The following is a 54,397-nucleotide window of genomic DNA, read 5'->3' on the forward strand; positions in this document are numbered from 1 at the left end:
GCAAACGTGCACCATTTTTCCGCTACATTCGAATCAACCTGCCGCGCCTGACCAAGGCCGTCATCCTGCTCATCATCGCGTGGATTGCGTTCACATCATTTGTCATCGCACGCACCGATTTTGAAATTTTCGCAGGAAGCGACATCGCCCTGTACTTAGTTTCCGCACTCGCGGCCATTTTCTGCATTGTCGGCTTGTTCACCAAGGCCCGGATCTGGGACTTTGGAATGTTGCCAGCCCTTGCGGCCATCGTTGCCTACATCGGAGGCCTATTCGGCACCGCACCCTACGTGTGGAACGGCGCCGGACTCTATACCGCAGCAGCCTGGAACACCATGTTCTTCGCCGGCATCGCGTACGTAATCATTCGCTGGGCACTGAGCTACGGCGTGCTCGTTGCCTACCCTGACGACCAAGGATTTGGGGACTAAACATGCTGATGGAATATCCCGTGTGGCTCCGTATTGAGCACTTCGTCAATATCCTGTTCATTTTTCTTTTTATTCGCTCCGGCATCGAGATCCTGGGCACCTTCCCGAAGCTGCACCGCTCCATCCACACCCCAATGGGCGGTCAGTGGGCGCAGTTCACAATTAAGCGCAAGCGTCGCAAGAAGTATTTCCCAGCTGCGGGCGAATATGACGACTACCATCCCGTCGTCTCCCTCCCCGGTCACGGCGACCTGGGGCAGGGCCGCTACTGGCACTTCATTTCCGTCGTGCTGTGGGTGACCCTCATGGTGATCTACTGGGTCCTGCTTCTGGCTACCGGTCAGTGGCGTCGTTACTGGCCCGAAGACTGGTCCGTGTTCGGCCAGGCCTGGAATGATTTGGTCAGCTACCTCGCCTTCCAGATCCCGCCCGCGATGGATGGCTATCCCTTCAACGCGATTCAGCAGCTCTCCTACGGTTTTGTCGTGGTGATCCTGCCGCTGTTCATGATGATCACCGGCGCATTCCAGTCGCCCGCGATCAACAACCGCTTCCCGCGGATTTCGCGAGCGATGGGCGGGCGCCAAGTGATCCGCACCCTGCACTTCTGGGGTCTTGTCGCATACCTGGTGTTCGTGGTGATCCACGTAGCCATGGTCATCGCTCACGGCTACGGTCACGAAGTGTCCAAGATGGTCTTCGGGCACGCAGATCAGCCTGTTGCTGGTGGCGTCATCTTCACCATCGGCCTGATCTTCATCGTGATCTTCCACGTGTGGGCGACCAAGACCTCTGCGAATAACCCGCGCCTGATCGAGAAGATCCACAACGCCCTGGTTCGCCCGCTGACGCGCGCTTTACGGCGCATGCCTGCCCAGACCACCACCTACACCGACAAAGAGGTCACTCCTCACGGCAAGCACCGTGCGTCCGGAATGCCACCAAGCACCGAGGCCTACATGGGCATGGTGTGCAACGACTACGATGACGATTACGTCCTTGAGATTGGTGGCTTCGTCGAAAAGCCAATGCGCTTCACACTGCCACAGTTGCGTGAGATTGCGGCCGGTCATTCGCAGAACACGGTGCACCACTGCGTGCAGGGCTTCTCGTCGGTCGGTGCCTGGGACGGTGTTCCGCTGCACGTCTTGCTCGACTTGGTCAAGCCTCTCGACGGCGCCTCGGACGTTGTTGTGCACTCCTTCCAGAACATGACGCGCGACGATGACATCTACACCGGCTCCTACTACTACGAATCCATGCCCATGGTGGAAGCCCGCCAACCCCAGTCGCTCATCGCGATCGGTTACGGGGGAGACGAGATCCCGATTGAGAATGGCGCCCCCATGCGCCTGCGTCTAGAAACCTCCACAGGTTTCCGCTCCGCAAAGTGGCTCGACCGCATCGAAGTGGTCAACCGATTCGACATCATCGGCAACGGCAATGGTGGATTCTTCGAAGACACCGACAGCTACGACCGCCTGCAAATGATCTAAGGAGGACACCATGAATGGCGCACAATACGAAGATTTAATGCTTGCCGACGAGCACATCGCCCGCGTCCGCGACTACATACGTGCCATCGACTTTCACCTCGAAGGAGCCACCCCGGATGACTTTGAGATCAACCGTAGGGCCCGCTACCTGGGCTACATGTTCCAGGAAGAAGATCTTGAATCCTATGGCGTTGGGTTGAAATGCACCAAGCCGGGGATGGAGGGGCACAACACTTTCATTCGCATGAGCCGCGGCCAGCTGCTCGGTGAGGACAACCCGAAGATCCTTCCCGTCAACCGCCCCGTGCTAGCCGCCGAGGCGATGACGCTCAACCGCTTCTACGACACCCCTGCCGGCCCTACCCGCACTGGCGTGGACACCTTCGCCAACGACGAAGGCCTGCCTGGTGGCGACATGGACCTTGCCATGCTGGAACAGCAGCTGGCGGACATCATCGCCTTCCACAATGGTCAGCCCGTTCCCGGCGATCAAGAGATCCTCGACCTCAAGATCTTCTGGGGCTCGCTCCTCGCTGGGCGCTACCCGCGCCTGAAGCACTTCCAGAAGGAGGGCGCGCTCTCGCCGACCCAGGAGGAAAGACTGCAGCGCTTCGAATCCGAGGTCAACGCCGTGGGCGACATCTTAGAATCATTGGAGTTGCCGACTTTGGAGACCTTGAAGACAGTTCCCAAAGTCAACGGTTAAGCACCCGCCGCCTCAACAATCACGTCGAGCGCGCGGGCGAGGGTTTCGTCGTCAAGATGCCCAAACCCGATCACCGCGCCCTCAGCGGCCTGGGCGCCGCCCCAGTAGTCGCGCAGGGGCGTGAGGTCCACGCCGAGGTCGCGGGCGCGGTCGATGATGTCGTCGGAACAGCGAATCACCGCGTGCAAACCGCCAACGATCGGAATGAGCTCAAGCCCGGGAACATCGCTGAGACGCTGGGTCACCACGTTGCGGCGCCGCTTATAAGCCCGACGGATCGACCCGGTGTGGCGGCGCGCATCGCCACTGGCCAGGTAATGGGCCAAGGCAGCCTGCGTGATCGCGCTAACGGGTTGGCCGAAAATCGTACGCATCGTCGTCACGCGCTCAACCAGCCGGCCCGGGACAACAAGGTAGCCGCACGACAAAGCAGGGGAGAGCACCGAGGAAAACGTGCCCAACAACACCGCGCTGTCAGGTGCGAGGGCAGAAAGCGCAGGCAGCGGCTGGCCGACGTAGCGCAGCTCAGAATCAAAATCGTCCTCAATGATCAGCGCGCCTTCACGACGAGCCCACTGGACCAGCTGCGTGCGCCTTTTCGCGTGCATGCTCCCACCGGAAGGGTATTGGTGGCTAGGCGTGACGATCACCGCATCCAGCTGCTTGGTCGGTTCCGTCATCCCCGACGCATCCACGGGGACCTCAACCAGCGTGTGACCCAGTGTGCGCGGCACCTTGCGCAAGCTGGGATAACCAGGTGACTCCACGCCGATCCTCAAACCCTGACCCAGCGCCTGAAGCAGCATGCCCAACCCCTCGCGAGCACCTGCCGTGACCACGATGCGCGCGGGGTCCACCATCACACCACGCATGTGCCGCAGGTGAGAAGCGATCTCCGCGCGCAGATCCACACTGCCCGCAGCAGGCGTCGGCTCCTGCGGGACCGCGGCAGCCTCCCTCCATGCGGCGCGCCAAGCCGGGGTGATCAAGCCGGTGGTATCGGGCGCGCCAGGGGTCAGGCGGATCATCTTTTCTGGCGGGGCAGAGGCGGTGGCAGTGCGGGTGCTTGACGACGAGGCGGGGTGCAAAGTCGCCAGATCTGGATTAATACGCGTGCCCGAACCAGTCTCGGCGACGAGGTACCCCTCCGCAATCAGCTGGTCGTAGGCCGTGACCACTGTCCCGCGCGAACAGCCCAGGCGAGCAGCTAGGGCACGTGTTGATTCCACCGGGTCGCCGGGTTGGAGGACGCCGTGGGCGATGCGGTCGCGGATGTCGGCGGCGATGCGGCGGGGAATATTCATACCGCTCATCATAAAGTGGTCCAATCCAACACGTGTGAAGTGGCTCTTGTTTCGGACCACTCGGATGGGCTTTGATGGAACCCATGACTGATTCGACACCTTTTGAAGCAACAACACCCGTCAAGCGCGGAGTCGCTGACCACCTCATCGACGGCGTGATCATGGATGTGGTCACCCCCGAGCAGGCAAAAATCGCAGAAGATTCCGGCGCATCAGCCGTGATGGCTCTTGAGCGCGTGCCCGCCGATATCCGCGCCCAGGGCGGAGTGGCCCGCATGTCGGACCCAGACCTCATCGACGGGATTATTGACGCCGTCTCCATTCCGGTCATGGCGAAGGCCCGCATCGGCCACTTTGTGGAAGCACAAATCCTGGCGGAGCTTGGTGTTGACTTCATCGACGAATCCGAAGTACTCTCCCCAGCCGACTACACTCACCACATCAACAAGTGGGACTTTGACCTGCCATTCGTCTGCGGTGCCACCAACCTCGGCGAAGCTTTGCGACGCATCACCGAAGGCGCAGCAATGATCCGTTCCAAGGGTGAGGCCGGCACCGGCGATGTCTCCGAAGCCGTCAAGCACCTGCGCACCATCAACGCAGAAATCGCGCGGTTGAAGAACCTGGACCGCGACGAGCTCTATGTCGCCGCCAAGGAACTGCAGGCACCCTACGACCTGGTCCGCGAAGTCGCTGAGACCGGACAACTGCCCGTCGCCATGTTCGCCGCCGGAGGCGTATCCACCGCAGCCGATGCCGCGCTCGTGCGTCAGATGGGTGCCCAAGGCGTGTTCGTCGGCTCCGGCATCTTCAAGTCCGGCAACCCAGAAGCGCGCGCAGCAGCCATTGTCAAGGCTGCCACACATTACGACGACCCATCTGTCCTCGCTGAGGTCTCCCGCGGGCTAGGCGAAGCGATGGTCGGAATCAACGTCGCTGACCTGCCGGCACCGCACCGCCTCGCTGAACGCGGCTGGTAAAAGAATAGGGAAAGCAAGGGCTACAGACAGCGAAACGCCCGCCCCTACTAGGGGCGGGCGTTCCTGCATTAAGTGGAAGAAGTGTTACTTCTTCAGCTCATCGATGATCTTGTTGAAGGTCTCCGATGGGCGCATGACCTTGCTGGTCTTCTCGTCGTTAGGCAGGTAGTAGCCACCCAAGTCAGCAGGGGAGCCCTGTGCCTCAAGCAGTTCCTTGTCGATTGCCTCAGCATTAGCGCCAAGCTCCTCAGCGATCGGCTTGAACGCTTCGGCCAGCTCAGCATCCTCGGACTGGTTAGCCAGTTCCTCAGCCCAGAACTTCGCCAGGTAGAAGTGGGAGCCACGGTTGTCGATCTCGCCGACCTTGCGCGAAGGGCTCTTGCCCTCATTCAGCAGGGTCTCGGTCGCAGCGTCGAGAGTATCGGCCAGTACGCCAGCCTTAGCGTTGCCGTTCTCGTTCTGCTCGTGACGGAAGGACTCCGCCAGAGCCAGGAACTCACCGAGAGAGTCCCAACGCAGGTGGTTTTCTTCCTGGACCTGCTGGACGTGCTTCGGTGCGGAACCACCAGCACCGGTCTCGAACAGGCCGCCGCCAGCCATCAATGGCACGACGGAGAGCATCTTCGCAGAGGTACCCAGCTCGAGGATTGGGAACAGGTCAGTGTTGTAGTCACGCAGCACGTTACCGGTCACGGAGATGGTGTCCTCGCCGTTGCGCATGCGCTCAACGGTGACCTTGGTTGCCTCGACTGGATCCATGATGGAGATGTCCAGACCCTCGGTGTCGTGGTCCTTCAGGTACTTCTCCACCAGGGTGATCAGGTTTGCGTCGTGGCCACGCTCTGGGTCCAGCCAGAAGATGGTCTTCATTCCGGACGGGCGTGCGCGGTTCACGGCCAGCTTCACCCAGTCCTGGATTGGAGCATCCTTGGTCTGGCATGCGCGCCAGATATCGCCCTTTTCGACGTCGTGCTCGATGAGCACCTCGCCAGCAGAGTTCTCGACGGTGACCTTGCCGTCCTCAGCGATCTTGAAGGTCTTGTCGTGGGAGCCGTACTCCTCAGCCTTCTGCGCCATCAGGCCAACGTTAGGAACGGTGCCCATGGTGGTGGGGTCGAAAGCGCCGTTTGTCTTGCAGTCATCAATCACGGTCTGGTACACGCCGGCGTAGGACGAGTCTGGGATAACCGCCAAGGTGTCCTGCTCCGCGTCGTCCGCGTTCCACATGTGGCCAGAGGTGCGGATCATCGCAGGCATGGAAGCGTCAATGATTACGTCCGATGGAACGTGCAGGTTGGTGATGCCCTTGTGGGAGTTCACCATTGCCAAGTCTGGGCCGTTCTGCAGTGCCTCGTCGAAAGCAGCCTTGATCTCAGCGCCATTGTCCAGCTCTTCCAAGCCGGTGTAGATAGCGCCCAAGCCATTTTCGCCGTCCAGGCCAGCGGCTAGCAGCTGCTCGCCGTACTTGTCGTAGACATCCTTGAAGAATGCGCGCACAACATGGCCGAAGATGATCGGGTCCGAGACCTTCATCATGGTGGCCTTCAGGTGTGCAGAGAACAGAATGCCCTCTTCCTTGGCGCGCTTGACCTGCTCCAGGAGGAACTCGTCGAGAGCCTTCGCGGACATGTAGGTGCCATCGATAACCTCGCCCTCAAGCACCTTCAGGTCGTCCTTGAGCACCTTGCCATTGAGCTTGATGGTCAGGGTGTCGTCGGCTGGCATGATGACGGACTTCTCATTGTGGCGGAAGTCTGCGGCATCCATGGTGGCAACGTCGGTCTTGGAATCAGCGGACCAAGCGCCCATGGAGTGTGGGTGCTTCTTCGCGAAGTTCTTCACAGCCTGCGGCGCGCGACGGTCAGAGTTGCCCTCACGCAGCACAGGGTTCACTGCGGAACCAGTGACAACCGCGTACTTGTCCTTCGCGTCCTCATAGTTTGGAACATCGTAGCCAGCGTCCTGCAGCTCCTTGATCGCAGCCTTCAGCTGCACCAGGGAAGCGGAAATGTTCGGCAGCTTGATGATGTTGGCCTCTGGAGTCTTCGCCAGCTTGCCCAAGTTAGCCAGTGCGTCATCCAGCTTCTGCTCGTCGGTCAGACGCTCAGGGAACTGCGCAATGATGCGCCCTGCCAGGGAAATGTCGCGGGTTTCCACGTTGATGCCTGCGTTCGACGCGAATGCCTCAACGATGGGCTTGAACGAGTAAGTGGCGAGCAGCGGAGCTTCGTCCGTGCGGGTCCAGATAATGGTGCTCATATTTCTCCCTATATCGGTAGATTGCCTTTTCATCTACCATACCCGGCCCCAACATAATGCGCGTACTGTTTGCTTGCTTTTCTCCAGCATTCACCCCCGTTGGTGCCTGTGCCCTCGCCAGAGCTGCAATGTGGCAGGTAGTAGGATTGGCAGCCATGAGTATGACCATCGCTAGTGTGAACGTCAACGGCATCCGCGCAGCCACCAAAGTGCGCAACGAATCCAACCCCGGCATGCTCGCCTGGCTGGACGAGACAGAAGCATCCGTCGTCCTGATGCAAGAGGTCCGCGCCACCGAAGAACAAGCAGAGAAAGCGCTCGCGCCCGCACTGGAAAAGGGCTGGCACCTGATCACCGCACCAGCCGAAGCGAAAGGTCGCGCCGGGGTAGGAATCTTGAGCCGGAAGCCACTCGACGACGTGGAAATTGGGTTCGGCAACTTCCTCTCCGCCGGCCGCTTCGTTGCGGGCACCATCGACGGAGTGCGCGTGGCAAGCCTCTACCTGCCATCCGGTTCTGAAGGCACCGAGAAGCAGGACGAAAAGTATCGCTTCTTGGACGATTTCGAACCAATGTTGGCCCAGTGGGCCACCGAGCACCCCAGCATGGTCATCGGGGGAGACTGGAACATCTGCCACCGCGAACAAGACCTGAAGAACTTCAAATCCAACAAGAAGAAGTCCGGCGTCCTGCCCGACGAGCGAGCCTTCATGGACTCCGTCTTCGGCAGCTTCCCCGACAGTGAGGCACAAGATAAGCCCACCGCAGGCGAGTACTTCGGCGCGGTTGAATACGAGTCAAACCTTCGTCGTGAAGCAAACCCTGACCCGCAGTGGTTCGACGTGGCGCGCCGGCTGCACCCCGACGATGCCCCATACACCTGGTGGACCTACCGCGGACAAGCCTTCAACAACAACGCGGGCTGGCGTATCGACTACCAAGCCGCCACTCGCGACATGATGGACCGTGCCGAAGTCACTTGGGTAGAAAAAGCGCCGACCGTCGAGCAACGCTGGAGCGACCACGCACCGCTGATGGTTAGGTACAAGTAGGAGCTATGTGGGGTTACGATACGCAAGACCTGCTGACGATTCTGTTCGTCATTGGCATTACCGCGGAGGCGATGACCGCCGCTGTGTCCGCCGGCCGGATGAAAATGGATCTGTTCGGCGTGATCACGCTGGGCGCGCTTACTGCGCTTGGTGGCGGCACGATTCGTGACATCCTGCTTGATGCGTACCCCTTGACCTGGGTGGAACAGCCGTTGTACCTGCTAGTCGTCATCATCGCGTCCGTGATGACGGTGAAGATCAGTTGGCTGATGCACCAGCTCCGAAAATTCTTCCTGGTGGCGGACGCCATCGGGCTTGCCGCCTTCGTGGTGCTGGGCACCCAGATCGCGCTCGGCCTAGGGCACGGCTTCATCATCGCCGCTGTGGCTGCCGTGACTACGGGTGTGTCTGGTGGCATCATGCGCGACGTGCTGTCGGACCGCGTGCCGCTGGTCTTTCGGAAAGAGCTCTACGCCTCCGTGGCGGTGATGGGCACCGCGGTGTACATGATCCTGCTCTGGTTCGGCGTGCCCGAGTGGTTGGTCGCGATCATCACCGTGATCTTTGTGTTGGCAGCGCGCCTGCTCTCGCTGAAGTTCAACTGGGGACTGCCCGTCTACGAATATGACGACGAGAAGCTCGCCGCCGTGGACCCGAAGCATCAGCTGTCCACGTTCTTGTACACGCGTGCGCGCCGTGTGCCGGGTGCGCGCCGCGTGTACCGCCAGGTACGTAAGATTCAGGATCACCGTCCCTCCCGCAGGCGCCGCGAGCGTGACGACGAGGAACCGGAGGGATGAGGCAGCGCGCCCTAGCCGGGCTGGCTAGACTAAGACACCATGAGTGATAAGCAACGCGTACTGTCCGGCATCCAACCCACCGCTGATTCCTACCACCTGGGCAATTACCTAGGTGCGCTGAAGCAGTGGATCGAGCTGCAGGACAGCTACGACGCGTTTTACTTCATCCCCGACCTCCACGCGATCACCGTGGACCAGAACCCCGAGGAGCTGCGCCACCGCACCGTCGCCGGCGCGGCTCAGCTCATCGCATTGGGCATCGACCCGGCGAAGTCCACGCTGTTTGTTCAGTCGCACGTGCCCCAGCACGCGGAGCTGACGTGGGTTCTGCAGTGCCTCACCGGCTTCGGCGAGGCCTCCCGCATGACGCAGTTCAAAGACAAGAGCCAGAAGCAGGGCGCGGAGCGCACCAGTGTCGGCCTGTTCACCTACCCAGTGCTGATGGCCGCAGACATCCTGCTGTACAAGCCACAGCTTGTGCCGGTGGGGGAGGACCAGCGTCAGCACCTTGAGCTCACGCGCACCCTGGCGGAACGTTTCAACTCGCGTTATGGCGAGACTTTCGTCGTCCCCGAAGCATTCATCCCCGAAGGTTCCGCGAAAATCCAGGACCTGCAGGAGCCCACCGCCAAGATGAGCAAGTCCGGCTCCAACCCAAAGGGCATCATCAACCTGTTGGATGAGCCGAAGACGTCCGCCAAGCGCATCAAGAGTGCCGTGACCGATAACGATGGTGTGATCGCTTATGACCGCGAGGCAAAGCCCGGCGTCTCTAACTTGCTGGCGATCCAGGCGGCCCTGACTGGCAAGACTATCGACGAGTTGGTCGCCGGCTACGAAGGCGCAGGATACGGTGCTCTGAAGACCGATACTGCCGACGCGCTCGAGGCCTTCACGACCCCGCTGAAGGCGCGTTACGACGAGCTCATGAACGACCGCGCCCAACTGGAGGACATCCTGGCCGCAGGTGCGGAACGTGCCCGCGCGGTATCCGAGCCTTTGCTGGACGACGTCTACGAAAAGACCGGTTTTCTGCGCCCGAAGCGCTAGAACATAAAGCAAGCCCGCCTGCTCCGGAAACAAGGAGACAGGCGGGCTTTGTGCTTGCGCGGTGGTTTAGAGGCCACCCTCGCGACGGCCAGTGCGGCGGCTGGTCTTGCCAGACAGCATGATGGTGACGATCAGGCCGATAACGAAAATAGCTACGACGATCCAGATGAACCAAGACCAGTCCAGGCCATTGGAGTACCACGCTGGGTAGTTCGGGTACTGGGGAGATGCTTCCTGCGCGAGGTACGCTACGGAGTCCGCAAAAGAATCAGCAAATGGCATGGTGCTTAATACCTTTCATGTACGTTCATGGCACGTGGATGTAATTATTACACGAGTATAGATGCACATTACCTATTCACCTTTCGTGTAGCCCCCTTCATGCACACTGTGAGAGAGGTGGCTACGATCGAGTAGGTAATAACTTATTTATTAATCGAGGGAGCCCATGTCCACCCGCACGAGCCCGAACGAACACAAGCTTGACGATTACGGCATTGAGCGCGAGCACAAAGACGACGAAAGCGTCGTCGAAAAGGTGCGCGACGAAGCGCCTGTCGTCGACCACCTCATGCGCATGCAGGACCGCTTCGGTAAAGGTGGCGGTAACCAGTACTCGGCCGGCATTACATACTTCTCTGTCATGTCCGTGTTCCCACTGGCCATGCTGCTCTTCGGTACCTTAGCGCTGTTCCTCGCCGGCAACCCTGATCTCCTGGACCGCATCCAGACCCAGATTACGGAATCCGTCGACGGCGATCTAGGAGAGCTAGTCAACAGCATCATCGATCAAGCCATCGCCGCCCGTGGCGCCGTGTTGAGTGTCGGTGCACTGACCGCTTTGTGGTCCGGCTTGGGGTGGATTAACAACCTGCGCGCTGGTGTGGGTGCGATGTGGAACCTCGCCCCAACAGAGGGCGGCAATTTCGTCGTCAAGAAGCTGCGCGACTTGGTAGCGCTGATCGGCCTGATCATCGCGCTCGGCTTCGCCTTCATCGTCACGGCGATCGGTTCTTCCAGCTTTACGACGACGGTGCTAGAACGCTTCTGGCCCGGCGACAATATTCCGGGGCTGCGCTGGATCATCTTTGGTGTGGCCATCGTGCTGGGTATTGCCGCCAACTTCCTGGTGATGTTCTGGATCCAGAAGATGCTGCCGCGCACGCACGTGCCGACGAAGTCTGCGCTGAAGGGTGCTCTGTTGGGTGCCATCATCTTCGAGATCTTGAAGCAGTTCTCCACCGTGATCATTTCTTCCGCCACCTCTAACCCGGCGGGTGCGGCGTTTGGGCCGATCATCACGCTGATGGTGCTGCTGTACCTGATCTGGCGCGTCGTTCTCTATGTGGCGGCGTGGACGGCGACCACTGAAGAAGCCCTGGAACATGCACCGGTGGACGTGCCTGATTCAGCCGTCATTCGCGTGCGCTCCGATATCAGCGCCTCTGCAGGCCAGTCCACTGCGGACAGCAGCCGAACTTTCGGTATCGGCGCTATCGTCGGCGCGTTGATCGCCGGAATTATCGCTGTTTTCGGCCGAAAGTAAGAGCCACAAAGCCCACGATGATTGCGGCCAGCAGGACCATGGACGCAATCGCAACGCTCACCCCGGTGGAGTCATGATTTGGCGCCGCCGACACCTTAGGGGTGGGCGTTTTCGTCTGTGTGGCAGGGGCCTCGTCGTTAAGCGAAACAGCTAAATTGGCCACCGCGTCCTCCGACGGCCACTGAGAAGCCTCGTACAACAGAGCCTGGGCCTGCTGCCACGCGCGCCCTTCCTCGATGGTGGTGTCGAGGATGACCGCCATCAGGCGGCGACCGTCGCGCTCTATCGCGCCGACGAAGGTGTGATTCGCATCGTCCGTGAAGCCGGTTTTGCCGCCGATGCCGTCGGGATCATTCATGAACAGCCCGTTGTCATTCCACAACTCGTAGCCTTCGACATCGCCATAGCCGGGGAAGTCGATGAATTCCGTGCCCACGATGCGGGCAAAAGTCGGATCCGAATAAGCGTGCTGGTAAATCATGCCCATGTCCCACGCTGAGGTCTGCATGCCCGCAGCGTCCAGACCCGAATAGGAGGCGGCGCGGGTATCGGTGGTGCCTAATTTCGTGGCAAGCTCGTTGATCACCTTCAGCGCTGCCTGATCACCACCGAGCTCCTGGGCCAACGCGTGCGCAGCGTCGTTGCCTGAACCCATCAGCAACCCATGCAGAAGCTCTTCAACCGTGTACACCCCGCCGGCACCCAAGCCCACCGAAGAACCGACCTGCGAGGCGGTCTCCTCGCTGACGGTCACCTTCTTGTCTAGGGGCAGCTCCTCGATCGCCTCTAAAGCAAGCAGCACCTTGATGATCGACGCAGGGCGGTAGCGGCCATGCGGATCCTTCATCGCGATGACATCGCCGGTATCAATATCCGCCACCAGCCACGCGGAAGCATGCACGGACTCGTCGACGATGAAACCTTCCGGGGCGATCAGCCCGCAGGGGCCGTCATAGTGCTGCGGCAGAACCGTGGGTGTCACCCCATCGGAGGGCACCTCGGATGTGGTCCGAGCCCGCGGCGGAACTAATGCGTTAGGGCAGTCATCGGTCAACGGTGCTGCATCGCGCCAGTCCGGGTCCGCCGACTCGGCTGGCTCTGCTGGTTCGGTCAGCGGCGCCACGGGAAGCAGCGGGGTAGCTGAAGCCACCACCGGCGGAACCAGTGCGGCACTCAAGGTTGCTGCGGCAGTGAAGGCGGTAATTCTTTTCATCAAGCGTTGATTCTAGGCCTCCCTGTGTGGCCGCTGTGCTTTGACGTACCAAAGTGAGGTTAGGCTGCCATAAAAATGCCTCTGAACTGGGAGTTAGTTAGTACTGCCTTGCTTGTGGCGGTGTCAACATGAGGATACTAATGGGGGTATGAGCGAAACAAAAACCCCATCACAGACAACCACTGGACTCAACGAGAAACTTAATCAACTACGCGCCGGAGTGATGGGCGCTAACGACGGCATCGTCTCCACCGCTGCCGTTGTGGTGGGCGTGGCGGGTGCTACCTCAGATGTCCGCTCCATCGCCACCGCCGGTATCGCTGCAGTTATCGGTGGTGCGGTGTCGATGGCATTAGGCGAATATGTTTCCGTCTCTTCCCAGCGAGATTCGGAAGAAGCCCTCATTGAAAAGGAACAGAAGCTGCACGCCGAGGATCCCGAAGGGGAATTCGAGGTGCTGGTGCAGGAATACATCGCGAAGGGGATATCTGAAGAGACTGCCCACCAAGTAGCCACCGAGGTCACCGAACACGACGCCCTCGAGGCCCACCTTGATATGCACTACGGCATTGACCGCAGTGATGTCGTCAGCCCGTGGTCGGCAGGCATCGCGTCGTTCTTCGCCTTCTTCCTCGGCGCGCTCCTGCCTTTGGCGGCGATCCTGTTTCCTCCAGAGAGCTGGCGGGTGCCGGTCACGTTCGTGGTCACAATCGCCGCTTTGGCGATCACCGGGGTGATCTCCGCGCGCCTGGGCGGGGCCAAGCCGGGGCGAGCCGCGCTGCGCCTTGCCATTGGCGGTACGCTGGCGCTCGCCTTCACCTTCGTGGTGGGCTGGCTGTTCGGTACGAACGTGGGCTAGAACTTGGAGAAGCGTTTGATCAACATGTCTTCAAGCTGCTGCCAGTTCTCCGCCTTGTCATTAAACGGTGCGGATGGCACGTAGCCTGCGGCCTCAGTGGAGCCAAGCATGTATGCCAAGTAGTCCTGCATGCGTGGGTTCGCCAGCAGGAAGGAGTTCAGCGAATCATCGCCGGCCCAGTCGGCGGCATCCGCCATGACTTCATAGGCCTTGCCCATCTGGTCGGTATCCACGGCATCGACACCCTTCTCGATGTCCGCCGCAATCCCGTTGAAGGAGTACGCATTATCCTTGTGTACCTGCAGCTCCAGTTCGCCGGCGTGTGCGGAACTGACCAGATCCTCCCACGTAGACATGCTGGAGAGATCGTGATCGTCGTTATCCAGCATCCAGCGCAGCAGCTGCTTGTTGGTGGGGAAGGTGAAGATCTCGCCGTACTTGCCCAGGAACACCGGCGCGCGATCGAGGTAGGTGCGCAGGGTGTACACGCTCTTGCCTTGGATGGTGATCTTCACCGGATCAATACCAGCGGCCGCCCATGCCGAAGTGTCATAAGGATCCACCGCTTCGCGTTCGGCCTCCGCCTGCTTTTCTGCTTCCTCCCGGGCTTTCTTGCGCGCCTCCGCCGCGTCCGTGATCCGTGTCGCAGCAGCGGAAACGGCCTCGGCGTCCAGCTCGTTTGTCGGCACGACGCGCACCTGCGCATCAATACTTTCGACGACGCTCTCCCAGTTTGTCAGCACAGCGCGACCAACGGCGGACCATTCACCCAGGCCCTGATCGCGCGTGTAGTGCTCAACGCCACGGTTCACGTTGCCCAACACGGAATGCGAAGCGAAGAAGATCACGGCATCCTCAGCGCCAGCCACCTGCGCCAAAGAGTTGGTCAGCTGGAAGATACGAGCAGTCGTCGATACGTTTTCGTGGTTCGGGCGGCCCGCCAGAAACTTCGGTGCACCGATGATGTCATAGTGGTGCTTCTCCGCAGGCACCACACGGTCATCGCCGCTAGCGCTGAACTGGCCCCACTTCGGGTGCGTGGTCAACTCATGAGAGGAAGCGGATTCCAGGTGGGTCAGCAGCTCCTCGGGGGAGTGGAACAGCAACACTTTCTCAGCATCACCGTAGAAAGCCTGCCACTCGGAACCGTGTTCCTTCCATGTTGGGGCCCACAGGGTGTAGAAGTCACCTTCCGTCAGTGACACTTGAACTGGGAGAATTGCACGCGTGCTCATGCACACCGACTTTACCGAATGCTATGCCGTTGGTCGCCAGAACCCCTTGAAAGCCATGCCCAGATTATTTGTGCGCACCGGGCTCATCCCCACTGGATCTCCGGCTTCCACCATCATCCCGTCACCCGCGTACATGGCCACGTGCCCATCCCACACCACCAGGTCACCCTCTTGAAGATCTTCGTAGGCAACCTGCTGGCCCACCGCCTGGTTTTCTGCCGTGCGCGGAATCTCCACCCCGGCCTGGCCATACGCCCACGACGTCAACCCGGAGCAGTCGAAACCGCCAGGCTGGCTCCCGCCCCACACATAAGGGGTGCCGATCTGGCTTTTCGCAGCCGCCACGGCAGCCTTGCCCGCCGCGTTATCGCCCGTGACTGGGGAGGGCTCGGCCGGCGGGGCGAGAGTGGCGGCCGCGGGAGTGGTCTCTGGGGAAACATAGGTATTGGTGTGCTCCTCCACAGGCGCCGCCGCGCGTTCCTCTAGGCGCTCTGCGAGAGGCTCCAGTTCTTTCTCCCAGCGCTCCACCCGTACAGCTGCGCGGGTGACGCATTCCACGCCGTACAAAGTCAGCTGGATCGCCACGGCGGGAGAGGTCGGGATCAGGGGTGCTTTGAGTGTGGCTTCGCGGATAAACTCTTGGGCAATATTCCACAGGTCCATGGCGCACAGGCCGGTCAGCACCAATGCGTGGGCGGCGGTGGATTCGATGGTGGCGCCATCGTCGGCAAGTTCGTCGAGCCTGCGGAAGAAGTTGGCGGGGTCCCCGTCGGTAAGCTCCGCCAGCTGGGCGACCGCATCAAACTGCGGAACCCTACTGATCAGGGGAGGGGTGAACTGCTGTGGGATTCGCGAAGCGATGGCCTGGACGGGCCCGGTGATGTCAATCATGCCAGCGTCCTTTCAAACCCGGCGGCGATGTCCGCATCGGCGTTGAAGGCATCGGAGATCATCGTCTCCACGGATTCCGCGACAGAGTTGGCTTCGTTGAAGAGAGCGGCGGAGGCATCGTCGTAACGCGCAAGTGCTGCGGTCAAGGCGTGGCAAAAGCGGGTGTTGGGAAGTAGTACATCGCCGATGGTCTGCAAACCGTGGGCGTCCTCGCGGACGGCACTGATTAAGGGGCGAAGGATTTCGGGGTCAACGGTGAAAGTGTGGTCATTGTTTCGAGTCATACCTACTTAGACTGTGAAAACCCGCTTCCGGTTCCGTCCTTTTCGGAATTAGTTCTAGCATGGGGGCTATGGACATTACTGTGGTTGATCACCCCCTTACCTCATCCCGCCTGACCATCATGCGCGATGCGCGCACGAACAACGCCGGATTCCGCTCAGCGCTGGCGGATCTAGGCAGCATGCTGATCTACGAGGCATCGCGTGACCTCGAAGTGGAACACTTTGACTGCCAGACACCGGTGGATGTCGCTGAGGGCACCCGCCTTAAAACCCCGCCCATCATCGTTCCCATCATCCGTGCAGGTCTGGGCATGATCGACCCAGCACTCTCGATGATCCCCGATGCCCAGGTGGGCTTCATCGGCATGGCCCGCGACGAGGAAACTCACGAGCCGGTGCCGTACCTCGAGGCGCTTCCCGACGATCTCTCCGGCCAGCCCGTCTTCCTCGTGGACCCGATGCTGGCTACCGGGGGTTCTTTGATCCACGCCATTCAGCTGCTGGTTGACCGCGGGGCGGATGACATCACGTGCGTGTGCATGGTGTCTGCGCAGCCCGGTGTGGATAAGTTGCGGGACTCCAATCTGCCGGTGCGTTTGGTGACCGCCGTGATCGACCCCAGCCTGGACGAGGATGCGTATATCGTGCCTGGCTTGGGCGATGCGGGTGACCGGCTGTACGGTCCGCGCAATATCGACCTCTGACACCCCCTATTTCCCGCAGAAACGAAGACAAAGCTGAAATTTTCCCTTAGGATAATTTTAGGAAAGTTACAAATAGCGCTCAGGGGCGCCCTTAACTGCGGGGGATGAACATGTCACATGTCTTGATGGATCACCATTGGGCCAGCTACGGCTACAGCTTGTCCGAAAGGCTCAAGCGCCTGCGGCTGCAACGTGGCATGACGCAACTGCGGTTGTCGGAGGTATCGGGGGTGTCGCGCACTCTGATTTCCAATTTGGAGCGCAACCACTACAACAGCCAGAGGAGCGCGGACCCCACCTTGTCCACTCTTTACCGCCTGGCTTTGGGTCTGCAGGTCCCGCCGTCCGCCCTGCTGCCCGCGGTGGATCGGGAGGTGGAGGCGGTGTGTCCGGACGATCTGGAGGATGACTGGCAGGCGTTAGACCCTTTTCGTGGCCTGCTCGGGGGTGACTGACCGTACCGCTTGGTCTAGTTGTAGACTCTCTACCCATAACCTTTTCACAAATGGTAGGGAGTGAGACCTCAGTGTCTTCAAGAGGCATCGCGGCAGACGTGCGGGACTGGTTCTACACCAACCGGGACACGGTCATTTCGTGGCGCCGCCACATCCACTCACACCCCGAGCTGTCGAATCAGGAACACGGCACCACCGATTTCATCGCGGAGATCCTGCACGAACACGGCCTCGAGCCTGTCCTATTTCCCGGCACCGGCCTGTACGTCGACATCGGCCCCGAAGGTGGCGACCGGCTTGCTTTTCGCGCCGACATCGATGCGCTGCCCATCCATGAGGTGACCGGCCTGGAGTTTTCGTCGATACGCGCCGGCGTCTCCCACGCGTGCGGCCACGACGTGCACACGACCGTCGCCCTCGCCTTGGCCTGCGCCTTATCGACGATCGACCTGCCCCATGGGGTGCGCGTGATCTTCCAGCCAGCTGAGGAAGTAATGACCGGCGGGGCCTCCGATGTCATCCGTTGGGGTGCCCTCGAAGGGGTGGGGTCCATCTTCGCCCTGCACGCGGAGCCGAAGCTGCGCGTGGGCAAGGTGGGCGTGCGCACTGGTGCGATCACGTCGGCATCGGACGTGGTGGAGATCAACGTGTTCGGGTCCGGTGGGCACTCGTCGCGCCCGCACCTGACCTCCGATGTCGTCTACGCGTTGGGCTCTCTGATTACCCAGCTTCCCGCCCTGTTGTCGCGTCGCATCGACCCGCGCACCGGCACCGTGTTGGTGTTCGGCCAGGTCGAATCCGGCTACGCCCCGAACGCGATCCCGCAGTCCGGCAAGGTCCGTGGCACGCTGCGCACCTCCGATATCGGTACGTGGCGCACGATCGAACCGATCTTCAACGAGATGGTCGCATCCATCGTCGCCCCGACCGGCTGCACCTTCGAGATCGATTATTTCCGTGGGGTTCCGCCGGTGCTTAACGACGACGTCGCCACCGCTTTACTTGCCGACGCCGGCCGCGCAATCGATCCACAGGGGGTGGTCGACGCACCCCAATCGTCGGGGGGTGAAGACTTCTCCTGGTACCTCGAACACGTCCCGGGCTCCATGGCGCGCCTGGGGTGCTGGTCCGGTGAGGGTGACCGGCAAGACCTGCACCAGGGCAATCTCGTCGTCGACGAGCGCTCTATCGATGTGGGCGTGCAGCTATTCGGTTCCGTCGTTGAGCGCTTCAGCGAGAAGGTGGGGGAGCCGGGGGAATTTGACGGCGACTTCTTGAACTAGTAGCTAAGCTAGGCGTGGAACTGAACACTGAAAGAGGAGCTACACACCCCGTGCCAAATCAGCGCAAGAAAATCGCGATCATCGGTGGCGGTCCTGCCGGTTATGAAGCAGCATTGACCGCGACCCAGTACGACGCAGAGATCACCATCATTGAGACCCAAGGCCTTGGTGGTTCGGGAGTGCTTAAGGACGTAGTGCCGTCGAAAAGCTTCATCTCTGGCGCAAATATCAAGACTGACCTGCGCCGCGCCGACGATATGGGCCTCAACCACAATTTGGGCCGGGCGCACCTATCACTGACCGCGCTGAATAACCGTGTGCTAGCGATGGCTTCCGAACAGTCGCGCGATATCCACAACCAGATCAAGCGCGCTGGCGTGGAGATCATCGACGGCTATGGCAGCTTTGACGACGATCAATCCGGCCACACCACCCACTCCGTGCGGATCAAGCATTCCTCTGGTGAAGAGGAGGTGCGCCAGTTCGACATGGTGCTGCTGTGTACCGGCGCCTCCCCGCGTGAGCTGGATGGCGCGAAGCCGGACGGCCGCCGCATCCTGACCTGGCAGCAGGTCTACGATGTGATCGAGATGCCAGAGCACGTCGTGGTCGTCGGTTCGGGTGTGACTGGTGCCGAATTCGTCTCCGCTTTCGCCGAGCTTGGCGTGAAGGTGACCATGGTTGCTTCGCGCGACCGCATCCTGCCTCACGACGATGCCGACGCCGCCGACGTGCTGGAAAACGTGCTGGCAGCCCGCGGTGTCACCCTGGAAAAGCACGCCCGTGTCGAAGCGGTGACGAACACTGGTGACGGAGTCATCGTTAAGACCACCGATGGCCGTGAGATCACCGGCTCCCACTGCATCATGTCCATCGGCTCCATTCCGAATACCGCGGACCTCAACCTAGAGGCAGCGGGCGTGGAAGCGGAAAACTCCGGCCACATCAAGGTCGACCGTGTGTCGCGCACTAATATTTCCGGCATCTACGCCGCTGGCGACTGCTCTAACCTGCACCCCCTGGCATCCGTGGCTGCGATGCAGGGGCGCGTGGCCATCTACCACGCACTCGGCGAGGGCGTGACCCCGATCCGCCTGAAGACCGTGGGCAACGCCGTGTTCACCCGCCCAGAGATCGCCGCCGTCGGCGTGACGGAGCAGCAGATTCGCAACGGTGAGGTGGACGCGGACATCGTCAAGATGGACCTGGCAACCAACCCGCGCGCCCGCATGCGCTCCCTGAGCAACGGCTTCGTGAAGATCTTCGCCCGGAAGGGCTCCGGCCAGATTGTCGGTGGCGTGATCGTGGCGCCAACCGCCTCCGAGCTGATCCTCTCACTCACCATCGCCGTGGCCAATAACCTCACCGCGGTGCAGCTGGCAGACTCCATGGCCGTCTACCCATCCCTGTCCGGCTCCATCACCGAGGCCGCCCGTCGCCTCGTCAGCAAGGACGACTTGGATTAGAGCTGGGCTAGTCGTTGACGGTGCGATAGGCCAACTCCGTCGTGGAGTTCAGGTCCACCGCCACTGGCCGGCCCTCATAAGGGAAAGCGCGCTGTGCACAATTATCGCGCACGCACGCGGCGCACCCCGGGCCGATCGGGACCGCGGCGGTGGGGGAGAGATTCAACTGGTCGGCATAGACCAGCCGGTGCGCCTGATCCAGATCACACCCCAGGCCCACGGCGAACTCCTTTGCCGGGGTCCCAAAAGGTTGGACCGGGCCCTGCACCATCTTCGCGATCCACAAGTAGCTGCGCCCATCCGGCATGCTAGCCACCTGGCGCGTCACACGATTCGGGGTCTCAAAAGCGCGGTGCACCACCCACAACGGGCACGAACCGCCACTGCGCGAAAAGTGGAAAGAACCCGACGATTGCCGCTTCGAAATATTGCCAGCACGGTCAGTCCGGATGAAGAAGAACGGCACAGAACGCGACCCCGGCCGCTGCAGGGTCGATAGCCGCTGGCAAGTGGACTCAAAACTGGTGCCAAAATGGGCGCCCAGCAGATCGATGTCATAACGCGTCTCCTCCGCACGCGCCAAGAACTTGCCATAGGGCATGGTCACCGCCGCCGCGTAGTACTGCGCCAGGCCAAGGCGCGCCACCTTCCTCGCGGCTTCAGCAGGTAAGTCTGCGACCAGCTCGTCGATAACCGTGCCCTGATCCAGCAATCCGTACTGCAACGCCAGCTGAAAACACAGCTGGGCCTCAGTGATGCCGCCGCGCAGGTGAAGCTCGCGGGTTTCGGGGTGGAAGGCGCGGCGGGGGCGTTGATCGTGCTGGTTGAAGCGCACGGTCACTCCGTGATTATTGTCCAGAGCGGTGGCCAGCCGGGTGAGGCGCATTTGGCGGACGCCGGCCCAATCGGCAAGCTTCTCGGCGGCCAGGTCCAGCTCATTGAAGTAGTTGTTGGCGTCGTAGAAGAAGTCGCGGACCAGCTGGTAGGGGTTGGGTTCGGTGCGTGACGACGAGAGGTCGGGAATGGAGTTGGCGATATCGGGGAAGCGGGCGGCGAAATCGGCGAGCTCATCGGTGGGGATACCGGGCAGAACCTCTGCCAGCTCGTTGATCGTGCGCAGGTCATGCTCGCTAGAAAAATAGCTGGCCTGCACGTCGAAAGACTCGGTGAGCTGGAGCAATACCGTAACGGTGAGTGGGCGCTGATCGTTTTCCAGCTGGTTGAGGTAGCTGGTGGAGATGCCCAACTGGTTGGCCATCTCCACTTGGGTGAGTTCGTGGTGGCGCCTTAGCGTGCGGATCCGTGCCCCCGCGTAGTGCTTGCTCAACGTCCTTGCCCTCCTCGATCTTCGCGTGACCAGCAGATTTCACAAGTTACACAAATTTTACAAAGTCATGCCACACAAATATACACACTTCACCGTGACCTGGCACACATTCTGGGGCGTAGAGTGACGAGCATGATCAACCACGAAGTTCGCACTCACAAGTCCGCAGAAGATTTCCCCATCGAAGAGCACCTCGCCTACAAAGTAGCCAAGGTTGCCGCCGACCCGGTCGAGGTGCCCGCTGACACCGTCGACATGATCATCAACCGCATCATCGACAACGCGGCCGTCGCCGTCGCCTCCGTCCCGCGCCGCCCCGTTTCCACCGCGCGCACCATGGCCGAAGCACACCCCGTCACCGAAGGCGGCGCGAAGGTCTTCGGCGTTGACGGCACCTACTCCGCTGAGTGGGCCGCTTTCGCCAACGGCACCGCGGTGCGTGAGCTGGACTTCCACGACACCTTCCTCGCTGCCGACTACTCCCACCCGGGCGACAACATCCCGCCGATCCTGGCCGTGGCACAGCACAAGGGCCTCGACGGCAAGGCCCTGATCCGCGGCATCGCCACCGGCTACGAAATCCAGGTGAACCTGGTCAAGGGGATCTGCCTGCACGAATGGAAGATCGACCACGTGGCGCACCTCGGCCCATCGGCTGCGGCGGGCATCGGCACCATGCTGGACCTGGACGTGGACACCATCTACCAGGCCGTGGGCCAGGCGCTACACACCACCACCGCAACCCGCCAGTCCCGCAAGGGCCTGATCTCCTCCTGGAAGGCCTCCGCCCCCGCATTCGCAGGCAAGATGGCCATCGAAGCCGTCGACCGTGCCATGCGCGGCGAAGGCGCACCCGCCCCGATCTGGGAAGGCGAAGACGGCTTCATCGCCTGGATGCTGCACTCCCCAGAGCGCACCTACACCGTCCCACTTCCAGGCGACGGTGAGGAAAAGCGCGCCATCTTAGAGACCTACACCAAGGAACACTCCGCCGAATACCAGGCGCAGGCACCGATTGACCTGGCGCGCCGCATGAAGCAGACCCTCGAAGACAAGGGCCTGAACACCGCCGACATCGAATCCATCGTGCTGCACACCTCCCACCACACCCACTACGTGATCGGTACCGGTGCGAACGACCCGCAGAAGATGGACCCGAAGGCATCGCGCGAAACCCTGGACCACTCCATCATGTACATGTTCGCCGTGGCACTGGAGGACGGCACCTGGCACCACGTGGATTCCTACACCCCAGAGCGCGCCGGCCGCCCAGAAACCGTGGAGCTGTGGCACAAGGTCTCCACTGTGGAAGACGAAGAGTGGACCCGCCGCTACCACTCCCACGACCCGAACGAGAAGGCCTTCGGCGCACGCGCGGTGATCACCTTTAAAGACGGCACCGTGGTTGAAGACGAGATGGCCGTGGCAGACGCCCACCCATTCGGCGCCCGTCCCTTTGCCCGCGAGCAGTACATCAACAAGTTCCGCACCCTGGCCAAGGGCCTGGTCGCAGAGGAAGAGCAGGAGCGATTCTTCGCCGCCGTGCAGGACCTGGAGAACCTCACTGACCTGGGCGAGCTCAACATCGTCGTCACCCCAGAGACCCTCGAGGCAGCACCGGAGATCCCAGGAGGCATCTTTTAATGTTCAGCTCTGAAACAACCGCAACCGATCGTCGTAAAGCACTGCGCGAATCGCTGAACTCAAGCGAAATCACCACACTCCCCGGCGCCTTCAACCCGCTGACCGCGCGCCTGATCGAAGACATCGGCGGCTTCAACGGCGTCTACGTCTCCGGCGCAGTGCTGGCCAATGACCTGGGGCTTCCCGATATCGGCCTGACCACCCTGACCGAAGTCGCCGGACGCTCCCGCCAGATCGCGCGCGCCACCAACCTGCCCGTGCTTGTCGACGCCGACACCGGCTTCGGCGAACCCATGAGCGCTGCCCGCACCATCTCCGAATTCGAAGACGCAGGCATCGCCGGCTTCCACCTCGAAGACCAAGTCAACCCCAAGCGCTGCGGGCACCTCGACGGCAAGGAAGTCGTGCCACAAGACCTGATGGTGCGCCGCATCACCGCCGCAGTCAACGAGCGCCGCGACGAGAACTTCGTCATCTGCGCCCGCACCGACGCCGCCGGCATCGAAGGCATCGACAACGCCATCGAACGCGCCAAAGCCTACGCCGACGCCGGCGCAGACCTCATCTTCACCGAAGCCCTGTACACACCGGCGGACTTCGAGAAATTCCGCGCCGCGGTCGACGTCCCGCTGCTGGCCAACATGACCGAATTCGGCAAAACCGAACTGCTCAGCGCCCAAACCCTCGAAGACATCGGCTACAACGCTGTGATCTGGCCCGTCTCCACCCTGCGCGTGGCCATGGGCGCCACCGAAGAATTCCTCCGCGACGTGGCCGCCACCGGAACCAACGCCAACTGGCTCGACCGCATGCAGCACCGCTCCCGCCTCTACGAACTGGTGAAATACGAAGACTATAACGCCTTCGACCAGCAAGTTTTCACCTACTCGCTAGACACCTACAAGCCCACCTTCGATAACTAAACCCCCAAAGGAAGCATCATGACTGAGCAAGACATCCGCAAAGGCCTCGTCGGCGTCGTCGCAGACTACACCGCAGTGTCCAAGGTCAACCCAGAGACCAACTCGCTGCTCTACCGCGGCTACCCAGTACAAGAACTCGCCGAACACTGCACCTTCGAAGAAGTCGCCTACCTGCTATGGAGGGGCGAACTGCCCAACGAAGAGCAGATGCAGGAATTCCGCGAAGTGTGCTGGAACAACCGCGAACTGGACCAGGGCACCATCGACATGATCATGTCCATGCCCACCGACTGCCACCCCATGGACGTCCTGCGCGGCGCCGTCGCCTACCTTGGCACCCAGGACCCAGAGCACTTCACCAAGGACACCGACCACATCAAGCGCATCGCCCGCTCCCTGCTGGCTAAGCTGCCGACGATCGTCGCCCTGGACATTCGCCGCCGCCGTGGCGAAGGCTACATCAAGCCAGACCCAGCCCGCTCCTACACCGAAAACTTCCTCTGGATGGTCTTCGGCGACGGCCCCGACTCCCCAGTGAACAAGCCGGGCGACGTCGAGTGCTTCGAAAAGTCCATGATCCTCTACGCGGAGCACTCCTTCAACGCCTCCACCTTCACCGCCCGCGTGATCACCTCCACCCAGTCCGACCCATGGTCCGCCATCACCGGCGCCATCGGCGCTCTCAAGGGCCCACTGCACGGCGGTGCCAACGAGGCCGTCATGCACAACATGATCGAAGTCGGCGACCCAGCCAAGGCCGAGCAGTGGTGCAAGGACAAACTGGCCAACAAGGACCTGGTCATGGGCTTCGGCCACCGCGTGTACAAGAAGGGTGACTCGCGCGTGCCGACGATGGAAGCCGCCTTCAAGAAGCTCGCCAGCGAGCACGAGGGCTCCGAAAAGTGGGTGGAGATGTACGACATCATGGCCGAGACCATGTACGAAAACACCTCCATCAACATCCGCCCCAACCTGGACTTCCCAGCAGGGCCGTCTTACTACATCATGGGCTTCGACATCCCGTTCTTCACCCCGCTGTTCGTGATGAGCCGCATCACCGGTTGGGCTGCCCACATCATCGAGCAGTACGAGAACAACTCCCTGATCCGCCCACTGTCCGCGTACAACGGACCAGATGAGCGCCACCACCCGAAGGCTAAGCAGTAGAGTTAGCAAAAACCCGCGGCCACACACTCAGCGATAGTGTACGGCCGCGGGTTTTTGGGGTGTTGTGCCCGCCTACACCGCAAACTGCTGGAACAGGAATGTTGGAACAGGGACGTTTTGCTGCCCCGGACGGCCAAAACCGCCCTAATCCAACAGTTCAGCTTCGACAGTTTGGAAAGAGGGTGACCAAACGTGCAGTAGGGCTTCTGACCAGCTAGTACACGAACCTCTTAGCGACCTTCCCCGCGCACCCAGTTCACCGCGTTTTCGAAGATCGCCTGCTCGCCGATGCCCGGGATATTGCGCATCAGCCCATCGCGGAAGCGCTCCGGGTGGCCCATCTTGCCCAGGATGCGGCCGTCGGCAGAGATGATGCCCTCGATCGCGTAGGAGGAACCGTTCGGGTTGTCGGGCGCCACCATCGTCGGCTCGCCAGACTCATCCACGTACTGGAGAGCCACCTGGCCAGCATCGAACAGGGCGCGGGCATCGTCCTCACTGACCACGAAGCGGCCCTCACCGTGCGACACCGGCATCAGGTGCTGCTGACCAGGCTCAAAGCTGGACAGCCACGGCGAAGCGACAGAGGTGACCCGCGTCGTCGAGATACGGGAGACGTGGCGCAGCTGACGGTTGTGGGTCAGGGTCGGGGAGTCCGCGGACAGCTTCGCCGGATCGCCGTACGGCAGGAACCCGGACTTGACCAGCGCCTGGAACCCATTACAGATACCCAGCACCAGGCCCTCGCGCGCCACGAACGCCTTCACCGCTTCCGCCACCTCTGGGGAGCGCAGGAAGGCGGCGATGAACTTGGCAGACCCGTCCGGCTCATCACCCAGCGAGAACCCACCGGAGAAGGCGAGGATCTGCGCATCGTCCAGCTTCGCGATGAACGCGGCGGTGTCGTCGGCAAGCATCTGCGGGGTGAGGTTGCGGATCAGGTGGAACTCGGTGGTCGCGCCCGCGGCCTCAAAAGCCTCGGCCATGTCATATTCGGAGTTTGTGCCCGGGAATACCGGCAATAAAACATGAACTTCGCTCGCTGCAGAAGATCGCTTTTCGACGACCGACCCTGCCTTGAGCTCGGTCGCGAAGGAGGGGAGTGGCTCGGCCGCATCGTCGGTGTTGAAGTCCTCGTTCAGCGGGAAGACGTCGCGGTACTCGGACTCCAGCGCCTCCAGAGCCTGGGCCAGTGTGAAGTTTTCGGAACCGAAGGTGAACTCGCCAGCGGTGTTCGTGGTGCCGATCTTCGTACCAGGCGCCTGCGTGCCAGGCTCAACTGCCATGAGTACAGAGCCGATCGCTGGATCGGTAACCGAACCGTCCAGTTCCACACCCAACTCATTGCCCACAGCCATGTTGACCAGGGCGTGGCCCAGACCGGCCTCGGTGACAACGGACGCCGCAGCAACATCAGCACCAACCACGGCGGCGAAGTTTTCCACCAGCTGCTGGTAGTTCGGCTCGCCGGACTTCAGCGGGGTGTGCTCCACAAGGTAGATGTCGTGCTCGCCGGCGGGGATGGCTGCGGGGCGCACATTGCCAGAATCCATCACTCCCACGGCGAAAGTCACCAGGGTCGGCGGAACGTGCAGGTCATCCCCGTAGGTGCCACTCATGGAGTCCTTGCCACCAATAGCCGCGACCTGGAAAGCGTCCTGCGCCTCCAGCAGACCCAGCAGCGCCTGGGTGACTTCGCCCCACAGTTCCGGATCCTGGTCCAGGCGCTGGAAGTACTCCTGCACACTCAGCCACGCATCGGCCGGGTTCGCGCCCACAGCAGCCATGCGAGCGAGTGCTTCCACCACGGAATAGGCACCCATCAGGTACGGGGAATCGTCGGCAAGCGAAGGCGAAAAACCGTACGCCATGACCGACGCGGTAGAGGTGCCGCCGGGCACAGGCAGGGTCTGTACGGACGCGATTTCGTCGGTCTTCTGCGTGCGTCCGCCATAAGGCATCAGCACGGTGGAGCGGCCGACGGTGGCGTCGAACTGCTCGATCATGCCCTCCTGCGAGCCGTAGCGACGCAGCGCATCAAGCACGGTGGAGGGGCGCGGGGCGGGTGTCGACGAAGCGGCGACCAGCTTGACGGACTGGGAACGGTCGGCGCCGTTGGTGTCGATGAACTCGCGTGACATGTCCAGCACAACCTCATCGCCCATGAACATGCGCAGGCGGCCGGTGTCGGTGATCTCCGCCAGCTGCACGGCCTCGAGGTTTTCCTCGGCGGCAGCCTTAATGAAGGCCTCAGCATCCTCGTGCTTCACGACGACCGCCATGCGCTCCTGGGATTCCGAGATCGCGATCTCGCGGGCGTTCAACCCGGCGTACTTCAGTGGCACGCGGTCCAAGTGGATATCGATCGAATCCGCCAACTCGCCGACCGCCACCGACACGCCACCGGCGCCGAAGTCATTACAGCGCACAATGGACTGCGCGACCTCAGGGCGGCGGAACAGTCGCTGGATCTTGCGCTCGTTGACCGGGTTGCCCTTCTGCACCTCGGCGCCGGAACGTGCCACGGAGTCCTCGTCGTGCGCCTTGGAAGAGCCGGTCGCGCCGCCCACGCCATCGCGGCCGGTGCGGCCACCAAGGATGATCACCACGTCGCCTGCCTCAGGCTCCAGCCGCTTCACGTTCTCTACCGGGGCGGCCGCAACGACCGCGCCTAGCTCCATGCGCTTGGCCACATAGCCCGGGTGATTAAATTCGCGCACACCCGTGGTGGCCAGGCCGATCTGGTTGCCGTACGACGAATAACCTTCCGCCGCGCGGGTCGAAATATCAGCCTGGGGCAGTTTGCCCGGCAGGGTCTCAGCGCGCGGAGTATTGATGTCGCCGGAACCGGACAGGCGCATCGCCTGGTATACCCACGAACGGCCAGACAGGGGATCGCGGATCGCGCCACCCAAGCAGGTGGATGCGCCGCCGAAAGGCTCGATCTCGGTGGGGTGGTTGTGGGTTTCGTTCTTGAACATCAGCAGGTACTGGCCGTCGGCGTTATCCACGTCGACATAGACCGAGCACGCGTTGATCTCCTCGGAGACCTCCTGGTCATCCATCACGCCAGTGCGGCGCAGCTCGCGGCCCATGATGGTGCCCATGTCCATCAGGCTGCGTGGCTTGTGGGTGCGGTCGTTGGCCTCGCGCAGCTCATTGTAGCGGGCCAAGGCGCGGGTGAGCTGCTCGCCGAAACGGGGCTCGGCCACCTCAATTGAGGTCAGCTCAGTGTTGAACGTGGTGTGGCGGCAGTGATCCGACCAGTACGTATCCAGGGTGGACAGTTCCACCTGGGTGGGGGTGCGGCCCTCGGCTTGGAAGTACTGTTGGACCACCTTGAGATCGGCAAGGTTCATCGCCATGCCATTGTCGGCCAGCAAAGCGGTCAGGCCCTCGTCGTCAAGCGATAAGAAGTCCGGGTACGTGCGCAGCGGTTCAATCTCGCCCATTTCAGGCTCGTGCAGGACGGACATGTCCTTCTCGCCCGATTCGACGGGGTTGATCAGGAAATCGCGGATTGGGGAGAGGTCCGTGGCGCCTTCAAAGACGTAGAGCACGGCCGAATAGATCGAGGCGGTGGTGGCGGGCTCGAGGAGGCGTAGGGCTTGCTCGGCGGCGTCGGCGCGCTGATCGTACTGGCCGGGCAGGGGCTGCACGGCGAGGGAAGCGTGGCGCTCGTCGGAAAGAAGGTCCTCTAATTGAGCGTCAGTCAAGATCTCGTCGACACGCTCATCAGCAACGACGGAGTGGCGCAGGGCCTCAAGATCGGCCTGGGTAGCGCCGAACACGTCGTACACGTTGATCACGGCGACGGAATCCAGCTGGACCCCCTCGAGATTGTTCAGGCTCGCGCGAACCGCGGCCTCTTCATTGCGGAAATCCGGCGAGCGGCGAACTACCAAACGAGCGTCCATGCCTTCGATGTGCCTTTCAGTCAAAGAGACAACTGTGTCAGCACAACAGTTTAGGCCATGGGTGCCGTTATTCCTCATAAATGCGGTTTTCTCCTGCGCTAGCGGCGCCGAAAATGAGAGGTGGGACGCATTTGCGCATAAAAGTTATTTAACCCTATATAGGGCCAGAATAAGTGCTACCTCACCCCAGGTTCGCTATGCGCCCGCTAGACTTGGACGAGCACTAATTTTGCAGGGAAAGGACACCCACACAGTGGACAATAATTTGCCATCATTCAAGAAAATTCTTGTGGCGAACCGTGGTGAAATTGCCGTGCGCGCCTTCCGCGCCGCGTTCGAAACAGGGGCACAGACCGTCGCTGTGTACCCGATCGAGGACCGCAATTCTTTCCACCGTCCGTTCGCGGACGAAGCGATCAAGATCGGCGAAGAAGGCCAGCCCGTTAAGGCCTACCTAGATATCGACGAGATTCTGCGCGCCGCGAAGAAGACCGGTGCGGACGCCGTCTACCCGGGTTATGGTTTCATGTCCGAGCGCGCCGACCTGGCCCGCGCCTGCAAGGACAATGGCATTAAGTTCATCGGCCCCACCGCCGAAACCCTGGACCTGACCGGCGATAAGGCCGCCGCTGTGCGCGCCGCTGAAGAGGCGGGCCTGCCCATTCTGCGTGACTCCGAGCCATCCACCGACCCGAAGCAGCTGGCCGAGTGGGCGAAGGACTTCCAGTTCCCTGTGTTCGTCAAGGCAGTGGCCGGTGGTGGTGGCCGCGGCATGCGCTTCATTGAGAAGCAGGAGGACGTCGAAAAGCTCGCCACGGAGGCGTCGCGCGAGGCAGAGGCCGCTTTCGGTGACGCGAACGTGTACATCGAGCAGGCCGTGATTAATCCGCAGCACATTGAGGTGCAGATCCTCGCGGACTCCCAGGGCAACGTTATTCACCTCTTTGAGCGCGACTGCTCCCTGCAGCGTCGTCACCAGAAGGTCGTGGAGATCGCGCCTGCGCAGCATATCGACGAAGAACTGCGCGACCAGATCTGCGCCGACGCCGTGAAGTTCTGCGAGCACATCAACTACGAGGGCGCCGGTACCGTGGAGTTCCTCGTCGATGAGCAGGGCAACCACGTGTTTATCGAGATGAACCCGCGCGTGCAGGTGGAACACACCGTGACCGAGGAGGTCACCGGTGTGGACATCGTGAAATCTCAGATGCACATCGCCGCGGGCGCTTCCCTGGCAGACCTGGACCTGGCCCAGGAGAACATTAAGCTCACCGGCGCGGCCCTGCAGTGCCGTATCACCACCGAGGACCCGAACAACGGCTTCCGCCCGGACTCCGGCGTGATCACGGGCTACCGCAGCCCAGGTGGCGCGGGCGTGCGCCTGGACGGTTCCGTAACCGTGGGTACCGAAATCACCCCGAACTTTGACTCCCTGCTGGTGAAGATGACCTGCCGCGGCGCCGACTTTGAGCAGGCCGTGGCCCGTGCCCAGCGCGCGCTGAACGAGTTCTCTGTTTCCGGAGTATCGACGAATATTGGTTTCCTGCGCGCACTGCTGGCAGAGGCCGATTTCCAGACCAAGCGCATCTCCACCGGCTTCATTGGTGAACACATCCACCTGCTGGAGGCGCCACCGGCGCTGGATAAGTCCAGCCGGATCCTGAACTACCTGGCAGAAGTCACCGTGAACAAGCCCAACGGCGAGCGCCCAACCAGTGTGCGCGCACCGGAGAAGCTACCGAAGTGGGAGTACGATTCCGTCCCGCGCGGCTCCCGCGACGACCTGCTGGAGCTGGGCCCGAAGAAGTTTGCGGAGAAGCTGCGCAACCAGAAGGCCCTGGCGGTTACTGAGACCACGTTCCGTGACGCGCACCAGTCCCTGCTGGCTACGCGCCTGCGCACCAAGACCCTGTTCGCCGGTGCGAAGCACGTAGGCTACCTGACCCCTGAACTGCTTTCCATCGAGGCTTGGGGTGGCGCGACCTACGACGTGGCCATGCGCTTCCTGCACGAGAACCCGTGGGACCGCCTGGACATCCTGCGCGAGGCAGTGCCGAACGTGAACATCCAGATGTTGCTGCGCGGCCGCAACACCGTGGGCTACACCCCGTACCCAGAAAGCGTGACCCGCGCGTTCGTGAAGGAAGCGGCATCCTCCGGCATCGACATCTTCCGCATTTTCGATGCACTTAACGACGTCTCCCAGATGCGCCCAGCAATCGACGCCGTCCTGGAGACCGGCACCACCGTTGCTGAGGTAGCAATGGCGTACTCCGGCAACCTGATGGACCCGAACGAGGACCTCTACACGCTGGATTACTACCTGAAGCTGGCGGAGGAGATCGTCGACACGGGTGCTCACATCCTGGCGATCAAGGACATGGCTGGCCTGCTGCGCCCAGAGGCAGCGCGCCGCCTGGTCACCGCCCTGCGCAAGGAGTTCGAGCTGCCGGTGCACGTGCACACCCACGACACCGCTGGTGGCCAGCTGGCCACCTACCTGGCGGCCGCCGAGGCGGGTGCCGATGCCGTGGATGTCGCCTCCGCGCCGCTGGCTGGAACGACCTCGCAGCCATCGATGTCCGCGCTGGTCGCAGCCTTCGAGAACACGGAGCGCGACACCGGCATCTCCCTGAAGTCCGTCTTCGATCTGGAGCCATACTGGGAGACCGTGCGCCAGATTTACTCCCCATTCGAGTCCGGCATCCCAGGACCTACCGGCCGCGTGTACCACCACGAGATCCCCGGTGGCCAGCTGTCCAACCTGCGCACCCAGGCAAAGGCGCTGGGCCTAGAGGACCGCTTCGAGCTCATCGAGGACTACTACGCTGCCGTCAACGAGATGCTGGGTCGACCCACCAAGGTCACCCCATCCTCCAAGGTGGTCGGCGACCTTGCCCTGCACCTGGTGGGCGCCAACGTGGATCCGAAGGAGTTCGCGGAGGATCCGCAGAAGTTCGACATCCCGGATTCCGTGATCGGCTTCCTGCGCGGCGAGCTGGGCACCCCTCCCGGGGGCTGGCCACTGCTGCGTGAGAAGGCGCTGGCAGGCCGTGGCGAAGGTGAACAGCACATCGTCGAGGTGCCCGAGGATTTGGCGAAGGACCTGGAGTCTGAGGACCACAAGGTCCGCCGCGCGGCCCTGGACCAGCTGCTCTTCCCGAAGCAGTACGAAGAGTACAAGGAGCACCTGCGCACCTACGGCTACACCGATGCCCTGTCCGACCGCCTCTTCTTCTACGGGCTAGAGGAAGGCCGCGAAGAACTGGCAGTCTACGGCGACCCAGGCAGCGACACCCCACCGCTGGTGGTACGCCTCGACGCGGTCGGCGAGCCGGACGAGAAGGGCATGCGCCAGGTGGTGCTCACCGTCAACGGACAGATCCGCCCACTCAAGGTCCGCGACCACAATGCCGAGTCCACCGTCGCCGACGTGGAAAAGGCAGACCCATCCAACAAGGGTCAGGTCGCAGCACCATTCGCTGGTGCCGTGACCGTTACCGTGGAGGAAGGCCAGGAAGTCAAGGCCGGCGACCCAGTGGCAACGATCGAAGCGATGAAGATGGAAGCAACCATCTCCGCGACGATCGACGGCACCGTGGAACGCCTCGCATTCACCCAGCCAACCGCTGTGGAAGGCGGCGACCTCGTGGTCGTCATCTCCTAGGGGTACGGAAAAGCCCGCCTGAGTAGTGAATACTTAGGCGGGCCTTCGCCGTTTCAAGAGTGCCGCTAGAACTTCAGCTGCATCGCACCCTCGATGCTTGGGACGACCTCGAAGCCGTACTTCTCATACACGTGGCGGGCGCGCGGGTTGTCTTTATCCACACTCAGCGAGATAGCAGGCGCACCCTGCGAGCGGGCAAGGGCCACGGCGTCGTCGAGAAGCCTGCGCGACAGGCCCTGGCCCGCATAGCGCGACTCAACAGCAACAGCCAACTCGGGGATGTCCGGACCAAGGTTGGCCCAGCCTGCTGCATCAGGGCCGGACCAGTAGCGCAGCCAGATACCGCCGGCAGGCACGCTGAACTGGTCAAACGCCATGAAACCGCCATCGCGCTCTGGGTCCCAGTCATCGACGTAGCCGGGGAGATCGCGGGTATGGAATTCACTGACGGGCTTCGTTTCATCGCCGAAGACGTCCGTGAGGAAGAATAGGCGGGCGATATAGGTGCGGTCAGAAACCGAAGCGGGGCGTATCGAAAAATCCATACGCCCCACGTTACGCTCGCCCACAGCGGGCCGCCAATTAGAGAATTACTTGATCTCCATCAGCACTGCAGCCTTATTCACCTGACCGCCAGCCTCCACGGCCAGGCCGGTGACCGTGCCAGACTTGTGCGCCTTCACCGGGTTTTCCATCTTCATCGCCTCAAGCACGACCACGACATCGCCCTCAGCGACCTCCTGGCCCTCCTCAACGTTGACCTTGATCACGGTGCCCTGCATCGGAGCTGCCACGGCATCGCCAGAGGCAGCGGCCTTACCAGCGCCGGAACCACGGCGCTTGCGCTTCTTCCTCGGCGCCTGCCCCGCGCCGGCGAAAGCCAACGACGAAGGCAGCGCAACCTCAATGCGGCGGCCAGCGACCTCGACGACGAACTTCTTGTTCGGCTCGTTCTCATCCTCTTCAGGAAGATCAGCTGGATCGACATAAGGCTCGATGGTGTTGTCCCATTCCTCCTCGATCCACTTGGTGTAGACCTCGAAGCCCTCGTCATCACCGACGAACGCAGGGTGCTTCACGATCTCCTTGTGGAAAGGAATCACGGTAGGCAGGCCCTCGACGACGAACTCGTCCAGCGCGCGGGCCGAACGCTCCAGCGCCTGCTGACGGTCCTCACCAGTGACGATGAGCTTGGCCACCATGGAATCGAACTGGCCCGAAATCGCAGCACCAGCGCGCATGCCGGAATCCACACGCACGCCAGGGCCGGAAGGCTCCTTGTACTCGGTGACAGTGCCAGGGGCCGGCATGAAGTTGGAACCAGCATCCTCACCATTAATGCGGAACTCGAAAGAGTGGCCGCGCGGGGTGGGGTCCTCGTCGAAACGCAACTTCTCGCCCTCAGCGATGCGGAACTGCTCACGCACCAAGTCATAGCCGGTGGTCTCCTCGGTGACGGGGTGCTCCACCTGCAGGCGCGTGTTCACCTCAAGGAAGGACACGAGGCCGTCAGCGGCGACGAGGTACTCCACGGTGCCGGCGCCGTAGTAGCCAGCCTCCTTGCAGATGCGCTTCGCGGACTCATGGATGGTGGTGCGCTGCTCATCAGTGAGGAATGGGGCAGGGGCTTCCTCCACCAGCTTCTGGAAGCGGCGCTGCAGGGAGCAGTCGCGGGTACCCATGACCACTACGTTGCCGTGCTGGTCCGCAAGCACCTGGGCCTCCACGTGGCGGGCCTTATCCAGGTAGCGCTCCACGAAGCACTCGCCGCGGCCAAATGCTGCGGTGGCCTCACGGGTGGCAGACTCGAAGAGCTCCGGGATTTCCTCGCGGGTGTACGCGACCTTCATGCCGCGCCCGCCGCCACCGTAGGCGGCCTTGATCGCGATGGGCAGGCCGTGCTCGTCAGCAAAAGCGACGACCTCATCGGCATTCGCAACAGGATCCTTGGTGCCCGGAGCCATTGGTGCGTCTGCCTTCTCCGCGATGTGGCGTGCCGTGACCTTATCGCCAAGCGCGGCAATGGACTCAGGGGAAGGTCCGATCCAGATCAGGCCGGCATCGATCACGCGGCGCGCGAACTCATCGTTTTCTGCGAGGAAGCCATAACCAGGGTGGATAGCGTCCGCGCCCGAGCGCTCAGCAGCATCCAAGATCTTGTCCATGTCCAGGTACGATTCCGCCGGGGTAGAGCCACCAAGAGCGAACGCCTCGTCGGCAAGCTCCACGAATACCGAATCTGCATCCGGCTCCGCATAGACGGCCACAGAGCCGATTCCCGCATCCTTGGCCGCGCGGAATACGCGCACGGCGATCTCGCCGCGGTTGGCGACCAAGACCTTCGTGATCTTTTTGTCAGTTGCCACTTAAACTAGTCCTCCTGATGTGAACGCTTAATACGCACCATTGTTACACACCAAACGTGAGTAATCCGTCATGTTGTGATGGATCAAGGGTACTTTTAATTTTTTTGTAGGGGAAATCAGTCAGTGTATCGGCGATTTCCGCCTGCGCGTTACGACGATCGCGGCGTGTCGCTAGCAGCTGCATCACCGCGGGCAATCGGCATCCTCACCATGTTGCCCCACTCAACCCAGCCACCGTCATAATTCTTCACGGACTCAAAACCCAGAATATATTTCAGAACAAACCAGGAATGGGCACTGCGATCGCCCAGATGGCAGTACACCACGGTGTCCTGCTTCGGATCCAGATCCTTATAGGCCTCCGCGATTTCCTCATAGGACTTAAAGCGGGCATTTGGATACACCGCATCGCCCCACGCAATATTCACCGCGCCAGGGATGTGGCCCGTGCGCAGTGCGCCGGGGAAGTTCTCAGTGCCGCTAATCTCCGTGGCGCCGGCGAACTCTTTGGAGCTGCGCACATCTACGAGTGCCAGGTCCTTGGTGGTGTCAGCCGTCTTGAGGTCGTCGACAAGCGCACGGATGGCCTCGTCGTTACGCTCCACGACGGGGTAATCGGTAGCGGGCAGCTCGGGCACGGCGAAAGAGGTGTCGCGTTCCTCACCCATCCAGGCGTCGCGGCCGCCGTCGAGCAGGCGCACGTCCGGGTGGCCGAAAAGCTCAAACACCCAGTAGGTATAGGACGCCCACCAGTTGGACTGATCGCCATAAATCACCACAGTGTCGTCGCGGGAGATGCCGCGATCGCTCATGAGCTGGGCAAACTGCTCGCCGTCGATGAAATCGCGCGTGACCGGATCGTTCAGGTCCTTGTCCCACTCAATGCGCACCGCGCCGGGGATATGGCCGATGTCATAAAGGAAAGCATCCTCATCAGACTCGACAACGCGCAAACCGGGCGTGCCAAGGCGGGCGGACAACCACGAAGCGGACACCACACGCTCCGGGTGCGCGAACTTCGCGTACGCGGGGTTCGAATCAAATTCAATGGCCATGAAGACCTAACTCCTTGAGATATTTTTAGTTCATTGCGCAACGATACCCGCTTGAAGTGATCTTTGGGCATGAGCGGGGGCGTGTGTGACGGGTGTGGCACTTGCGGGAGGGCTGTGGCGTGGCCTGAAGCGGTTAAACAGGCGGGCTGTGTTTTGCGTTACTAAACGCGTTCTTGAAAGGCGGAAAATAACGCCAAATAATAAAATTTTCTGTGAGGTGACCCGTTGAGACGTGACCTGACCCGGCTTGGTCGCCGCACCCCCTTAAAACCCATGTAACACCTGTATGAGGAGGTTTCCTGTGAAGAAAGCAATCGTCGTATTTGAGGTAGAGGGCGGCTCCGATAAAGGGGACGACGGCCACCGCAAAGACACCATGCCCATCGTCAACGCGATCAAGGACGCCGGCTGGCACTCCGAGGTCATCTACTACCACCCCGATACCGCAGAGGAGACCTTCAAGAACGTCTCCGAAAACTTCGACGCATACATCTCCCGCGTCAACCCAGGAAACGTCCCAGGCGGCGAAAAGGGCTACCTGGATCTGCTGACCAAGCTTTCCGACGCAGGCCTCGTCGGCATGTCCACCCCAAGCGACATGCTGGCCTACGGCGCCAAGGACGCGCTGGTCAAGCTCACCGACACCCCATTTGTTCCCGACGACACCTCCGCCTACTACACCGTCGAAGACTTCAAGAACACCTTCCCAACCACCCTGTCCTACGGCGAGCGCGTGCTGAAGCAGAACCGCGGCTCCACCGGCCAGGGCATCTGGCGCGTGCGCCTCGCAGACAAGGAACTGGCCGCATCCGTCGAGCCAGGCACCGCCCTGCCTCTCGACACCGAACTGAAGTGCACCGAGGCCGTCGACAACAAGACCCACGACTACACCCTGGGCGAGTTCATGCACTTCTGCGAGCAGTACATCATCGGCGACAACGGCATGCTGGTAGACATGCGCTTCCTGCCGCGCATTGTGGAAGGCGAGATCCGCATCCTGCTGGTGGGCAACGACCCAGTCTTCGTCGTTCACAAGAAGCCAGCCGAGGGTGGCGACTCCTTCTCCGCAACCCTGTTCTCCGGCGCGAAGTACACCTACGACAAGCCAGAGTCCTGGCCCGAGCTGATGGAGATGTTCGCGGAGGCACGCCCGGTAATCGCCGAGAAGCTTTCCGACGATGAGGTGGTCCCATTGATCTGGACCGCAGACTTCATGCTCGATGACGCCGAAGACGGTAGCGACACCTATGTCCTCGGCGAAATCAACTGCTCCTGCGTCGGCTTCACCTCAGAGCTGAACATGGGCATCCAAGAGAAGGTCGCCGCTGAAGCAATCGCGCGCGTCGAAGCGCAGCACGCTTAGCGCTAGCTGAGCAGTTTTTCTACTGAGGCAGGGTCGGCGTCTGAAAGCATGCCGCGGCAGCGGTCATATTCGGTGTCGTCGCCGATCGCCTTGCTGGCCAGCGCCAACATCGCGATCGCTTTTAATGGGCCCTGGTTCGGCTCGTGGTCAAATGGCACCGGGCCCCACCCTTTCCACCCATTTGCGCGCAGGCGATCGAGGGACCGGTGGTACCCGGTGCGCGCGTATGCATAGGCGACCAGGGTATCGCCATTGTCTAGCTCATTTTTAGCGCGGGCTGCCCACACGCTCGGGGAATCGGGGTGGGCGTAGGCCGTATCGTCGGCAAGCAGGTCCTTACCGGCGGCAGGGTCTTCTGGGAGGTGCAGTGGGGGAGGGGCAAGCATGTCATTAATTTCCATGCACCCAGGGTACCTGTGTTGGCGTTCGGGGCACTTTTGGCCGACAGATTGCCATTTTGTTTGGGAAAAGGGCGAATTTGTCGGCCGAATGTTACGGGTGGGGGCGCTCGAGTAGGCGCAAGATCTGGCGCTGCACGCTCTCCAAAGGCCCGCGCTTGAAGAACAACAACCAGACCGGCGCGAAGGCCAAGGGCACCAGAAGGTTCACCCAGGCCCATTTCACCCACGCGATATTCATGCCCTGGCTGGCCAGCCACCCTAAAAACAGGATGTGGGCGGTGTACACGGTCAGCGGCATGCGGCCCACCGCGCGCAATGGGTACATGACCAGGTTAAACGGCCGGAAAAGGCACAACAGAACGCACAGGCCAATCACCAGCAGCGAGGTGCCGATGCTCCCTAAAAGCTCCGCGATCGAACCCGAGTGCGGCACATAGACCCAGAGCCAGCCGGCATCGCCAAGGGGAGTCACCCCGGGCGCGCTATCAAGCATGCTCGTGAACTCCTCCAGATGTGTACCCCGCGCGGCCTGCCTCTCAATAAAGTCACTGCGCGACAGGTACAGGGAAGAAAGCCAGAAACCGGCCGCCGCCAACACGCCACCGATCCCGATCAGCCCATCCCAGGCGGTGCGCCACTTCACCAGTGCGTTGCCGGTAGCCATGCCCGCCACAAACACCGGTACCAGGGTGAGCAGAGGGAACGCGCCTGTCAAAAACAGGAGCTCGAGGGAGCGGGAGGGGTAGTCGATAAGCAGAGGCCAGGTGGGTACGCCGCCGGGATCCGGGCTCTCGCGCCAGACATGAGACAGCCAGGGGCACACAAACACGCCCACGGCGGCGAGCAGGGCCTGTGCCCATCCTGGGACGCGGAAGAGGAGGGGAGCGAGCACAAGGTAGAGGGCGCCATAGGTGGTCAGGATGACGATGGGCCCGGTGTGCTCCGTGGTGATCGTCAGGCCCAGCAGGATTAGCAGCAACCCGCGCACCACAAATTGCACCAGCGACTGGCCTGCGGTGCGGGTGCGCGACATCAGCACCACCGACACCCCGGCCAGCACCGTGAACAGGATCGTGGAGCGGCCCTGAAAGAGCTGGTAGAACCAGTTATCGCGATCCTGGTGGAAGAAAGTGTGCATCACGAACATGCCAAAAATGGCGATGGCGCGAGCAAGATCAATGCCGTCGACTCGTTCCTGGCGCACGAAGGGTTAATCCCAGAAGTCGGAGGCGTTCAGCCCGAAGGAATACAGCATGCGGCGCAGCAAAGGCAGAGAGATGCCGATCACGGAGGAAGGGTCGCCTTCAATCCGGTCGATGAACCAGCTGCCCAAGGCCTCGAGGGTGAACGCGCCCGCGCAGCCCAGGGGTTCGCCGGAGGCGGCGTAAGCTTCGATATCGGCGTCCGAGACATCGCCGAAGTGCACGGCGGTGGAGATGGTGTCCACTTTCCACTCGCCCCGGTAGCACACCGCGTGCCCAGTCAGCAGCTGTGCTGCCTTCCCACGCTGCGCCTTCCAGCGTTCGATGGTGCGCTCCACGGTATGTGGCTTGCCGACGAGCTGCCCCTCCAGAAGCAGCATCGAATCGCAGCCCACCACCACATCGTTGGGGTAGTCGGGCGCAATTACCTGGGCCTTCCCCTTTGCTAGGGCGGCGACTTTGGTGGCTGGGTCCTCGTCGGCAAGCGAGGCGAGCAGGGCGTCCTCGTCGATGTCCGCGGGCCTGATCAGAGGGGTGACGCCGCCGGATTCGAGGATCATGCGGCGCGACGGGGACTGCGAGGCGAGGACGATACGCGGAGACATGCGCATGATTGTAGCCGGTCGATAAATCTTGCTAAAACAGGCCAAAAACCCGGGTTTTCACAAGATCCATCGACCGCAGCCGCTAGTAAAAGGTGACCGTGCTGAACGCGGCCGGGTTGTAGAGTTGCTGCGGCGTCAGGCGGGATTCAGGCGCGCCCCACAGGTTGCGCTCCACGTGTGCCGGCGCCTTCGTGGCTTCCGCATGCAGGGAGGTGAGCACGGCGGTCAGTGCTGCCAGCTCATCGTCGCTGGGGTTGCCTTTGAGCACCTTGAACATCGGTGTAGTCAGCAAGTGAATTCTCCTTTGATCCTTAGAGCGGAATATTACCGTGCTTCTTCGGGCGGGGGTGGAGCACCTTGCGCTCCAGCAGGCGCAGGCCCTCGGTGACCTGCGCGCGGGTGGCGCTCGGTGCGATGACAGCATCGATCAGGCCGCGCTCCGCCGCCACGTAGGGGTTGATATTGGCCTCCGCGTACTTCTCCGCGTCGGTGTCCAGCTGTTCTGCGGCGGTCGTGGCATCGGCGAGCGCGATCTGAGCGGTCGGCCACGCGAAAGCCAAGTCGGCGCCCAGATCCTTCGAGCCCATCAGCACGTAGCTTGCGCCCAGCGCCTTGCGCGTGATCACGGTGATCATTCCCACTTGGGCTTCGGCATACGCATACGCCAGGCTTGCAGCGCGCGTTACGACGTTCGCCTCTTCCTCTTCGGGTGCTGTGATGAAGCCGGGGGAGTCCACAAACTTTAGAATCAGCAGGTTGAAGGCGTCGCACATGCGGATGAAGCGGGCAGCCTTGTCGGAGGCGGCGGCGTCGAGGCGGCCTTCTTGGGACTGGGGCTGGTTTGCCACAATGCCCACCGCGCGGCCGGAGATGTGGGCGAAACCGGTGACGATATTAGGTGCGAACTCGGCCTTGAGTTCGAGGAGATCGCCGTCGGTGACCTGCTTGATGATCTCGCGCACGTCATAGGTGGCGGCATCGTCGTCAGGCATAAATGTGTCCAGGGCGGAGGTGTCCACGTTGTCGGGGGCCTCAAGGATGGGGACGTCGGCGCGGTTGTTCACCGGCAGGAAGCCGGCGACGGTGCGCGCCAGGCCGATCGCATCCTTATCAGTGGGGGCCATTAAAGATGCCAGGCCGGTGGTCTGGGAGTGCAGTGAGCTGTCGCCGACAGGCTCAGCCAGGTGCACCGACGCGCCCTCGACCAAGATGGCGATATCCGCCAGCGGCACCTGCAGCGCCGCGATAGAAGAGGTGGTTCCCGCAACGACTGCGATCTGCGGGATCAAACCAGAAGCCTCCGTGGCAGCGCGCAGCAGCTTCGCATACATCGCGGCGGTGACCACGCCCTCTTGGAAGCGTGGGCCCTCGGAATCGTAAATCCCGATCAGGGGCACGCCGGTCTTCGTGGCCAGGTCGTAGATCTTCAGCATTTTCTCTGCGTAGACCTCGCCGAGGCGGCCATCCAGGATGGTGGGGTCCTGCGAGAACACGCACACCCGGCGCCCGCCAATCTGCCCGTAGCCGGTGACAACGCCGTCGGTGGCAGGCTTGTTGCGGTCCATGCCGTACTCTTCGACGCGGTGACGCGCCAGGGCATCGGTCTCTGTAAAGGTGCCCTCGTCGAGAAGCTCCTGCACACGTTCGCGGGCAGTCTGATTGCCGGCGGCGTGGGTGGATTCAACAACCTCGCTGCCCAGCGGTGCCTGCGCCTCCTCGAGGCGGGAGCGCAGGTCTGCCAGCTTTCCAGCGGTCGTGTTCAAATCGGGTTGAGAAGCAGTCATAATGTCACAGTCTAAGTCGTGCAGGGGTGGTTATACAGTATCGGGGCAGGTGTGCCTGTATGAGTATCGTCGGCGGCGCCGATTTCGTTTCATCGCCGCACGCGGACCTACCTGTAGGCCGGCGGGATCAGCTCCGCCGCTTCCAACAGCCGCTGGGTAAGGATGATCAGGCCGAAGCCGATCAGCATGTTCCCGCTGATGTCGGCCGCCGCACTATTGCCCCCGACGGCCCACAGCACCAGCGCGCCTGTCATCACCAGCGCTGCGGGCAGGAAGCCCTTAGAGATAGGCATCCACACCAACCAGATCAGCAGCCCCAGGGCGATGAGCAGCAGGATACTGGTGATCGTCGAAACGGCGCGTTCGCCAGCCCACATCGCCACCGAGCAAGCACCAACGACGAGCAGTGCGACGAGGGCCGTCAGCCGCAAATTTAACGGAGGGGTCTGTTTCTCATTCTCGGGGTGGGTCATTCCCTCAGACTAGTCCATAATGTGGCGGACTTCGGGCCCGGATGGCCACGCGAAGGGCTAGTATTTATTCATTCACTTAGCGCGCACTGAAAGGCACCCCATGACTGACCAGCATCCAAACACCATCGAGATCCAGCACCGCGACACCTTGTTGCCCGCCTACTTCGGAGATTTCGGGGGCCAGTACGTGCCAGAGCCCCTGTTCCCGGTGCTGGATGAGTTGGAGAAGGCCTTCGTCGAAGCGCGCGAAGACCAAGCCTTCCTGGACGAACTTGCCCGCCTGCAGTCAAAGTTCCTGGGCCGGCCCACCCCGACCTATGAGTGCGAGAACCTGCCGCGCGTGGGGTCCTCGCGAATTTTCCTGAAGCGTGAGGACCTCGCCCACGGCGGCGCCCACAAGGGAAACCAGGTGCTGGCCCAGGCGCTGTTGGCAAAGCGCCTGGGCAAGAACCGTCTGATCGCGGAGACCGGCGCCGGCCAGCACGGTACCGCCACGGCGATGGTCGCGGCGCTGATGGACATGGAGTGCGTGATCTACATGGGCGCCCAGGACGTGGCCCGCCAGCAGCCGAACGTGCGCCGCATGCGCCTGATGGGTGCGACTGTGGTGCCCGTGACCAATGAGGCCGGCGGCTCCATGTCCAACGCCATCGACATCGCGCTGAATGATTGGGTGGAGAACCTCTCAACCACCCACTATGTTCTGGGCTCCGCGTGCGGCCCCCACCCTTTCCCCACGCTGGTGAAAGAGTTTCAGGCTGTGATCTCGCGCGAGTCCCGCCAGCAGATGCTGGAGGACACCGGCCGCCTCCCCGACGCCGTGATTGCCGCAGTGGGCGGCGGCTCTAACGCGATCGGCGCGTTCGCCGAGTACCTGAAGGATGAGCCGGGCAACGCCGATGTCAAGCTCATCGGCGTGGAGCCCGCGGGCGAGGGCCTGGACACCGACAAGCACGGTGCCGCCCTGAACCACGGCAAGATCGGCCTGCTGCACGGTTCACGATCCTATGTTGTGACCGGCCAGGACGGCGAGGTCCTGCCAGAGTCTTTCTCCGTGTCCGCCGGTTTGGATTACCCAGGCGTGGGCCCCGAGCACTCCTACCTGCGTGAGATCGGCCGCGCCGAGTACGTAGCCGTGACCGACGAGGACGCTTTGCAGGCCTTCCGCCTACTCTCCCGCTATGAGGGCATCATCCCGGCGCTGGAATCCTCCCACGCTCTGGCCTACGCCCTGAAGCTTGCCGAGGTTGCGGAGACCGAGGGCCAGGAGCTCAACCTGCTGGTCAACCTGTCTGGCCGCGGCGACAAGGATTTGGAGTACGTGCACAACATTCTTGGCGATTCGCTTTTCGACGACCCCGAGCAAGCCCCCGTCGGCGACATCCGCATCAGCGAGGTGCTGGCCTCCATGACCACCACCTCCAACGAGCGCGAGGCCGGCCACACAGTCGCGCACAAGTAGATCGCTTTACGACGATGGGTTGCCCGCTGGCGGCTCTGTTGAACAAGGAAGGAAGCTGAGTATGGATATGAAAAAGTACACTTATCAGACCTCGTGGTCGGAAGAGGACCAAGAGTACGTGTCAACCGTTGCTGAATTCCCTTCGTTGTCATGGTTGGATGCAGACCGACAGGAAGCAGAGCAGGGGCTAATTGACCTCGTCGCAGAGGCTACTGAGGATATGGAAGCCTCCGGAGAAACTATTCCTGTCCCAAGAGGGAAGCCGTAACTACTCTGACAAACTTAATGTGCGCACTTCTCCCTCGCTGCATCGGCGGCTCGCTATTGAAGCTAAGGCTGAAGGCATCTTGCTTAATGCTTTGGTGAACCAAAAACTCGCATCAGCCTAGTTTTCTTGATTTCGTCAAAGGGGTAGTGGCTGCCCCTGCAATATCTAATGTCTTCCAGCATTTGAATTGGTTCGATTTATTCAGTCTCATCCGGTCGGAATATTCTAATGTACAAGTTTTCTCTTGGCCTCTCTATGTCTCCAGAGCGTGCCAATCCTCGCCCTGCCAGGTCAGCGCAGCTGCAATTGAGTCGGAAGCGAGGAGCTCACTATGAAAACGTTTGAACATTGTGTTTCCTGAACGCATCAGCTTGACATTCAGCCTGTATGCGGCTTCAAGCATCTCCTCGAGCTGGGGGATTGGCTTTACGTGGTAGATGGCATCGACTATTGCTGGGAGAGTTACCACTAACCTGGTCACCGGGGTCAGGTTATATTTTTCATACGAGTAGACCCACTGCAAGTGAAGGTCTTCTTCCTCGAAGATATCCTCGGTGCGCTCACCATTTATGAACAGCGTGTAGGAAAAAGCTCCATTTTCTTCCTTGTTGGCAACTGCTACTAGCGTCTCTAGGTTGCCCACGTTGAGGGAGAGTAGGCGGAAAGAATTAGCGGTCTTGTTTGTGGACGGTAAGCACGTGATTGTCCACAAATGCCGCTGAGTATTTATCACATCAGGAACAGCATTATACAAATACCAGCCCACAACCTGACGCAGTAATGGGTAGATGTCATAATTCGAGAGTTCGGCAAACTTAAGGGTTGAGGCACTATTAATACCCTGCTGCGGGCGCACTCGCTTGCTGCGTTCCCAAGGCAAGGCTATGGACAGGTGCTCTTCCACTGATATCTGGATTTCATCCGTTCCAAGAGGTCGTCTGGTGTCTTTGATATTGCGCAAACTATTGGTTCTCTCCGTAACACCGATCAGTAATTTTTCTGCTGCGGACAGGTCGCCTACAGGGAGCGGAAAGAATTCAAATGCCACAATGTCATCCCAACGGCGTCGGTGCTGAGCGAACCTAGTCACCACATTTTTCGACTGTCCAGCGTAGAGAAAAGAATCGGCAAACGTTAGGCGATACAGGCCGCGTAGCGTCTCTTCGTCACGAAGAATAATTGCGATGGATTCAAGCTCCGAGACATCATATTTGATACCTTCTAAACGCAGCGATGAGGTTTCAAGCGTTGTCTCTTCGCCGAGGGGATTTACCATATTCCACAACTCCTAGAATTAACTCTCAGTAGTTTAGCTGCGGGAAGACATTTGCCAGGGTAATTGGGATTGATGCGCAGGTTTAGGCCACTGTCGGATGTGGAGAGTTGGCCCCGGCTTTCCGGTAGTCCTGCTCGTCAACTTTATCGACACGGGAAGTTAAACGACCTTTTGCATAGCAACATGTCGCTTGCCGACGATGCCCCAACGCCTCTGATGCTGCCCTTAAATCTTGTCCTGTTGCGTTGTACAAGTACCAACCGGATACCAAGCCGCGCATCCGGGAGAATCAGACCTTCCGCAATTTCTCTTCTACCCAATCGAATCCAATACGTTCTTGCTCAATGCGCAGCCATGTATTGTCCGCGTTCGAGTGTAGGAATTCGAGGGGCGCGAGTTCATCAGGAGTGAGCGTTTCTGGATCAAACCTTTTGGATGTTGTTTCTTCGACCCCGAAGTCGGCGTGGCTGCGGCAGGTTTCGATATCCATGAGGACTGAACGCGTGTGGGGGAGATTGCGCCTAACGCGGTCGAGGATATAAAACCCATTGGAATCGAGGTCGCCCCAGTACAGCACGTCCTTAGTCACAAGGTTCACAGCGTTGTTGGTCAGTGAGATTGCGTTGAGGCCTTGGCCGTACACAGCGACGGTGTGCGGCATGTCAGGCAGGGCCAGATAGCTTTGGAAGTTCTCAACGATGATTACGCGTGATCCTGGCAGGTCCGTTGCGCGCGCGTCCTCTAGCTCGCAGACCACGCGAAGAAGCCCAAAGAGGGACAGGGAAGGGTCTAAGCTTCGCATATCGACGAGTGCTGGAGGGGACTTGAATTCCAGCGGTCCGGTTAGCGCTTCAATTAAGGAGCGGCGCTTTTCTAACCATTTGCTGTCGATTCCTTTGATGGGGAGTTCTCGGATGTAGTGCATGGATGTGTCGTGGTTGTTGATCCATGTCACCGTGTCGATGAACTGGGCGGCGGTGGTGTCGTCGAACTCTTTCCAAGTTGCTAGGCGGGCTATCAGGGCTGGCCGTGAGGATGCGCCGAGCGCAGTAACGAATCGGTCGAGGAGGGTATTGATCCTTTCCCACTCTGGCAACATTCCTGCTAGGCGTGCGGCCGTCTCTGGAGAATCGAGGACCACCGATGCGGGAATAGTGTGGGTGCCGTAAACATCGAGGCGCTTGGTCGCAGTCTTTGGGGTGAGCCAGTGGGCTTCCCAAGCCGCTAACCATAAACGCACACTAGCCCCGTTGTCGGCAGCAACCTCGGCTGCTGTGGGCGGCTGCAAACTAATGGACAGAGGGGTGAACTCACCACTTAGCCAGGTGCGATGATTCCGGCTGTAGAAAGTTAGGGCGCGCTTGCGCACATCATCTGGGTGTTTCACCTTTAGCCTCTTCAAATGAAAGTTCGGCGATGCGGGAGTGTTTGCGGTCGGGGCAGGCGACCATGAGGATGCCACCGATATAGTCTTCGACGGTTTGTAGAAGTTTCAGCGGGGTGGCCAGGATCATATGGAAGCCGAATCGGTGGAAGGCTTCCATAGCGGCGCGGGTGAATTCGGCATCAGCCCGGTCAAATGCTTCGTCGAGGATCACGGTGCCAAACTTCGGGTAGGTCACCCCGTCACGAACCACCGTTGCCCGTTTCGCTTGCGCGACGGTGGCTCCCATGCCGGTGAGCCGGTATCGAAGAGCGGCCGCCAAGCAGAAGGAGGAGAGCTTTTGGGCTTGTCCTCCCGACAGACCTTCAGCGGAGTCGTACACTGCGCCTCGTGTGTCGTCTGGAGTGATCTCTACCCCAAGGAATTTCACGTGTTTTCGGGTATCTAATCGGAGGTCGCGCTCGCGTGGGGTGGTGTTGTCGCTGATGGTGATGTCATCGATAACGGCTTTGAGCTTGGAAAATCGGGCTTCGCTGGTGGCCTGGTCATCGTCGTGAAGCGAGCCTGCGAGTGCGTCGTTGAGCTTGGCAATGAAGTCGCGGGCGACGGCGGGTTGGGCCTCTTTGACTTCGATCCGAAGATAGTTGGGGCCGTAGAAACTTACTTCAGCCAGGGATTCGTTGATGGGCACGATGGAGGTTCGCGTCTTTGCGGTGGCCTCGGAGAGGAGGCGTCGTAGCCTGCCAAGATGCCGATCGGTTTGTTCGCGGAGAAGTCTGCGGAAGTCGGCTTCGAATCGGGGGAGATCATCATCTTCGAGGCGATCGAGTTCGGCCAGGAAGTCCCCGCGCCATTGCAGGTCGGGGTGGAGGTCGCCTCGGCGCTGCGGCCATTGGTCCACGTATTTTTCCATGGAGGTGCGTACTGAGTTATCTAGCCCACCGATTTTGGTGGTCAATCTGGTGATCTGGTCACTGAGCTCTTGCTGTAGTGTGCGTTGGAGCTCATCGATGGTGGAGCGTTGGATACGGCGGGTGCGTGTATCCACACGAGTTGCTAGGCGCGCCGAGACGTCGTCGGTAAGCGGTTCCGTGTTCTCTAACACTTGCTGCGCCTCGGAGCGGGCGGACTGGGCGTCTTCTAGCTTGGTTTCTAGCCCGCCGATCTTCAAGGTCAAGTCAGTGTGCTCGTTCGACTTCTCAGTGATGCGGGCCGTGGCCACTTCCAGTCGCTTCTGTAGCTCGGCGAGCTGCTCGTTGTCGTCGATGAGACGATCGAGCATAACCTCGGCAGTTCCGAGGTTTGAAAGGGCTGAAGCGACGTCGATAAGCGAAAAGTCCTCTGTTTCTAGAAGGCGTTTGCACGTTGTTACGCGGCCCTGCAGATGCGAGAGGTTGGCTTCGAAACGCTCACGCTTGTCGACGAGCACCTCTAACTCTGAGTTCTTCTTTGTGATCAGCGTGGTGAGCTCATCAATTTTATCGTCGACATTTCCGGACAGTACCCATCGGGAACGGTCGTTGATGGAGTGCCGGTCGTCCTTGATCTGGCGGGTCTTGTTCTTAGTCTGTCCTTCCAAGGTGACTGCTTTAGGTGCAGCGCGGAACTCATCGAGAGTCTCAGCACATGCGTGATCGAATCTGTCGGAGAGTTGAGTTTGCAACCAATTGTGGTAGCGGCCTTGGCGGACGACCAGCTTTGTACTCAGAGAATCCTTTGCGAAAGGGCGCGGAGTGTCGTTTTCCATGGCGGCGGTGACACGGACATACTCCAGCTTCGCATTGAGATGAGTCGTATCCACGGCTTGGCTGACCTTGCGATAGTGCTCGTCGGGCACGATCAATGTCCGGGCGAAGCCACCGAGAAGTCGTTCAGCGGCGGGTTGCCACCTGAGATGGTCATCGTGCATGTAGATTTCGTCAGCGACAAAGGGCAGTTCCTTCAGGGGGATACCGGTGATATCCACAATCTTCTGGCGAGCGCGCAGCAGGCGGGCGTCCATTGAGGAGCGATATTTCTTAATGATCTGCAGCTCTTCGCGGGAATCACGGATCGCCTTCTCAGTGGAGTCAATCTGCGCGTAGATAGTTCCGCGGCGGGATTCCTTTTCCGCAATCTCACTACGCGCGTCCTCCACTTCGTTGCGTAGTGATTCTGCGATGAGGGAAAATTCTTCGCTGTTCGTCGGAACTGGTGTGCCGTCGCCCAGCTGGTTTAGTAGTCCCGCGTATGCGCCAGCCTGCTTTTGCACGTGCTCTAGTTCATTGCGCGCCTTGTCGCACTGGTTCCGGGCAGCTTGGACTCCGGCGTCACCGACGCCATGGATCTGGGCGTTGACCGTGTCTTTCTCAGCGTTGAGTGCGTCGAGCTCCGATTTCACCTGTGACCTCTCAGCCTTTTTAGCCTCCTTCTCTGAGGCGAACCGCTCTACGTCCTCCGACGCAAAGCTGACACGCTTATCAGCCATGAAACGGAGTAACCCAGCAGCCTCCTCCTTGGCATGAGTTTGCTGCTCGATCAATTCGTTTGCGCGGTTGATGGAGTCTCTCATAGGTGTGAGGTGGGCGATCTGGTCACGCGCCGTCAGCACCGTGGAGTGGGCGGTTTGCAGCTCAGTGAACGTGGTCGCAGCGGTTTCGGCGATCTCGAACGTTTCTGGCTCCGGCAGCATGAAGGAGCGCATGAGGTGGTTAAGATCACCGAGAGTTTTCGCTGATTGTGTGCGATGTAACAAGGCCAGCGCCCCGTCGTCCGGAATGCCTAGTTGTTTGCGCAGGGCTGCGATGAAAGGGGCGTGGCTCCGGTTGATCGCGAAAGCGTCTTGATGCCCACGTTTGGCTAAAGAAATGTCGGCCTCATTGACGGCGATTTCTTCGAATTCCGTGAGCTCTACTTGGCGAGGCAGTGCGATGAACAAATTTTTAACATCGGCAGCAGCGTGTGCGTTGGCGTTCAAGTACATGATGTACACAGCACTGACCTCGGTGCCTAGGCCGTCGGAGTAGGTGAGGTTGACACCCGACCACGTTGCACCGGTGCGAAGGTAGGAGCGGGTGAGCTCGTCTACTTCGAGGGAGTGCTCCCGCCGCCACGCGCCGCGGCAGTACGTGATCAGGTCGCGGCCAGAGGACTTTGCCGTGTCGGATGCTGCAGCGTTGAACTTGCGCTTGATAGGCGGGACAAGAATGGTGGACACTGCGTCGATCAGTGTGGACTTGCCGGAACCAGATGCCCCCGTAATCAGGTAGCCTTCGCGGGCGACATGCACCGTGTGCAGGTTATTAAACGTGCCCCAGTTGTAGACCTGGATGCGGGCGAGACGGAACTGCCCTTCGATGGTGGCGATCATGCTTCTTCCTCCAGGAGGCTTTGGTAGCTTGCGGTCACTGCGGCGATCTCCTCCGCGGAAAACAAAATGCGCAGTACTGGTGAGACTTCGAAGCGGCCCGCGGTGTTCGTTTTCACCACGATGGAGTTGTTTTTGAACTTGTTCCACGCCGCATCGAATTTCTTGCGCTGCTTCGTGTGGTCTGTTCCCTCGGCCACTTGGTAGGGCAGCGTTGCCTCGAACACCTCGTTTTCGTCGACGATGGTGCGTTCGTTGGGATTTGTGTGGATGAGTGCCTTGCGCAGGTGCAAAAGTACAATCGTATCGACGAAGTAAAGCGACATTGTTCGCAGCATCGCGCGTTTGTCGGGATGCTCTGCTTCCCATGTTTTGGTGTAAGCCACGCCAGCGTTGTCATCGATCACCAAGGTGAGGAAAAGGTTGTCCAGCTGTTGGGCTAGGACTTCCCGGGAAGTGGAGACGGTGGCGAAGATTTCGGGGGACGTGAGGGTGGATACGTATGGGCCACGGATTAGTTCGGCGAGCGCGCGACGTTGGCCGGAAGTGAGCGTGCCGGTGTCGCCGTCGTAAAGAGTCGTGGGGTCGGAGTCATGGTCATTCATAGTGGTGTCCTTCGATGGCGTGGTCAAAGACGTGGACAGGGTAGCGGGCTTGCCAGTGTTGGCCACTGCGGGAATCCCACTGCAAGTACTCAGTACCTTCGCTCCGGCGTCCGTGCTTTTCTACTAGTGTGATCACACCTACTACGCTGGCCACTCCTTGTGTTGCGGGATGGTCCTGCAACACATCGCCGATAGTGGCTACACCACGGCGTTGCACTGAGGCGTTTACCGCACCGGTGAGTTCTTGCCAGTCAATTTCTGATTCACGGATGTGGCGGCGCAGTTCCTCTAGGTCTACTTCCCCCGCTTCGGCAACCTCAACGCCTTCTTCGATGCGATAGTCCTGCGGGTCCCATAGCGTCCAGCTGGACACTGATTTGGCTTGGTGGGTGCTAAGTTCTAGCTCTAGGCACACTTGGTGTCCTGGGTTGATTCCGCTGCGCGCTACTTTCAACGCCTCCGCGGTCGCCTCATTGATTGCTTTGGTCAGGGCTTGCTGGGATTCCGCTTCGCGCGATTGGACAAAGCGTCGCAGCGAACGGGACAAACTGGTCATTGAATCGTGTACCTGTGCAGATGAAGCGTCCAGGGTGTTCATCAATAGTTGGAGTTGGAGGCGTTCGTCGGGCTCAAGCTTATCGACGAAATCTCGCGACATTACAGACTCCAGCGTGGCATCGAACCGGTGGGATAACTCTGGGTCGAGGAAGAGATCGTAGAATCCTCCAAACGCTTTGCCTGCCTCCGATTGCCCGATCATGTCGACACCACGAAAAACGTTATCCAATACGTCGGCGGCGGTGCGGTCGTCCTCCACGATTGATTGGCGCAGCTCCAGATTGACCTTTTCTACCTCTGCCTGCACGCGGGCAAAATCTGCGGGAAGGTCGCTAATGAGGTTTAAGATTTCTCGGGCTTTTTCTACTGCTTCGGCGTTGGCGATCACGGTGACACCGTGATCCTGGATTTGGTCGATTTGCCTCTGGATGCTGTCGCGCTGTGCTTCTAGGCGTGCGATTGCCGTTGTTTCATCCGGATCCGTTTCGGCAGCGAGCGTATGCAGAGAGGACATCAGCGTTCCCAGCCGAGACTTCGTCACCGTATGCTGGGGATTAGCCAGCTGCATAGCGTAATCAAGAGCGGTGTGAGCGTCGGGGGAGAGCTCATAGGTTTCGTCGTGTAGATCCTTCGGGCTGCGACGCACTAGGGGTAGCCGGCCTTAACCCAGTCGTTGACGTACGCGGTGGCAGCTTTGGGAAGCTCCTCATCAGTTTGTTCGCGAATGTCCGCAAGAAGTGGCTCGACAGCAGAGATGAAATCATTGCCAGCGATAGGCTTGTTTTCGCCCTTGAATGTAGCGCTAAGAATGGTGAGGATCGCCGGCGCGTTATTCGCACGCAAGAGAGTCCATGCGGGGGACTCTTTTGCCAGTCGCGACAGCGTGAAAACATCGGCGAGTGATTGAGCCCGAGTCATGAGTGCAATCCGTCTCGTCGTGCGCCTGGGCTCTTTGATCTGCTTTGCCGGCTCTGGCTAGCGTACGTGTCGCGCCAGTCCATGTGCCTGGCTTTGGGTTTCCTGGGCATTGCGAAACTCCTTCAATCTTGTTGCCTCTTACTCTAGAGTGACTGCCGGACATCGGGGCCGGTAATTGAGAACAAGCGTTCGCGATGCCCTAAATATATGAGGAAGATCGCACGCGCAATCAGATCAGGCGAGAAGCTGAACCTAAGTGGATCCGAATCGAGCGTGAAGGCGGTCGACGGCTCCACCCGGTGAGAAACCTAACAGAAATGTTTTATGAATTAGCGTATACAGGGGTCTATGACCACTTTCAATATTGAGAACCCCAACAACGGTAAGACAGAAGAACAATTCAACCGGATCGACGATGCCGACCGCGACGCCATCCTCGACCAGTCCACCGAGGCCTTTAAGCAGTGGCGCAAGACTTCCATCGAGGAGCGCGCGGCCGTTCTGGCCAAGACCGCCGACCTGTACGAAGAAAACAAGACCGAGCTGGCGCAGCACATCGGCCGCGAAATGGGCAAGCTCACCCGCTGGGCTGAAGGCGAGCTAGACATCGTCATCGCCATTTATCGCTGGTACGCAGAGCACGCCCACGAGGTACTCGCCGATACCGAACTTCCAGCCCAGGGCGCGCAGCGCACCTTCGTGGCTAAGGAACCGCTAGGCCCCATCCTGGGCATCATGCCTTGGAATTTCCCTTACTACCAGGTAGCACGCTGGGCAGCACCGAACCTGCTTTTGGGTAACACGCTGGTGCTGAAGCCCGCGTCGATTTGCCCGCTGTCCTCCCAGGCCTGCCAGGACCTGCTTGAGGAAGCAGGCCTGCCGAAGGGCGCCTTTATCAACGTGTACGCTTCCGGCTCCCAGATGGATCCATTCGTTGCGGATCCACGCATCACCGGTGTTTCGTTGACCGGTTCGGAGTCCGCTGGCGCCGCCGTCGCCAAGACTGCCGGCGAGAATTACAAGAAGAGCCTGCTTGAGCTCGGCGGTAACGATCCGTTCGTGCTTATCGACGACACCAACCTGGAATGGGTTCTGGAACAGTTCGTCCTGATCCGCATGTACAACACTGGCCAGGCCTGCAACGCTCCGAAGCGTCTGATTGTGTTGGAGGACTTCTACGACAAGACCGTGGAGTTCCTGACCAAGCGCATCGGTGAGATGAAGGTTGGACCTTACGACGACGAGAACGCCGATGTTGGCCCACTGTCGTCGATTGACGCGCGGGACGAAATTGTTGAGCGTCTGGAAAAGGCTGCAGCCGAGGGGGAGGCGAAGGTTGTCGTCGGTGGCAAGAAGGTCGACCGCGATGGTGCCTACATGGAACCTGCATTGTTGACCGATGTGGACCGTACTTCCGACGTTGGCTGCAATGAGATCTTCGGGCCTGTGGCCATTGTGTATAAGGCCAAGGATGTTGAGGAGGCCATCGAAATCGCTAACGACTCCGACTACGGCCTCTCCGGTTCCGTGTGGACCACCGACTTGGAGAAGGGGCGCGAGGTCGCCCGCCAGTTGGATGTGGGCATGGCCTTTGTCAACGAAGCATCGGTAACCGCCGCCGGCCTGCCATTCGGTGGCGTGGGGCGCTCCGGTTATGGCCGCGAGCTGGAGCGCTGGGGCGTTGGCGAGTTCGTCAATGAGAAGCTTTACCGCGTTTCTGACCAGTCGAGCCCAGGACTGTCCCCGGCGATGTAACCTGCGGAAACTCGGGACACCTTAGGGATTTGATAAAACCCGTTCAGGCCGCACCGCTACCAAATATTTTGGTAGCGGTGCGGCATACCCGATCTGCAATTTCGTCGTACAGTCAATTTTTGCAAAGGGGCGCCCTTTGCCATCGATACTGGTCATTGCATAATTCCCGCCATAGGCGCGGCATCACGTATAAGTATCAACCGCAGGGGCCGGTGCAGGTCGGGGAGCAGGTGCTGGCTGCGGGGCCGGGTTTGGCTGCGACTGGTGCGTGTACGCGCCAGAACTGTTGGACTGACTCGCAGCTTCAGCAGCGGACCGTTGGGCGCGCTCTTCCGCTTCGATGCATTCCTGCTCGCGTCGTTCATCCTCACGAGCCATAGCTTCAGCTTCTTCCTGCTGGCGTTTCTCCTCGGAGTCTATTGACTTGTCCAACTGGCGCTTGAGTTTCTCTGCTTCTTGAATATGGTCGTCGAGTAGTTCCTGAAGTTTTCTCCGTATACGTTCTTCTTAAACTCGGATTGGGCCTCTGAATCACTGTGCAACTTTTGAAGAGTGGCAATCGATCGTCCCAATTTGGCGGAGTCATCCTTCGCCCCATCGAAGGAAAGGGCGACGAGAAAACTATCTGAGGTGAGGGACGAAACTTCGTCGATGGTCGCTTCAGCTTCTTGTAAGTCCTTGTGAAACCCTGGGTCGCTGACGAAGCACTCTGGGCCGAGTGTAGAAATTCCTACTTCGGCCGCGCTAGCTTCTTTTTCCGCTGTGAACCGTCACGGGTTTCTTGCCGCCTTCCGATAAGGAAGGATCACCAGCATGAAAAAGTCCTACGACCCCGAGTTCAAGACCCGGGCCGTCCGGATGGTCCAGCAGCACCGCGAGGACTACCGATCACTGACCGCCACCTGCACCGCCATCGG

44 protein-coding genes and 1 pseudogene (1 of these 45 cut by a window edge) are annotated in these 54,397 nt (G+C 60.6%); 21 read left to right on the forward strand and 24 right to left on the reverse strand.

Annotation, left to right across the window (positions count from 1 at the left end; genetic code table 11):
* The 3 genes in view from B097_RS0110985 to B097_RS0110995 are tightly spaced (at most 10 nt apart) and all read left to right on the forward strand, a layout consistent with a single transcriptional unit that may run on beyond the window.
* Window positions 1-431, forward strand: the 3' portion of a protein-coding gene (locus tag B097_RS0110985; protein WP_048402919.1) for a hypothetical protein. Its footprint begins 67 nt before the window's first position; only the last 431 of its 498 coding nucleotides appear in the window; the start codon falls outside the window, past its left edge; the stop codon is at window positions 429-431.
* Between the two features lie 2 nt (window positions 432-433).
* On the forward strand, window positions 434-1,927 hold the full coding sequence (locus tag B097_RS0110990; protein ID WP_018582579.1) for a molybdopterin-dependent oxidoreductase: 1,494 nt from the start codon (window positions 434-436) through the stop codon (window positions 1,925-1,927).
* Between the two features lie 10 nt (window positions 1,928-1,937).
* On the forward strand, window positions 1,938-2,633 hold the full coding sequence (locus tag B097_RS0110995) for a hypothetical protein (protein WP_018582580.1): 696 nt from the start codon (window positions 1,938-1,940) through the stop codon (window positions 2,631-2,633).
* On the opposite strand, the gene pdxR is transcribed toward B097_RS0110995, so the two are convergent.
* Window positions 2,630-3,937, reverse strand: coding sequence for a MocR-like pyridoxine biosynthesis transcription factor PdxR (gene pdxR, locus B097_RS0111000; protein WP_018582581.1), 1,308 nt, complete (start codon window positions 3,935-3,937; stop codon window positions 2,630-2,632). The genes B097_RS0110995 and pdxR overlap by 4 nt on opposite strands.
* 83 nt (window positions 3,938-4,020) lie before the next feature.
* On the opposite strand from pdxR, the gene pdxS reads away from it, so the two are divergent.
* Window positions 4,021-4,917, forward strand: coding sequence for a pyridoxal 5'-phosphate synthase lyase subunit PdxS (gene pdxS, locus B097_RS0111005; protein WP_018582582.1), 897 nt, complete (start codon window positions 4,021-4,023; stop codon window positions 4,915-4,917).
* An 84-nt stretch (window positions 4,918-5,001) separates the two neighbouring features.
* On the opposite strand, the gene B097_RS0111010 is transcribed toward pdxS, so the two are convergent.
* Window positions 5,002-7,176, reverse strand: coding sequence for an NADP-dependent isocitrate dehydrogenase (locus B097_RS0111010; RefSeq protein WP_018582583.1), 2,175 nt, complete (start codon window positions 7,174-7,176; stop codon window positions 5,002-5,004).
* A gap of 155 nt (window positions 7,177-7,331) precedes the next feature.
* On the opposite strand from B097_RS0111010, the gene B097_RS0111015 reads away from it, so the two are divergent.
* The 3 genes from B097_RS0111015 to trpS are packed head-to-tail and all read left to right on the forward strand — an operon-like array spanning window position 7,332 to window position 10,078.
* The gene (locus B097_RS0111015) at window positions 7,332-8,228 is read left to right on the forward strand and encodes an exodeoxyribonuclease III (protein ID WP_026254484.1); all 897 of its coding nucleotides are present in this window, start codon (window positions 7,332-7,334) and stop codon (window positions 8,226-8,228) included.
* Window positions 8,229-8,233: 5 nt separating this feature from the next.
* Window positions 8,234-9,028, forward strand: coding sequence for a trimeric intracellular cation channel family protein (locus tag B097_RS0111020; protein WP_018582585.1), 795 nt, complete (start codon window positions 8,234-8,236; stop codon window positions 9,026-9,028).
* A gap of 39 nt (window positions 9,029-9,067) precedes the next feature.
* Window positions 9,068-10,078: a tryptophan--tRNA ligase gene (gene trpS / locus B097_RS0111025; RefSeq protein ID WP_018582586.1), complete on the forward strand. Its 1,011-nt coding sequence runs from the start codon at window positions 9,068-9,070 to the stop codon at window positions 10,076-10,078.
* Between the two features lie 66 nt (window positions 10,079-10,144).
* On the opposite strand, the gene B097_RS0111030 is transcribed toward trpS, so the two are convergent.
* On the reverse strand, window positions 10,145-10,360 hold the full coding sequence (locus tag B097_RS0111030; RefSeq protein ID WP_018582587.1) for a hypothetical protein: 216 nt from the start codon (window positions 10,358-10,360) through the stop codon (window positions 10,145-10,147).
* Window positions 10,361-10,526: 166 nt separating this feature from the next.
* On the opposite strand from B097_RS0111030, the gene B097_RS0111035 reads away from it, so the two are divergent.
* Window positions 10,527-11,624 (forward strand): YhjD/YihY/BrkB family envelope integrity protein, encoded by a 1,098-nt coding sequence (locus B097_RS0111035; RefSeq protein WP_018582588.1) that lies wholly within the window; start codon window positions 10,527-10,529, stop codon window positions 11,622-11,624.
* Here B097_RS0111035 and B097_RS0111040 read toward each other — a convergent pair.
* On the reverse strand, window positions 11,599-12,837 hold the full coding sequence (locus tag B097_RS0111040) for a D-alanyl-D-alanine carboxypeptidase family protein (RefSeq protein WP_018582589.1): 1,239 nt from the start codon (window positions 12,835-12,837) through the stop codon (window positions 11,599-11,601). The genes B097_RS0111035 and B097_RS0111040 overlap by 26 nt on opposite strands.
* 148 nt (window positions 12,838-12,985) lie before the next feature.
* Between B097_RS0111040 and B097_RS0111045 the strand changes: the two genes are divergently transcribed.
* Complete coding sequence (locus B097_RS0111045) at window positions 12,986-13,696, forward strand: VIT1/CCC1 transporter family protein (protein ID WP_026254485.1); 711 nt, start codon at window positions 12,986-12,988, stop codon at window positions 13,694-13,696.
* Here B097_RS0111045 and B097_RS0111050 read toward each other — a convergent pair.
* The 3 genes from B097_RS0111050 to B097_RS0111060 are packed head-to-tail and all read right to left on the reverse strand — an operon-like array spanning window position 13,693 to window position 16,106.
* The gene (locus B097_RS0111050) at window positions 13,693-14,931 is read right to left on the reverse strand and encodes a SatS C-terminal domain-containing protein (RefSeq protein ID WP_018582591.1); all 1,239 of its coding nucleotides are present in this window, start codon (window positions 14,929-14,931) and stop codon (window positions 13,693-13,695) included. The two genes, B097_RS0111045 and B097_RS0111050, sit on opposite strands and share 4 nt — an antisense overlap.
* Before the next feature lie 21 nt (window positions 14,932-14,952).
* Window positions 14,953-15,822, reverse strand: a complete 870-nt coding sequence (locus B097_RS13375) for a C40 family peptidase (protein ID WP_018582592.1) — start codon at window positions 15,820-15,822, stop codon at window positions 14,953-14,955.
* Window positions 15,819-16,106 (reverse strand): hypothetical protein, encoded by a 288-nt coding sequence (locus tag B097_RS0111060; RefSeq protein ID WP_018582593.1) that lies wholly within the window; start codon window positions 16,104-16,106, stop codon window positions 15,819-15,821. Before B097_RS0111060 ends, B097_RS13375 begins: the two co-directional genes overlap by 4 nt.
* Window positions 16,107-16,174: 68 nt before the next feature.
* Between B097_RS0111060 and upp the strand changes: the two genes are divergently transcribed.
* The 4 genes from upp (at window position 16,175) to B097_RS0111080 (ending at window position 20,014) form a co-directional block, all read left to right on the forward strand.
* Window positions 16,175-16,810: a uracil phosphoribosyltransferase gene (upp, locus tag B097_RS0111065; RefSeq protein WP_018582594.1), complete on the forward strand. Its 636-nt coding sequence runs from the start codon at window positions 16,175-16,177 to the stop codon at window positions 16,808-16,810.
* A gap of 110 nt (window positions 16,811-16,920) precedes the next feature.
* A complete protein-coding gene (locus tag B097_RS12960; RefSeq protein WP_081618062.1) occupies window positions 16,921-17,265 on the forward strand; it encodes a helix-turn-helix domain-containing protein in 345 nt (114 codons plus the stop codon).
* A 71-nt stretch (window positions 17,266-17,336) separates the two neighbouring features.
* Window positions 17,337-18,548 (forward strand): amidohydrolase, encoded by a 1,212-nt coding sequence (locus B097_RS0111075; protein ID WP_237559349.1) that lies wholly within the window; start codon window positions 17,337-17,339, stop codon window positions 18,546-18,548.
* A 50-nt stretch (window positions 18,549-18,598) separates the two neighbouring features.
* Window positions 18,599-20,014 (forward strand): NAD(P)H-quinone dehydrogenase, encoded by a 1,416-nt coding sequence (locus B097_RS0111080; RefSeq protein ID WP_018582597.1) that lies wholly within the window; start codon window positions 18,599-18,601, stop codon window positions 20,012-20,014.
* A gap of 7 nt (window positions 20,015-20,021) precedes the next feature.
* Here B097_RS0111080 and B097_RS0111085 read toward each other — a convergent pair whose 3' ends face one another.
* Entirely contained in the window at window positions 20,022-21,341 is a 1,320-nt protein-coding gene (locus tag B097_RS0111085; protein WP_026254486.1) for a short-chain fatty acyl-CoA regulator family protein, read from the reverse strand.
* 132 nt (window positions 21,342-21,473) lie between these two features.
* Between B097_RS0111085 and prpD the strand changes: the two genes are divergently transcribed.
* From prpD to B097_RS0111100, 3 genes are read left to right on the forward strand one after another with little or no spacing between them, the layout of a single operon-like run.
* The gene (prpD, locus tag B097_RS0111090) at window positions 21,474-22,985 is read left to right on the forward strand and encodes a 2-methylcitrate dehydratase PrpD (protein WP_018582599.1); all 1,512 of its coding nucleotides are present in this window, start codon (window positions 21,474-21,476) and stop codon (window positions 22,983-22,985) included.
* Window positions 22,985-23,908 carry a methylisocitrate lyase gene (prpB, locus tag B097_RS0111095; RefSeq protein ID WP_018582600.1) on the forward strand — a complete coding sequence of 308 codons (924 nt, stop codon included), beginning with the start codon at window positions 22,985-22,987 and terminating at the stop codon, window positions 23,906-23,908. Before prpD ends, prpB begins: the two co-directional genes overlap by 1 nt.
* 18 nt (window positions 23,909-23,926) lie before the next feature.
* Window positions 23,927-25,075, forward strand: coding sequence for a bifunctional 2-methylcitrate synthase/citrate synthase (locus tag B097_RS0111100; RefSeq protein WP_018582601.1), 1,149 nt, complete (start codon window positions 23,927-23,929; stop codon window positions 25,073-25,075).
* A gap of 230 nt (window positions 25,076-25,305) precedes the next feature.
* Here the strand turns inward: B097_RS0111100 and B097_RS0111105 are convergent, their stop codons facing one another.
* Window positions 25,306-28,992 (reverse strand): phosphoribosylformylglycinamidine synthase, encoded by a 3,687-nt coding sequence (locus B097_RS0111105; protein WP_018582602.1) that lies wholly within the window; start codon window positions 28,990-28,992, stop codon window positions 25,306-25,308.
* 253 nt (window positions 28,993-29,245) lie between these two features.
* On the opposite strand from B097_RS0111105, the gene B097_RS0111110 reads away from it, so the two are divergent.
* Window positions 29,246-32,659: a pyruvate carboxylase gene (locus B097_RS0111110; protein ID WP_018582603.1), complete on the forward strand. Its 3,414-nt coding sequence runs from the start codon at window positions 29,246-29,248 to the stop codon at window positions 32,657-32,659.
* Between the two features lie 65 nt (window positions 32,660-32,724).
* Here B097_RS0111110 and B097_RS0111115 read toward each other — a convergent pair whose 3' ends face one another.
* The 3 genes from B097_RS0111115 to B097_RS0111125 all read right to left on the reverse strand — a co-directional run bounded on the left by B097_RS0111115 (window position 32,725) and on the right by B097_RS0111125 (window position 36,080).
* Window positions 32,725-33,204: a GNAT family N-acetyltransferase gene (locus B097_RS0111115; protein ID WP_040429628.1), complete on the reverse strand. Its 480-nt coding sequence runs from the start codon at window positions 33,202-33,204 to the stop codon at window positions 32,725-32,727.
* 45 nt (window positions 33,205-33,249) lie between these two features.
* Window positions 33,250-35,025, reverse strand: coding sequence for an acetyl/propionyl/methylcrotonyl-CoA carboxylase subunit alpha (locus B097_RS0111120; protein ID WP_018582605.1), 1,776 nt, complete (start codon window positions 35,023-35,025; stop codon window positions 33,250-33,252).
* A 149-nt stretch (window positions 35,026-35,174) separates the two neighbouring features.
* On the reverse strand, window positions 35,175-36,080 hold the full coding sequence (locus B097_RS0111125) for a sulfurtransferase (RefSeq protein ID WP_018582606.1): 906 nt from the start codon (window positions 36,078-36,080) through the stop codon (window positions 35,175-35,177).
* A 301-nt stretch (window positions 36,081-36,381) separates the two neighbouring features.
* Here B097_RS0111125 and B097_RS0111130 point away from each other — a divergent pair, with 301 nt between their 5' ends.
* A complete protein-coding gene (locus B097_RS0111130; RefSeq protein WP_018582607.1) occupies window positions 36,382-37,443 on the forward strand; it encodes a Cj0069 family protein in 1,062 nt (353 codons plus the stop codon).
* A gap of 2 nt (window positions 37,444-37,445) precedes the next feature.
* Here B097_RS0111130 and B097_RS0111135 read toward each other — a convergent pair whose 3' ends face one another.
* The 6 genes from B097_RS0111135 to B097_RS0111160 form a co-directional block, all read right to left on the reverse strand.
* Window positions 37,446-37,844, reverse strand: a complete 399-nt coding sequence (locus tag B097_RS0111135; RefSeq protein ID WP_018582608.1) for a DUF3151 domain-containing protein — start codon at window positions 37,842-37,844, stop codon at window positions 37,446-37,448.
* A gap of 91 nt (window positions 37,845-37,935) precedes the next feature.
* Window positions 37,936-39,048, reverse strand: coding sequence for a DUF418 domain-containing protein (locus tag B097_RS0111140; protein ID WP_018582609.1), 1,113 nt, complete (start codon window positions 39,046-39,048; stop codon window positions 37,936-37,938).
* A gap of 6 nt (window positions 39,049-39,054) precedes the next feature.
* Window positions 39,055-39,657, reverse strand: a complete 603-nt coding sequence (locus B097_RS0111145; protein ID WP_018582610.1) for a Maf family protein — start codon at window positions 39,655-39,657, stop codon at window positions 39,055-39,057.
* A gap of 76 nt (window positions 39,658-39,733) precedes the next feature.
* Window positions 39,734-39,943 carry an acyl-CoA carboxylase subunit epsilon gene (locus B097_RS0111150; RefSeq protein WP_394281405.1) on the reverse strand — a complete coding sequence of 70 codons (210 nt, stop codon included), beginning with the start codon at window positions 39,941-39,943 and terminating at the stop codon, window positions 39,734-39,736.
* 19 nt (window positions 39,944-39,962) lie between these two features.
* Window positions 39,963-41,435 carry an acyl-CoA carboxylase subunit beta gene (locus tag B097_RS0111155; RefSeq protein WP_018582612.1) on the reverse strand — a complete coding sequence of 491 codons (1,473 nt, stop codon included), beginning with the start codon at window positions 41,433-41,435 and terminating at the stop codon, window positions 39,963-39,965.
* Between the two features lie 107 nt (window positions 41,436-41,542).
* Entirely contained in the window at window positions 41,543-41,908 is a 366-nt protein-coding gene (locus B097_RS0111160) for a hypothetical protein (protein WP_018582613.1), read from the reverse strand.
* Between the two features lie 100 nt (window positions 41,909-42,008).
* Between B097_RS0111160 and trpB the strand changes: the two genes are divergently transcribed.
* Together trpB and B097_RS13380 are read left to right on the forward strand one after the other, a co-directional pair.
* Window positions 42,009-43,370 carry a tryptophan synthase subunit beta gene (gene trpB / locus B097_RS0111165; RefSeq protein ID WP_018582614.1) on the forward strand — a complete coding sequence of 454 codons (1,362 nt, stop codon included), beginning with the start codon at window positions 42,009-42,011 and terminating at the stop codon, window positions 43,368-43,370.
* A 61-nt stretch (window positions 43,371-43,431) separates the two neighbouring features.
* Window positions 43,432-43,759: pseudogene (locus B097_RS13380) on the forward strand (type II toxin-antitoxin system HicB family antitoxin).
* 132 nt (window positions 43,760-43,891) lie between these two features.
* Here the strand turns inward: B097_RS13380 and B097_RS0111175 are convergent.
* The 6 genes from B097_RS0111175 to B097_RS13825 form a co-directional block, all read right to left on the reverse strand.
* The gene (locus tag B097_RS0111175; protein ID WP_018582616.1) at window positions 43,892-44,914 is read right to left on the reverse strand and encodes a GIY-YIG nuclease family protein; all 1,023 of its coding nucleotides are present in this window, start codon (window positions 44,912-44,914) and stop codon (window positions 43,892-43,894) included.
* Window positions 44,915-45,203: 289 nt separating this feature from the next.
* On the reverse strand, window positions 45,204-46,301 hold the full coding sequence (locus B097_RS0111180) for a Wadjet anti-phage system protein JetD domain-containing protein (RefSeq protein WP_018582617.1): 1,098 nt from the start codon (window positions 46,299-46,301) through the stop codon (window positions 45,204-45,206).
* Window positions 46,285-49,647 carry an ATP-binding protein gene (locus B097_RS0111185; RefSeq protein ID WP_018582618.1) on the reverse strand — a complete coding sequence of 1,121 codons (3,363 nt, stop codon included), beginning with the start codon at window positions 49,645-49,647 and terminating at the stop codon, window positions 46,285-46,287. Before B097_RS0111185 ends, B097_RS0111180 begins: the two co-directional genes overlap by 17 nt.
* Entirely contained in the window at window positions 49,644-50,249 is a 606-nt protein-coding gene (locus B097_RS0111190; protein WP_018582619.1) for a DUF4194 domain-containing protein, read from the reverse strand. The genes B097_RS0111185 and B097_RS0111190 overlap by 4 nt, the downstream gene beginning before the upstream one ends.
* On the reverse strand, window positions 50,242-51,453 hold the full coding sequence (locus B097_RS12965) for a DUF3375 domain-containing protein (protein WP_272913549.1): 1,212 nt from the start codon (window positions 51,451-51,453) through the stop codon (window positions 50,242-50,244). Before B097_RS12965 ends, B097_RS0111190 begins: the two co-directional genes overlap by 8 nt.
* Window positions 51,453-51,725, reverse strand: a complete 273-nt coding sequence (locus tag B097_RS13825) for a DUF3375 family protein (RefSeq protein WP_272913550.1) — start codon at window positions 51,723-51,725, stop codon at window positions 51,453-51,455. The genes B097_RS12965 and B097_RS13825 overlap by 1 nt, the downstream gene beginning before the upstream one ends.
* A 348-nt stretch (window positions 51,726-52,073) precedes the next feature.
* Here B097_RS13825 and B097_RS0111200 point away from each other — a divergent pair, with 348 nt between their 5' ends.
* On the forward strand, window positions 52,074-53,480 hold the full coding sequence (locus tag B097_RS0111200; RefSeq protein ID WP_018582620.1) for an NAD-dependent succinate-semialdehyde dehydrogenase: 1,407 nt from the start codon (window positions 52,074-52,076) through the stop codon (window positions 53,478-53,480).
* Window positions 53,481-54,397 lie beyond the last annotated feature (917 nt).

Source organism: Corynebacterium pilosum DSM 20521 = CIP 103422 (assembly GCF_000373805.1).
Lineage (GTDB): Bacteria > Actinomycetota > Actinomycetes > Mycobacteriales > Mycobacteriaceae > Corynebacterium > Corynebacterium pilosum.

Coding starts and splice junctions, on each gene's coding strand:
- B097_RS0111160 (WP_018582613.1), bottom strand. CDS start 41,908: ATGACCCACCCCGAGAATGAGAAACAGACCCCTCCGTTAAATTTGCGG.
- B097_RS0111040 (WP_018582589.1), bottom strand. CDS start 12,837: ATGAAAAGAATTACCGCCTTCACTGCCGCAGCAACCTTGAGTGCCGCA.
- prpD (WP_018582599.1), top strand. CDS start 21,474: ATGATCAACCACGAAGTTCGCACTCACAAGTCCGCAGAAGATTTCCCC.
- B097_RS0111200 (WP_018582620.1), top strand. CDS start 52,074: ATGACCACTTTCAATATTGAGAACCCCAACAACGGTAAGACAGAAGAA.
- B097_RS0111155 (WP_018582612.1), bottom strand. CDS start 41,435: ATGACTGCTTCTCAACCCGATTTGAACACGACCGCTGGAAAGCTGGCA.
- B097_RS0111010 (WP_018582583.1), bottom strand. CDS start 7,176: ATGAGCACCATTATCTGGACCCGCACGGACGAAGCTCCGCTGCTCGCC.
- B097_RS0111105 (WP_018582602.1), bottom strand. CDS start 28,992: ATGGACGCTCGTTTGGTAGTTCGCCGCTCGCCGGATTTCCGCAATGAA.
- B097_RS0111050 (WP_018582591.1), bottom strand. CDS start 14,931: ATGAGCACGCGTGCAATTCTCCCAGTTCAAGTGTCACTGACGGAAGGT.
- B097_RS0111030 (WP_018582587.1), bottom strand. CDS start 10,360: ATGCCATTTGCTGATTCTTTTGCGGACTCCGTAGCGTACCTCGCGCAG.
- B097_RS0111045 (WP_026254485.1), top strand. CDS start 12,986: ATGAGCGAAACAAAAACCCCATCACAGACAACCACTGGACTCAACGAG.
- B097_RS0111015 (WP_026254484.1), top strand. CDS start 7,332: ATGAGTATGACCATCGCTAGTGTGAACGTCAACGGCATCCGCGCAGCC.
- pdxR (WP_018582581.1), bottom strand. CDS start 3,937: ATGAATATTCCCCGCCGCATCGCCGCCGACATCCGCGACCGCATCGCC.
- B097_RS0111135 (WP_018582608.1), bottom strand. CDS start 37,844: ATGGAAATTAATGACATGCTTGCCCCTCCCCCACTGCACCTCCCAGAA.
- B097_RS0111145 (WP_018582610.1), bottom strand. CDS start 39,657: ATGCGCATGTCTCCGCGTATCGTCCTCGCCTCGCAGTCCCCGTCGCGC.
- B097_RS0111020 (WP_018582585.1), top strand. CDS start 8,234: ATGTGGGGTTACGATACGCAAGACCTGCTGACGATTCTGTTCGTCATT.
- pdxS (WP_018582582.1), top strand. CDS start 4,021: ATGACTGATTCGACACCTTTTGAAGCAACAACACCCGTCAAGCGCGGA.
- prpB (WP_018582600.1), top strand. CDS start 22,985: ATGTTCAGCTCTGAAACAACCGCAACCGATCGTCGTAAAGCACTGCGC.
- B097_RS0111035 (WP_018582588.1), top strand. CDS start 10,527: ATGTCCACCCGCACGAGCCCGAACGAACACAAGCTTGACGATTACGGC.
- B097_RS13825 (WP_272913550.1), bottom strand. CDS start 51,725: ATGACTCGGGCTCAATCACTCGCCGATGTTTTCACGCTGTCGCGACTG.
- trpS (WP_018582586.1), top strand. CDS start 9,068: ATGAGTGATAAGCAACGCGTACTGTCCGGCATCCAACCCACCGCTGAT.
- B097_RS0111190 (WP_018582619.1), bottom strand. CDS start 50,249: ATGAATGACCATGACTCCGACCCCACGACTCTTTACGACGGCGACACC.
- B097_RS0111115 (WP_040429628.1), bottom strand. CDS start 33,204: ATGGATTTTTCGATACGCCCCGCTTCGGTTTCTGACCGCACCTATATC.
- B097_RS0111185 (WP_018582618.1), bottom strand. CDS start 49,647: ATGATCGCCACCATCGAAGGGCAGTTCCGTCTCGCCCGCATCCAGGTC.
- B097_RS0111125 (WP_018582606.1), bottom strand. CDS start 36,080: ATGGCCATTGAATTTGATTCGAACCCCGCGTACGCGAAGTTCGCGCAC.
- B097_RS0111060 (WP_018582593.1), bottom strand. CDS start 16,106: ATGACTCGAAACAATGACCACACTTTCACCGTTGACCCCGAAATCCTT.
- B097_RS0111175 (WP_018582616.1), bottom strand. CDS start 44,914: ATGGTAAATCCCCTCGGCGAAGAGACAACGCTTGAAACCTCATCGCTG.
- B097_RS12960 (WP_081618062.1), top strand. CDS start 16,921: ATGTCACATGTCTTGATGGATCACCATTGGGCCAGCTACGGCTACAGC.
- upp (WP_018582594.1), top strand. CDS start 16,175: ATGGACATTACTGTGGTTGATCACCCCCTTACCTCATCCCGCCTGACC.
- B097_RS0111100 (WP_018582601.1), top strand. CDS start 23,927: ATGACTGAGCAAGACATCCGCAAAGGCCTCGTCGGCGTCGTCGCAGAC.
- B097_RS13375 (WP_018582592.1), bottom strand. CDS start 15,822: ATGATTGACATCACCGGGCCCGTCCAGGCCATCGCTTCGCGAATCCCA.
- B097_RS0110990 (WP_018582579.1), top strand. CDS start 434: ATGCTGATGGAATATCCCGTGTGGCTCCGTATTGAGCACTTCGTCAAT.
- B097_RS0110995 (WP_018582580.1), top strand. CDS start 1,938: ATGAATGGCGCACAATACGAAGATTTAATGCTTGCCGACGAGCACATC.
- trpB (WP_018582614.1), top strand. CDS start 42,009: ATGACTGACCAGCATCCAAACACCATCGAGATCCAGCACCGCGACACC.